This window comes from Bacteroides luti, from assembly GCF_900128905.1.
In the GTDB taxonomy this organism is placed as follows: domain Bacteria; phylum Bacteroidota; class Bacteroidia; order Bacteroidales; family Bacteroidaceae; genus Bacteroides; species Bacteroides luti.
This window is the reverse complement of sequence record NZ_FQTV01000010.1, coordinates 115,343-173,013: the sequence shown is the minus strand read 5'-3', so window position 1 is coordinate 173,013 and position 57,671 is coordinate 115,343. Positions and strand designations below refer to the sequence as shown.

Below are 57,671 nucleotides of genomic sequence, written 5' to 3'. Positions count from 1 at the left end.
AATGAATTTTAGGACTTTCTGGCTTATTCGATTATTATGAACTTTGCAAAGATTAATTTAGGTAAAAAGTATATTAACTAATTATGTTTATCTTATGATTAAGAACATTAGTAGATTGTTTGTTACTCCACTCTCAATAGTTGGAGTTTTATTAGTATGTCTATCCCTTAGCTCATGTAAAAAGAGTGGAAATATGGCGGGAAAAGATATGGTTCAGGAATACGCAGTTACAGTATTGAAAACATCTGATGTGGAACTAAAAAGTTCATATCCTGCTACAATAAAAGGAAAGCAGGATATTGAAATTCGTCCTCAGGTTTCAGGAACGATAACTAAATTATGTGTAGATGAAGGTTCTGTTGTTCATAAAGGCCAGACTCTTTTTATTATTGATCCTGTTCAATATCAGGAAGCTGTTAATGTTGCTATGGCGTCTGTCAATGTTGCTAAAGCAAACGTAGCAACCGCTAAGCTAACAGCCGAAAATAAAAGAGAGCTTGCAAAGAATAATATAATAGGTTCTTATGATCTGCAGACTGCAGAAAACGCTCTTTTATCAAGTAAAGCTGCATTAGCACAAGCTAACGCACAGCTTATTTCTGCTAAAAAGAACTTATCATTTACAAGAGTTACAAGTCCATCAAATGGAGTTGTAGGAAGCATACCTTTCCGTGTAGGAAGTTTAGCTAGCCCAAGCACAGTTACACCACTTACTACAGTTTCTGATATTTCAGATATGTATGCTTATTTTTCAATGACCGAAAGACAACTTTTAAGTCTTACCAACGAAGGTAATTCACAAAAAGATATACTTAAGAAAATGTCTAATGTTGAATTGCAAATGATAGATGGAAGTATCTATGGTGAAACCGGCAAAGTAGAAACTATGAGTGGAGTTATTGATCAAAGTACAGGTTCTGTAAATGTACGTGCTAAATTCCCTAATAAAAACCGCACTTTAAGAAGTGGAGGTACAGGGTCTGTATTGATCCCTTATAAAATGAATAACTGTATTGTTATTCCTCAGAAAGCAACTTATGAGATACAAGATAAAAAGTATGCATATGTAGTTGATAGCAAATCAACAGTAAAAAGTACTCCTATTGAAATATTCTCTTTAGATGATGGTCAGAATTATATTGTAACATCTGGCCTGAAAGCTGGTGATAAAATTGTTACCGAAGGTGTAGGCACACTTAAAGATGGCATGCAAATTAAGGAAATAACTCCGGAACAAGCTGCTGCCAAACAAGCTCAGGCACAACAATCTTCTGAAAAAGCTTCTAAGTAAATAGGTGTATATTAAAACAGAAGAAATATGAAATTAGATAAATTTATAAACCGCCCGGTACTCTCAACAGTTATATCAATATTTGTTGTTGTTTTGGGTATAATCGGGCTTGTATCTTTACCAGTCGAACAATATCCTAATATTGCCCCTCCTACCATTCAGGTTAGTACAATGTATACGGGAGCAAATGCACAGACGGTAATGAACAGTGTGATTGCTCCACTTGAAGAATCAATCAACGGTGTGGAAAATATGACATACATGACATCTAGTGCCTCAAACAATGGAATGGCAACGATTAATGTATACTTTAAACAGGGAAGTGACCCTGATATGGCTGCCGTAAATGTACAGAACCGTGTAACAAAAGCACAAGGATTGCTACCGGCAGAAGTTACCAAAGTAGGAGTTATTACAAGTAAACGCCAAACTAGTATGTTGATGGTATTTTCCGTCTATAGTTCAGACAATAAGTACGACCAAACATTCTTGCAGAACTATGCTAAGATAAACATCGTACCACAAATTATGCGTGTACCTGGAGTCGGTGATGCTAGTGTTATGGGCGCACGTGAATACTCTATGCGTATATGGCTCAAGCCTGAAGTAATGGCTCAATATAAACTAATGCCAGGCGATGTATCTGCTGCACTGGCTGAACAAAATATTGAAGCTGCACCTGGGCAATTTGGTGAAGACGGAAAGCAGTCTTTTCAATATACAATGAAGACAAAAGGTCGTCTTCAGAAAACAGAAGAATTTGAGAATATTGTTATCAGAGCCTCTGCAGACGGAAATGTTTTAAGACTTAAAGATGTTGCGCGTATTGAATTAGGAGCTCAGTCAATCAGTGTAAATAGTTATACAAACGGACGTAACGGAGTAACTTGTATTATATATCAAACTCCAGGTTCTAATGCTACTGAAATTATCAAGAACGTGACTTCTTTGATGAAGGATACAGAGAAGTCCTTGCCTTCAGGAGTTAAATACAATATAATGATGAATACCAATGACTTCTTGTTTGCTTCAATTTATGAAGTACTCAAGACATTATTGGAAGCCTTTATACTTGTAGTATTAGTAGTGTATATTTTCTTGCAGGATTTCCGTTCCACACTTATCCCGGCAATTGCTATACCGGTAGCTTTGATTGGTACTTTCTTAATGCTGAAATTATTTGGATTTAGTATCAATTTATTAACTTTAAGCGCATTGGTACTGGCCATAGCCATAGTGGTGGACGATGCCATAGTGGTGGTTGAGGCGGTCCACGCCAAAATAGACCAGGGATATAAATCGGCAAAACTAGCTTCGATTGATGCTATGAGTGAAATTTCTGGCGCTATCCTTTCAATAACCCTGGTAATGATGTCTGTGTTTGTCCCTGTAAGTTTCATGGGAGGAACTTCGGGTGTATTCTATCGTCAGTTTGGAGTTACAATGGCTGTTGCAATTGGCTTATCGGCATTAAATGCATTAACCCTTAGCCCGGCATTATGTGCTATATTGCTAAAACCACATAATAAAGAAGGAGATAATAGTAAAACGAGTTTTATGGAACGTTTCCATATAGCTTTTAATACAACTTATGATAAGTTACTGGAAAAATATAAAGGTAGTATATCACGAATCATCAAACATAAATGGATATCATTTGGTTTGGTTATCATAAGTTTCATTTTGCTGGTAGTATTAATGAAATTTACTCCATCTGGAATGGTGCCAAATGAAGATACCGGAACTTTCATGATGTCAGTAAACATGGCACCGGGAACATCATTGGAACGTACTGAAGAAACATTGAAAAAAGTAAATGATATACTAAAATCCAATCCTTTGATTGAAACCAATATACAAATTGGAGGTTATGGACTTTTATCCGGTGCGGGTAGTTCTTACGGTAGTTTCTTCTGCAAGCTTCGCAATTGGGATGAACGTAAGGGAAAAGGACAAGATGTTAATAGTGTTATTGGTATGTTATACCAGCAAACTGCAAGCATAAAAGATGCGCAAATACTTATCTTTGCTCCTCCAATGATTTCAGGTTACAGTATGACTAATGGTTTTGAAATGAACCTTCAGGACAAGACAGGTGGTAGTCTGGATAACTTTAGTAAAGTTTCTCAGAACTTCCTGGCAGCATTAAATCAGCGACCGGAAATTGCAAGAGCAATGACTTCATTTAATCCTAATTTCCCTCAATATCAGGTTGATGTAGATGCAGCTAAATGTAAGCAAGCAGGCATAAGTCCAAATGCTATTCTTGAAACTCTTCAGGGATATTATGGTGGTATGTATGTTTCTAACTTTAACCGTTTTGGTAAATTATACAGGGTATATGTTCAGGCCGATGCCAAATATCGTATTAGTCCGGAAACGCTGAACAGTATATATGTTCGTAACGGCAGTGAGATGGCTCCAATCAGTCAATTTATGACAATAAAGAAAGTTTATGGTCCGGATGTAATCAACAGATTTAACATGTTTACCTCTATGACTATAAACGGAGCTCCGAAACCAGGTTTTGCTTCGGGTGAAGCCATCAAAGCTATTGAAGAGGTTGCTGCTCAAACTCTACCAACAGGATATGGATATGAGTTCTCTGGTATGACTCGTGAAGAGCAAAGTACCGGAGGAAGTACCACTGCAATTGTGTTTGTTCTGTGTATTGTCTTCGTTTACTTATTGCTTAGTGCACAATATGAAAGTTATATATTGCCACTTGTAGTAATCCTATCCATTCCATTCGGTTTGGCCGGAGCATTCGTATTTGCACAGTTTATGGGAACTCAAAACGATATTTACCTGCAGATTGCGTTGATTATGTTGATTGGATTGTTAGCTAAAAATGCCATTCTAATCACTGAGTTTGCTCTTCAAAGAAGACATTCAGGCATGAGTGTAACCTATTCTGCCATATTGGGTGCAACAGCTCGTTTACGTCCTATTTTGATGACATCTCTGGCAATGATTATCGGTCTGTTGCCTTTGATGTTTGCTAGCGGAGTTGGTGCAAACGGTAACCGTACTCTTGGTGGTGGTGCTGTTGGAGGTATGTTGATTGGTGTAATCTGTCAGATATTTGTTGTGCCGGGATTATTCGTGGCATTTGAATATCTACAGGAAAAGATCAAACCTATACAAAAGACAGGAATGGATGTCAGTGAAGCAATTCCTGAACTTGAACAATATAGTAAAATTGATAATGAATAACGGAATGAAAAAACAAATAATAGGAATGATGTGTGCAACTGCTGTATTAAGCAGTTGCAACATCTACAAAACATACGAAAGACCAAAGGTTGATGTCTCTGGCATGTACCGGGATACAGTTTCTGTTAAAGATACGCTAGCTTCCGATACAACCAATATGGGTAATCTTCCATGGAAAGAAGTATTCAAAGATCCCAAGCTTCAGAATCTGATAGAGAAAAGTTTATCAAGCAATCTTGATTTACAGACTGCAATGCTTAAAGTTGAAGAAGTAAAGTCAATATTAACAGCTGCTCGTCTTGCATTTCTTCCATCTCTTTCATTATCGCCACAGGGAACAATCAGTAGCTTTGACGGCAAGGCTGCAACAAAGACATATCAGTTACCAGTTACAGCTAGTTGGGAGTTAGATATCTTTGGAAATATCCTGAATGCAAAACGCGAAGCAAAAGCTTCACTATTGCAAAGTGAAGCATATCGCCAGGCTGTGCAAACTCAGGTTATTGCCAATGTAGCTAACTGTTATTACACTTTGTTAATGCTCGACAAGCAGTTGGCTATAACAGAACAAACAGCAAAAAACTGGGGAGAAAATGTTAAGGCCATGAAGATAATGAAACAAGCAGGTCTTACTAATGAAGCTGCAGTAGCTCAAAGCGAAGCTAATTATTATACAATAAATGCAAGTATACCTGATTTGAAAAAGCAGATCCGGGAAACTGAAAATACATTATCACTGCTTCTTGGGCAAGCTCCACAGCAGATTGAACGTGGAACATTGGCTGAACAACAAATGCCAGAGCATTTATCTGCAGGTATTCCTGTACAAATGCTTTCTAACCGTCCGGACGTGAAACAAGCAGAGATGGCATTGGCTGGTAGTTACTATTATACAAACCAGGCACGCTCGGCATTCTATCCTAAAATTACAATAAATGGATCGGCCGGATGGACAAACAGCGCCGGAGGTGCAATTATTAATCCGGCAAAATTCATTGCTTCTGCAGTTGGTTCTTTAACTCAGCCAATATTTGACAGAGGTGCTAATGTTGCAAAATTAAAGATTGCCAAGGCTCAACAAGAAGAAGCACTACTTACTTTCCAGAAAAGTATATTAAATGCTGGCTCTGAAGTTAGCAATGCTCTTTACCAGTTCCAGTCTTCCAATGAAAAGTGTGTTCAACGCAAACTGCAGATTCAATCATTGGAAAGTAGTGTTGATAAAACAATGCAATTAATGAAATACCAGTCATCTACATACTTAGAAGTTTTAACTGCCAAGCAATCATTATTGAGTGCTCAGTTATCAGATGTTAAAGATAGTTTTGAACGGATTCAGGCCGTTATCAATCTTTATCAGGCTCTGGGAGGTGGAAGATAATACATAAACTTTAAATAAAATGCATATGAATACAATCAGCCCATTGGCTTATGTTGATCCGGAAGCTAAAATCGGAGAAGGTGTAGTTATACATCCTTTTGCATACATTGATAAAAATGTGGTAATCGGAGATAATTGCGTCATTATGCCTAATGCAAGTATTTTAAACGGAACTCGCATGGGAAACAATAATCAGGTTTTCCAGAACACTGTTCTTGGTGCTACTCCACAAGATTTTTCATATCACGGTGGAGATACAATTCTTGAAATTGGAAATAATAATGTATTTCGTGAAAATATAGTAATCAGCCGTTCATCCAGCAGTACCGGAAAATCTGTTATCGGTGATAACAACTTTATTATGGATGGTGTGCATATTTGCCATGATTGCAATATAGCAGACCATTGTGTAATAGGCATAAAATCTGTTATTGCCGGAAACTGTGTTATCGGTTCTCATGTTATATTCAGTTCAATGGTTAGTATGTTTCAGGATACCCGTGTTGGTGCCTGGAGTCTGGTACAAGGAGGATGTCGCTTAAAGAAAGATGTTCCTCCATATATTGTCACTACAACAAATCCTACCAGTTATTATGGAGTTAATGTTGAAGTACTTAAACATCATAATGTTTCAGAAAAGATAATTCAGCACATTGCTCAGGCTTATGGATTAATTTTCCATTCAAAAGTAAGTATTGCCGATGCATTAATAAGAGTAGTACAAGAGGTTCCAATGAGTGATGAGATAGAAAATATCATAAACTTTATCAAGAACTCCAATAAAGGACTAATTTAAGCATACTTTTTACCTTTATTATAAAAGTCGTAAGCCATAAAAAATAAAATGGCTTGCGACTTTTTTTATTATCTCAACAGTGATTAAAATTGGAACTTTTTGGCCAATTAAAGGTGCTAGATTGCTAGATCACTGCTAGAACAAATAAATTTGATCTAGCAGTTTTTATACACTAATTACCAGGAAGTTACACGTCAACTGCTAGATTGCTAGATCAATTTTGCAAAATTAAAATTTATGTAGTGTTTCTCTTTATTACACCACTCCTACTTTTCATTAAAATGCCACCGGAGTTCTTTAAATAGCCCGAGTAGTTTTATATTTTCAAAACCAGACATTAATAATATCTTGTACAAAAGAATGTAATCTTCTGTACAGAACAATTAAATCTTTTGTACAGAAGAATGCATTCTTTTGTACAAGAATATACAAACATCCGGTGTATCTTTTAAAAGAACAGGCCAAAGTTTAGCAAGACTCCGGCCTGATAGTTTTTTATCTCCGATTATACTTTCAATAAAACGAAGATAGATTTATGCTTCTATTTAATATTGCTATTTGAATACATCTTTCGACTTAACTTTTATAATCTTTCCAAAGGATGAAAGCTTAGTCATATCAATTTTCTTAGAATTTCCTACAACCACATATGTTATAGTACGGTCTTTTACATTCTGATTATAGAAGTTTACCAAATCTTTAATATCAAGGTTGCTAACGTTCGCAATAATGTCTTTATTCGGGTCGGAAGTATATCCCTCTTTTATTAAAAATGAAATCTTTAAGGAACGTTCGCGCAAAGAAGGATATTCATTATTAGCCCTGTTTACAACATCTTGTCGGGCAATCTCAATACGTTCTGCTGTTTCAGGCATCTGTTTAATCAATGAATCAAGAATTCCCATTGCATCAGTTGTTTTATCACACTGAGTTGAAAGTATTGCCACCAGCTGACCATTCTTATCACTGTATTTATACGGAGGTAGCTTGTATGTTGCACGTACTCTGTAAGCTAAAGAACGGAATTCACGAATTTGCTGAAATAGTACAGAACTCATGCTCCCACCAAAATAGCTGTTAAACAAAGCCGATTGATAACGTTCTGAAGAGTTGTTGTTTACTCCTCCTCTGATGTAACCGCCTATAATACTTTGAGATGATTTCGGATCATCAATAAAATAAACGGTTTGCTCTTTATATTCCTTTTCTTCTCTGCAAACCGGAGTTTGCGAAGGTACATTAACCTTTTCTACTCCGAGATTCTTATTTATTTGGTCAACAACAGTTTCGGTTGCTATATTACCGCAATAATGTATATTACATTCAACCTTCTGAATGCTATTAAATTCAGAAATCAAATCCTGTCCTTTGAGTTTCTTTATTTCAGAAACAGATAGCCGGTTCAGGTATTCGGATTTATCTCCGTAACGCACTTTGTCTAGCAGTGCATTAGCCAACTCATCCGGAGAACGTTTAATGGCTTTGACTCTCAGTTTAGCCTCATCAACTACCTGCTTCATCTTTTTAGGTTCCGCCTTTGCATGATTAAAGAAGTCGGCAACGAGTTCTACTGTTGCTTGAAAATTCTTATCAAATCCGGATACTTCAACACTAAATTTATTCTGTTCGGCAGCAAAAGATAAGGTGCTACCCAAATTTTGTAATCTGGCTCTGAATTGATCAAAAGAAGAAGAATCTGTTCCTAAAAGATTCAGGTAAGTAGCCATTGGACTTAAAAGTTTTGACTCTAAAGTTCCTTTACCATATTCTATATTTAAAGTGAATATATCATTCTGCGGATTAGATGCAGCATAAAGAACAACCTTAGGAGCTACCTGAATTACTTTGGCATCATTCTTAAAATCGAGAAAGCGAGGATGTGCATCTAATGTCTTTATCTGCTCCATTTCCTTGGCAAAATCTGATTTCGATTCCGAATTTTGAGGAATTATAGGTGCAAATCCCGGTTTTTTCAGATTATTCTTAGGATAGTTTCCTGTTTTCTTTTTTACCTGAAGATAATTATCTGTGAAATATTTATTTGCAATTTTTACTATATCATCTTTTGTAAGATCATCTATCTTCTTAACTTCATTAAGATAATCGGTCCAGCTTTTACCTTCAGAGAATAGAGACAACATTTTTTGAGCACGTGAGTCTATGTTTTCCAGGTTTTTAATATAATTCCTTTTTTGCTCTAATTTGAGACTATTAAAAACTTCATCCGAGAAATCTCCTTTTTTCACTCTGTCTATTTCGTGCATTACAAGCTTCTTAGCTCCAGAATATGACTGGAACAGCAGTTTCGGAACAGTCAGTACTCCCACTACTCCGGCTTCATTCATACTAAGATTCAAAGCTTTGGATTCCATAATTTTGCCATCCACAGCCAGTTTATCAAGATATCCGGTACTATTATCATTATTTAGAATCCCCATAGCAATACGAAGTGCAACTTCGTCTTCGTGATTAGCAGGAACACCTCTCCAACCCAGAACCAGTGCCTTAACTATTGGAATTGGCACTTTTATTTTAAATTCTTCCACCCCTGAAAAAGGCGGCAAGGGCACAATATCTCTTTTCGGTGCATCCCCTTTTCTTATTCTTGAGAATGTTTTTTCTAATACCGGAAGAACTTCTTCTGCTTTGAAATCACCACTTAATATAAGTCCCATATTACCGGAAACATAGTATTTCTCGAAAAACTTTCTCATCTCAGAAAGCTGTGGATTTTTAAGATTTTCCGTACTTCCTACAATAGGGAAAGCATAGGGATGAGGAGTAAAGAAACGCTCTGCAACTTTTTCTAAAGCCTGATATCCCATCATGTCATTATACATATTCTTCTCCTCATACACTGTTTCAAGTTCACTTTGAAACAGGCGGAAGACAGGATTCATTAAACGTTCGCTATTAAGCTCTGCCCACTGATTTATATACTGAGGTGAAAATTCATTGTGGTAAATAGTACAATCGTAAGAAGTACCTGCATTTAAACGACTTCCTCCATATTTTGAGATAAGGCGGTCGTACTCATTAGGAATGACATATTTTGAAGAACGAATACTCAATTCATTTATTTCCTTCTGAATCTGTTTACGTTTAGCTTCATCTTTAGTTATTGCAAGCTCATCATACTTCTGAGCAATAGAATCTAATAAGATTTTCTCTTCACTATAATTTATAGTTCCAATCTTATCAGTCCCTTTAAACATCATATGCTCAAAATAATGAGCAATACCAGTATTGGGACAATCTTTCGATCCCGCTTTAACTACAACTGCACCAAAAATTTTAGGCTGAGAATGATCTTCATTAAGCCAGACTGAAAGACCATTGCTTAATTTGAACTCTTTTACATTAAGAGATTCCGAAAGTTGAGCGTGCGCAGACCCGCTCAACAAACTACCAAAGATTGCTGATAACACGATTTTTTTCATTTTTGATTAAATAATTTCTATTTCTTTCCTTCTTCCTGCGGAATCCGAAAAGCAGTATAGAGTTCGATAACTGCAGCAATGGTAAGAGTTAACATCCATTCGTTACCGTGAGGAAGTGTAAACATCAACACGCCAGTAATTATCAGGAAAACAGCTCCAAATACCTGTTGGTTATAAAGTCGCTTTAAAACAACATTATTACCTTTATACGAAGAATATATCTGAACTACAGCAATAGCCAGAGCCCCAATACAATAAATATATGGAGAAAGACTCCAGTTAGTAATATAAGATGCTGCTCCTATAAGCAAAAGTACTGCTCCAATAATAAAGATTAACGATTGATATTTTTTCATTTTTGAGGTTCTTCTTTTACAGTTGTGTCTTGTTCATCATCTTGAATGATATAAATATCTTCATTAGGCTTCTTCATCAGATATTTTTCACGTGCCACCTTTTCAATAGAACGCGGATTAGTAGTCAACTCATTCAATCGTTTTGTGTTTTCATCATAATCCGCCTGATATTCTCTTATGCTTTCGTGAAGTTTGTTTATTTTACGAATATTAGAGATGCGACGCACCATACTATTCTCATCGAGAAAGCCGATAATAGTCACAAAAATAAGTATTGTAATCAAGTACTTATGTCTTCTGATAAATTCCCAAATTGTATGAAGTTTACTCATTTTTTCATCAAGTTGAATATGGATACAAAGATAGAAATATTTCTTAACCTACATTTTAATAATCGATAATTTAATGTACATTTGCACTGATAGAAAAAGAAGAATCCCGAAAACATGGAAAATTATATAGTATCGGCTCGTAAATATCGTCCTTCCACTTTTGAATCGGTAGTAGGCCAAAAGTCATTAACTACAACATTAAAGAATGCAATTGCTGCCCAGAAGCTAGCACATGCATATTTATTTTGTGGTCCACGTGGTGTAGGAAAAACTACTTGCGCCCGTATTTTTGCTAAAACAATCAATTGTTTGACTCCTACAGCCGATGGTGAAGCGTGTAATGAATGTGAATCATGTAAAGCGTTCAATGAACAACGTTCGTATAACATTCATGAACTAGATGCAGCTTCAAACAATAGCGTAGATGATATTCGGCTTTTGATAGAGCAGGTTCGCATCCCGCCACAAATTGGTAAATATAAAGTATATATCATTGATGAGGTTCACATGCTATCTACAGCAGCATTCAATGCTTTTCTTAAAACATTGGAAGAACCACCCAAACATGCTATTTTTATTCTTGCAACAACAGAGAAGCATAAACTGCTGCCTACAATTCTGTCTCGCTGCCAGATTTATGATTTTAATAGAATCAGTGTACAAGACACTGTAAGCCACCTTGCACATGTTGCTCAACAGGAAGGAATAAATGCTGAGCCCGAAGCTTTAAATGTTATCGCTCAGAAAGCTGACGGCGGTATGCGTGATGCTTTATCCATTTTCGACCAGGTAGTAAGTTTCACTGCCGGGAATGTGCAGTATCAAAGTGTAATCGAGAATCTGAACGTTCTTGATTATGAATATTATTTCAAATTAACCGATAAGTTTATTGAAAATAATGTTAGCGATTCACTACTTATCTTCAATGATATTTTGAATAAAGGCTTTGAAGGTAGTCACTTTATAACTGGGCTGGCTTCACATTTTCGTGATCTGCTAGTTAGCAAAGATGAATCAACTCTTCAGCTTCTGGAAGTTGGTGCCAGCATTCGCAACAGATATAAAGAACAAGCAGCCAAATGCAAACCTCAGTTTCTTTACAAAGCAATGAAGCTTGCCAATGAATGTGATCTGAGTTATCGTGTAAGCAAAAACAAACGTTTTTTAGTGGAACTAACGCTAATTCAGATAGCGCAACTTACTGCAGAACCAGATGATGTGAGTCATGGGCGTAGCCCTAAACAAGCTATAAAACCAATATTCAACCAGCAAAATAATGCTGCGGTACAGCAACAAGTAGCTGCACCTGTTTCTCAGAACCAACAAACGGCTCCAGCCTCTGCATCAAATAATACTAATGCTGCACCGTCTGCTGTTGTTTCATCGGCTCATACCAGTCCTGTAACAAACATAAAAGTTAAGGAAGAAAAGAAGGTTCCGGTAATGAAAGCCGGCAGTTTAGGAATCTCGATCAAGAATCCTTATAAGAACGAGCAAGAGCAGCAGACAAAAGTAACTGAATCTGGCCCAGCTCTTAAAAGGCATGAAGAAGATTATGCTTTTAACGAGAGAGATCTGAGTCACTACTGGATTGAGTTTGCTCAGTCTCTACCTATAGAGCAAAGAGGAATTATGATGCGCATGAAGAATTCTCCTGCTAAATTAATCTCGGATACATCCATTGAAATGGTTGTAGATAATGAGATTGTGGCAAAAGACATGACCAATATGATTCCTGCAATTCAGAATTATTTGCGAGCCCAGTTAAATAATAGTAAAATTACGATGACAGTTCGTGTAAGCGAGGAACAAGAAGTGGTACGTGCGTACAGCAGGGTTGAGCGTTTTCAAATGATGGCTCAAAAAAATCCTGAACTAATTAAGCTAAAAGAAGCTTTTGGGTTAGAACTCAATTAAATACAACGAACTATTACAATTTGTATAAATCTACGTTTAAAGGAAGATTTTAAAGAGTTTGAAGAGTTCAATTAATTGTCAGAATAAAAAGGTAAGGGCTATCCAAAAGGATAGCCCTGATTCTTAAGTATAACTGGTTAGGGTAGATAAACAGTTTTATTTTCTGTTCATCAGGCGATAACTCGCCATTTCTTCATATTTCGTTCCCGGACGACCATAATTACAATATGGGTAAATGGAAATACCACCTCGAGGAGTGAATATTCCTGTTACTTCTATATACTTAGGATCCATCAGGCGAATTAAATCCTTCATTATTATATTAACACAGTCTTCGTGAAAAGCACCATGGTTACGAAAACTAAACATGTATAACTTCAGACTTTTACTCTCAACCATTTTCACATCAGGAAGATAAGAAATCCGAATTTCAGCAAAATCAGGTTGCCCGGTAATCGGACAAAGGCTAGTAAATTCGGGACAATTAAACTGTACCCAGTAATCATTTTCCGGATGCTTATTATCAAAAGCTTCCAGCACTTCGGGAGCATATACATTTTTATATTCAGTTGCTCTTCCCAATATAGATAGTTGATCCTTTAAATCTGTCATTATTCCTATTTTTATATTATCGATCTAGTTTTTTCTTTTCAGATATTCTTGCAATCCATGATTTCTGAGCTTGCAAGCCGGACAGTGTCCACAGCCATCAGCCGGAATACCATTATAACAAGTCAACGTTTCATTGCGAACAAGTTCAAACACTCCTAGTTCATCTGCCAATGCCCATGTTTCAGTTTTATCAATCCACATTAAAGGCGTGTGAATAACAAACTGTTCATCCATAGCCAGATTAAGTGTTACATTCAATGATTTCACGAATGAATCTCTGCAATCCGGATAACCACTAAAGTCTGTTTGCGAAACTCCGGTAACCAAATGACGAACTCCTTTCTCTCTGGCAAAAACAGCAGCAATACTCAAAAAGAACAAATTTCGTCCAGGTACAAATGTATTAGGAAAAGAGTCAGCAGGTTTCTCCTGATCCATTTCAATAGAACTATCAGTTAAAGAATTGCTTCCTAATTTACTAATAAATGAAGCATCCATCAAATGAAATTCCACATCAGCTTTTTCGGCAATATTACGTGCAATATCCACCTCTTTCTGATGTTTCTGCCCATAAAGAAAGCTCAAAGCATATACTTTCTTAAAATGTCTTTTTGCCCAAAAGAGACATGTAGTCGAATCCTGTCCACCGCTAAATAATACCACAGCAGACTCATTACTCATTCTCATTAAATTTCTTTTATTTTAATTACGCTATAAGAAATATCTTCATCATAAACATCCGTTTCTTCAGTAAGCTTCACATAATTTACTACTCTACGTGTAATAGGAAGAACCAATATTTCAAATAATGTTTTAGCAATAGTCTCAACAACTATAATCTGAAACACTATACTTGTAGGGATTACAAAAAGAAACCCGATAGTAGTAAAAACGAAAGTATCAGCCATTTCTCCTACTAAAGTAGAAGCAATAGCGCGTTGTCCAAACTTCTTCCCCTTATGCAGAATCTTCATCTTACTCATTACATAGGAATTAAGAAATGAACCGACCAAAAAAGCAAGCAAACTTGCAAGTGCAATACGAGGAGTTTGCGCAAGAACGGAAGCATAAGAACTCTGCATCGTCCAATGTGGAGCCGGAGTCAGAGCTACTGAAGCTTGAAATAGCAAAATTGCCAGGAAATTAACAGCGAAGGCAATCCAAATTATAAGTCTTGCTTTACGAAATCCCCACACCTCTGTAATGCAGTCATTAATAACATAAGAAATAGGGAAAATAATCAATCCTGCAGTTGATGGAAAACCAAAGATTTCGAATTGTTTTACTGCGAGAATGTTGGAAAGAACAAGGCACATACTAAAAAGTATGCCCATTAGCATAAAAGAAACAGTTACTTTACTTTTCATTTTTCTTGTTTTTTACGTGGTGTTCAAGCACACGACCTCTATTCAAGGCGTCGTATTTTTAAATTTCGGGTGCAAATGTAAGAATAAAAATGCAAGAAAAAAATAAGAATCAGTTAAAAGTAAAAAATAAAGGGCAATCGGAAGATTGCCCTTTACCTGATCTTCTTGAACAAGAAGACCAGTCAGATGGTTTGGTTGTTAAATAGAGAGTTTAGTTAGTCTAGATATTATTTAATTTTAGTTTATCTTCTTCTGTTAGAATGTATAATCAACACCTAATCCAAATACTTTATTTGTACGGGTAAAGACATCTGTTCCAGCAAGACCAGTTCCATTATACCCTACGCTTTTAGCATCTTCAGCTGTAGATTTAGTAACTTTAGTATATTTATCGTAATTAGTGAAGAAATAAGCAACATTCACCTTTAAACTTTTATTTAGTTTAAATGCAGCACCCATACCTACAGAATATGAACTTGTAGTAAAACTCATATCAGACATGTAGTTATCCTGCAATTCATAATTTGTACTTTGAAATCCACCACTCACAAGAATTCTGTCAGTAATATCCCATTCGGCACCAGCAAGATATTCGTCGGTTCCTCCACCTAAATATTTTTGCTTATCATTAGCCATCTTTGCATCCTTATCATAATAGTGATTCCATCCTAAAGATGCTCGAACAGCTGGAAGTATTGAATACTGAGCACCAACAGTAAGCATTCCAGGGATATCATTCGGAGTATTGACTCCGTCTTTATAAGCCGCAACACCAGTAGTATTTATTTTCGTTTGGTTCTCAATATTAAGACTAGTTCTGAATTCATATTTTGCACCTATATTAAGTTTACCAATTTTGTAATCTAAACCAATAATAGGTGTAAGTCCCCATCCGCTTTGATCACAATCAAGTTCTTTATCAGCAGTTTTAATTGCAACTCCGGCAGCAGAAGTTGCAGCAGCAGTATATTGTTGAGCCAAAGCTGTATTTCCCGCAGCAGTTGCGGCAGCAGCGGCTGCAGTATATTGATTTGCTGCGGCGGTGAAGTATTGATTCACATTAATCATTTCACCTCCACCAATATTTGCTTTGATATCTCTAACATAACCAAAATAGCTGTTACTTACATAATTCATTCTACCTCCCAAAAAAGCAGAAAAATTATCAGTTAACTTATATGTAGCTCCAAGTTGTAAACCAAAAATATATTGGCGACCTTCAATAAAACTATTAACATCATATTTATTTGTTCCGGCAATACCAGCTTTTACAAGCATTGGCGGAATCATAGCCACCTGAGATTCAAAAGAAGCCAATCCATCATTGAATGTAGCTTTACCTCCACCACCGGTTACAGCAAAACTACCAGAGAAAGTCCAGTTTCCTTTTTTATAAGCAGCCTGAAAACTAGGAATAAAAGGAGCTGATGCTTCTCCTTTAAATTCTTTGGTTGCACTTCCACCATTTCCAGCAAAAGGTGCAAATGTAGAATTAATAGTTCTGGTTTGGAAAGCACTTTGCCCGTTTAATGATAAGTGAAAACCGTCATTTAAAAAAGCAACACCTGCCGGATTAGAATAAACGGCATCAATTTCCGTAGATGCGCCACGAGCTATATTACGAAGAAAGGCTACATTCTGATTTGTGTTTGTCAAAAGTCCACCTGCAAAGGTTGGAACTGAAACGATTAACATTAAAAAGCTAATCAATGATAATTTTCTCATAAGATTTTATATTTTAATATTTAAGGCGCAAAGGTAGTATAAAATTGCACATACCAAACAACAATGTGCTATTTTTTCATTTTGATTACTAAATTAGAAATATAATCGGCACAAAAAAAACAGTTTCATTAGAAACAAAAAACGGGTTATCCATCACGGACAACCCATTTATAATGTTCACAATTAACAGTTAACCTAGTTAAACACAAAATTTACTACAGAACGGATATCTGTTGAAGAAGAACCAATATACACCTTAAAGGCTCCTGGTTCTGCTACCCAGTCATGTGAAGTCTCATTAAAGAATTTTAGAGCATCCTTTCCTATTTTAAAAGAAACATTTTTTTCCTCTCCTGGAGCAAGTTCTATCTTTTGAAAGTCTTTCAATTCTTTTACAGGACGAATTACACTACACTTTTCATCACCAATATAAAGTTGAACAACTTCTTTACCCTTTACGTTTCCAACATTCTTAACCGGAATCGTTACGGTTATATATTCTGTTCCAGAAATATTCTTTTTATCGGCAACTGCTTTTCCATACTTAAACTGAGTGTAACTCAATCCATGTCCAAAAGGAAATAAAGCGGGAATCTTTTTAGTATCATGCCAGCGATAGCCAACCAAGATATCTTCTTTATATTCTTCCTTCACACCATCTCCGGGATAAGCAATAGAGCCAAATGAATGTGCAGCATTATCTTCCAGTTTCACAGGGAATGAAAAAGGAAGTTTACCACTTGGATTAACCTCACCTGTTATTATGTTTGCAATAGCATTTCCCGATTCAGATCCCGGATACCATGCCTGCAAAACACTTGGTACATTCTTAATCCATGGCATTTCAACAGCATTACCACTTAACAGAACTACTACCATATTCTTATTGACTTTTAATAAATCATTGATCAGCTCAGTTTGCCCAAAAGGAAGTGCCAGTGATTTACGATCAGCATTCTCGCAATCCTGGAAATTATTCTTATTTAACCCACCTACAAAAATTATCAAATCAGCATTTGCAGCCTGTTTTACAGCTTCTGCATGAAGAGAATCTGTATTAAAATCGGGAGCAACTTCGCGATCATAAACAGGTTTTCCGGAAGCATAACCCATTGTATATTTAACTTTATCACCAAACTTAGCTTGCAAACCAGCCAATGGGGAAACTTCCTTCTTCACTTTCAGTACAGATGATCCACCACCTTCTGTTAAACGACGAATTGCATTCTCTCCCACTACAAGTATTGAGCGATATTTATTACCATTTAAAGGAAGAATCGCTTCTTTCTTCTTGGCTGATTCATTTTTTAATAGGACAATACCCTCTTCGGCAATGGTGCGAGCTGCATAATAATGTTCATCACTGGTAAAAGATCCCCATGGACGATTACGATTCATTGCTGTTCGGAATATTAATCGAAGTATTCTGCTGGCTTTATCATCAATAGAACTCATTGGATAAGTTCCATCCTTCAAACCTTTAAGGTAAGCCGAAGCTAGATAATAATCATCATAAGCAAACTTCTTTCCGGAACTAAGTCCGTTAGTGTAAGATCCCATTTCTATATCCAAGCCATTAAATACAGCTTCTTTTGTATCATGTGCTCCACCCCAGTCGGTTACCACACAACCATCAAATTTCCATTCTCCTTTCAATATTTTATTCAACAAAAGATCGTTATGACAGGCATGCTGCCCACGAACTTTATTATATGATCCCATAATGCTCCAACTTCCTCCTTCAACTATGGCTGCTTTAAATGCAGGAAGATAAATTTCATATAGTGCACGATCACTAAGCTGAACATCTATGCTACCACGCCAAACTTCCTGATTATTCAGTGCGTAATGTTTTACGCAAGCAGCAACTCCATTAGACTGCAAACCCTTAACATAAGGAACTACCATCTTGGAAGCAAGATATGGATCTTCGCCCATATACTCAAAATTTCGTCCATTGAGTGGAGTTCGGAAAATATTCACGCCTGGTCCTAATAATACATCTTTTCTGCGGTAACGAGCTTCTTCGCCGATTGCTTTCCCAAAAATAGATGACATTTTTGGATTCCATGTCGCAGCTAAACAAGTAAGTGCCGGGAAAGCAGTACAAGAATCATTGGTAAAACCGGCATTTCCCCAATTATCCCATTGTATTTCTTCGCGAATGCCAGAAGAACTGTCACTCATCCAAAGTTCAGGAATACCCAGACGAGGCACACCGTGGCTGCTAAATTTTGATTGTGCCGTACATAGTTTTACTTTTTCTTCCAGCGTCATACGTGAAAGTGCATCTTTAACCCGCACTTCAATCGGCTGTTTCTGGTCCAGATACGCAGGCACTTGCTGAGCCTTTATTGAAGCAGCTCCTATCGTAAGAGCCATTGCTGCATAAATTAATTTCTGTTTCATATTAGATTTGTTATGTTATTTTGTTGAATTTATAATTAGTTCGTTACTTTTCAGAGTACCAGAGGTTGCCTTCAGAGTGATAACACCTTTATTTTCAGTTGACTGGATTACTACCAGACATTTACCATAGAAGGCCTTCCGAAAATTAGCCTTGAAACTTTCACTGCTTATGGGGCTACCATTATCAACTCCTACAATAATCCCTTCTCCCTCAATGCTAAAATTAATCAGATTATCAGCATTAGGACAGAGGTTTCCATCTTTATCTTTTACCTCTACAGTCACAAAGCTAAGATCTTTACCGTCTGCTTTAATCTGTTTTCTATCGGCCGACAAAGTAATCTGAGCTGGAGCACCTGCTGTTTTTATCTCCTTACTTAATACTTCTATTCCATTTTTACGAGAAACGACTTTAATTGTTCCAGGAACAAATTTCAATCGCCACATTACATGAAACTCATCTTTTCCTTTTTTTCTTATTCCTTGAGATTCGCCGTTAAGGAAAAGTTCTACTTCATCAGCATTATTATAGTATGCCCAAAGGTCAACCGTTTCACCTTCCTTCCAATTCCAGTGAGGAAAAACGTGAAGAACGTCTTTTTTAGTCCATTCGGACTTATACATATAATATACATCCTTCGGGAATCCGGCAAGATCTACAATTCCAAAATAAGAACTGCGGGCAGGCCAACTGTAAGGAGTAGGTTCTCCAAGGTAATCAAAACCTGTCCATACATACATTCCGCTAATAAAATCGTTATTCTTCACCAATCTCCAGCTATCTTCATGAGTAGTTCCCCAAGGTACATGACAATTGTCATACGAAGAACAGGATAAAGACTCATCAAAGAAAGGAATATCCCAACGAGAAGGCCATATAAACATACTATCACTTGGCATGCGATAATAACCACGTGTCATTAGTCCGGAAGTAGCTTCTGTTACGATAAACGGCTTGCCCGGAAAATTCTTAGGGACATCCTTAAAGTATGATTCATGATAATTAAATCCAATAATATCCAATGCTTTAGAGCGGAAAAGATGATTATTAGGATCCGGCTCATTATTTCCGGCAGTAATCGGACGTGTTGCATCCAATTCCTTAACCATATTGGCTAGTTTTAATGTAAGCAAGGAATTTACACTCATGGAATCTCCCCTATTGGCAAGCATCTTTGGATCACGCTTAAAGTTCAGTAACAGATTTGCAGCCTGAAGATCCAGAGTATCAGCACTTGCATCCGTCCATTGTTCCAATACCTCGTTTCCTATACTCCACATAAAAATAGAAGGATGATTGCGATCACGAAGAACGTGATCCGTCAAATCGCGTTCGTGCCACTCATTAAAATAGCGCGAATAATCGTGCGCTGTTTTTTTCTTGCGCCACATATCAAAAGATTCATCCATTACTATGAATCCCATGCGGTCACACAAATCCAGCAATTCTGGAGCCGGAGGATTATGCGAGCAACGAATTCCGTTACAACCCATTTCTTTCAGAGTTTCAAGCTGTCGCTGAATGGCACGTGTGTTTACAGCTGCACCAAGGCAACCTAAATCGTGGTGCATGCACACCCCTTTTATTTTTGTTGGAACACCATTCAACATAAATCCTTTCTGAGCATCGAATTTAAAATAGCGAATTCCCAATGGGGTCTCGTATTTATCTACTACTTTTCCGCCAACACTTATCAGAGTTATCACCTTATATAAATAGGGATTCTCTAGTGTCCAAAGTTCCGGATTGAATATATCAATAACTTGTTTTGTCTTTTCGACCACTCCTGGTTTTATTTTCAATGTGCTGACAGATCTCTTAACCTCGGCACCCTTGCTATTCAGAATAAAAGAACTTAGTTGTGCTGTAACAACGGACTTTGAGTCATTTTTCACCTTTGTTTCAAGAGCAATTGTTGCCTGCCTACTGGAAACTTTTGGAGTAGTAATATAAGTCCCCCATTGATCAACATGAATGGGATTGGCAATAGTCAGCCACACATTCCGGTAGATTCCACATCCTGAATACCAGCGAGAGTTTGGTTGTTCACTATTATCAACTCTCACAGCAATCACGTTTTTCTGACCGAACTTAATATAAGGAGTAAGATCGTAGCGAAAAGAGATGTAACCATAAGGGCGTTTTCCCAAAGAAGTGCCATTTATCCATACTTCTGAATCCATATATACGCCGTCAAAGTCTACAAAGATCTTTTTTCCTTTAATATCAGATTGTATCATAAAGGATTTGCGATACCAGCCAATACCACCAGGCAACGCTCCACCTCCACAGCCCGAAGGATTATCTTTACTGAATTGCCCTTCAATAGCCCAATCGTGAGGAAGATTCAGAACACGCCACGAATTATCATTGAAATTTGGAGAGAAAGCTTCTTTCACTTCACCTAAATGGAAGGTCCAGTTGTTATTGAAGCTAGATATAATACGAGATGTAGCACCATAACACGAAACAGACAACAGTATTAAAAAAGCTGTTATTGCCGGGCATAAAAGATTATATCTTTTCATTTTTTAAAGTTAACAGGTTATATTTATATTTCCTTGTACAGAACAATTCATTCTTCTGTACAAAAGAATGAATTGTTCTGTACAAAAGAAAGCAATCTTTTGTACAAGGATTTATTAAAGACTGAGGTTATAGTTTAATAACTTGCTTAGTGCCGCTATATTTCACCGTCTTCCCCTTTACTTTTAAGTCAAATGCTTTTGGGCTAGCCTGATTAACATACACCACATTAAACGTACGGTTTTTCAGCATTCCATTAAATTCTCCTTTTCTATCACCTATAACCAAAGACTTTGAGGCTTCATCATAGGTAAATTCAACAGTGGCATATTTACCTTTTTCATAATTATAATTATCTCCTTCATCTTCATACAATTTAAAAGAGCCATTTTTGCCACCATATACGAATAATGTTATCTTATCAGCAGGCTTTTCATTTGAATACTGCATATCAGGACCAAAAGGAATAATAGCACCTTCGCGAACAAAAAGAGGAATTCGTTCGTAAGGAGCAGCAATATTCAGCTTTTGTCCTCCACGAATATACTTACCGGTATAGAAGTCGTACCATCCGGTTGTCTGGGGGAAATAGATTTCTCGTGAACGAGCTCCATATTGATACACCGGACAAACCATCAGCGCAGGGCCAAACATATACTGATCACCTATATTATTAACCTTAACATCCTTTTCAAAATCCATCACCAAGGCACGCATAATGGTGTAATCCTTGAAATAAGTCATCCCGGCAAGTGAATAAATATATGGCATCATACTATAGCGTAGCTTCGTATAATACACTATTGACTGATAAGCAGGATGATTATCAGGAGCAATATTATATACTTCACGGTATGGGAACTGACCATGAGCCCGGAATAAAGGAGCAAATGCACCAAACTGATACCAGCGAGTGTTAAGTTCACGCCACTCTTTCAGGTCGGCATTTTCATTTCCGGTCTTATCAAACACACGCTGACCCTTTTCATATCTTTTTTCTACGCAGAAACCACCAATATCCATAGTCCAATAAGGAATACCAGCCATTGAAAAATTAAGTCCTGCAGAAATTTGCGCCTTCATATCTTCCCATCGGGTTGCAATATCACCACTCCATGTAGCAGTAGAATAACGTTGCAGTCCGGCAAATCCCGAACGGGTTAAAAGGAAAACACGCTTATTAGGGTCAACCCCTCTTTGTCCTTCATAAATAGCCTGTGCATTCATCAAGGCGTAAGTATTGAAATATTTAGTAGAAGGACCCAAAGCAGTAGGACCACACAGTTTCTTTCGATATTCCATATCTGTACAATCACGAACATTAGGTTCGGAAGCATCCATCCACCATGCATCAATACCCTTTGTATAAAGCTTATCCCTCATCTGTTCCCAGAAAAGCTTACGGGCACCAACGGTATAAGGATCATAGAAAGAACCAACATAACCCGGTCCTACCCAGTCACGGATACTATCTTTTACAGCTTGATGATACATCCATCCGTTCTTGTCGAATTCTTTATAATTTGCTGTAGTAGCATAGAATTTAGGCCAAACCGAAATCATAATCTTCGCATTCATCTGATGAACAGAATCAACCATAGCTTTAGCATCGGGGAAACGTTTCAAATCAAAATCGTGACTTCCCCATGAATCTTCAGGCCAGTAATTCCAGTCAAGCACAATATTATCAATAGGAATCTGACGTTTACGAAATTCTTTCAATACGCCTAACAATTCATCCTGAGTTTTATAACGTTCACGACTCTGCCAGTATCCCATTGCCCACTTTGGCATAATCTGAGATTTACCGGTCAGCGTACGATATCCGCCAATCACCTCATCCATATTTTTACCCTTAATGAAATAGTAATTTATCTCATTTCCCATTTCACTATAAAGAGCAAGTTTATTCTGTTGACTGTCTGGAACAGGACTCAATGCTTTCAATGCCATATAAGAAATTCCGCCATCAGGTTTCCATTCAATCCGTATTGGAACTCGTTTCCCCTTTTCCAAATTCACGGTAAACTTATAACTATTAGGATTCCATGCAGTACGCCAGCGTTCCTGAACCACCTTTACATTATTAATATATACTTCAGTATAACCTGCATAGTACAACCAAAAACGATAAACTCCACTTTCATTAGCCTCAAGCTCACCGCTGTAAGTTACATTAGCACCATCAAACGGAAAATTAGCCGGAAGATTCTTTATAGTTTTAATATCTTCATAATCAACAGTAGATTCTGTACGTGTTACTGTTGCTTTTCCACTTCTTGGATCGGGAACATAAGTAGCAGTCAGTCCACCTTCTTTACCATTTGCATCAAAAAGTTTAAATTGATCCAGCTGAGCATATTCACGATCATCACCAAATTTACTCAATGAGTAGTTATCCCACAAAATTCCATAATTCTTGTTTGATAGAACAAAAGGCACAGACACTTTCGTGTTGTACTGAAAAAGAGATTCATTCTTTCCTTTATAATTAAATTCATCAGACTGATGTTGTCCTAGTCCGTAGAAAGCTTCATCATCGGGAGATTCAAAAACCTGGCGCATAGTGTAACCTTTGGTACCCTCCACTTCAATTGGAGTAAAAGATTTGCCTCCGCCTTTATTTTCACGAAGAACAGCGTTTCCTTTAGTATCGGTAAAATTAACTTCACCAGTCTTTAAATTTACAAAAGCCTTTAAAGAAGCAGTGGAAAGAACAGCACAATTATTCTTTTCTTCAACAGTAAAAGGAGCTTGCTTACCGGTTTGAGGTACAACAATCAAGCTCTTTTCATCCGAAAATTTATCATCAGGAGTAGCAGACACATGAATTATTTTATCATTAATAACCTGCAATCTTACTTGATTCAAACCGAAACTTTGTTCTTTCTTTAAATGTACAATAAGCCCGTCGGCAGTTTTTTCAAAATCCGGTTTTGCACAAGACATAAACAATATTCCAGCTAAAAAATAAATAAATATGTTTCTCATCGTTTACCAAAAATTTAATAAGTTTTTTCAATGGTGTAAAGATATAATATAAAATATTACCTTATATTACACATTTGTTTTATTAGCGTACGCTTTTTGATAGGAAAAGGTATCTATTTGTTTCATCATGGGGTACAATTTGTTTCAAAGCCTGATAAAGGGCTAAACTTTCTTAATTTAGTCAACAGTTTTACAGAAATATATTTGGGTATACGGAAGAATTTGACTTTATTTGCAATGACAATATAAAACTAAAATAAAATATGATAAACACTTCTATGGCTCACAATAACCTATCAGGCCTTAAGCGTGAGGATTTCCAAAAAACAATAAACGGTAAATCAACTGATTTATTTATTCTAAAAAACAAAAATGGTATGGAAATCGCAGTTACTAATTACGGTGCTGCAACATTATCCATTATGGCTCCGGACAAAAACGGAAACTACTCAAATGTTATTCTTGGACACGACAGTATAGACAATGTAGTAAATAGTCCTGAACCATTTCTTAGCACTACTATCGGACGATACGGTAACAGAATTGCCAAAGGAAAATTTACTTTATGCGGCGTTGAATATACACTTGCCACCAATAACGGACCTAACTCTCTGCATGGTGGACCAAAAGGATTTCATGCAGTTGTATGGGATGCTGAACAAAAAGATGATCAAACTGTAGAATTTAAATATACAGCCCAGGATGGTGAAGAAGGATTCCCAGGGAAACTGGATGTAATTATGACTTATTCATTAACAGATGAAAATGAATTCAAAATAAGTTATAAAGCAAAGACAGACAAAACAACCCTCGTAAATCCTACCAATCACGGTTTCTTCAACCTCGCCGGCATAGCTAATCCTACTCCAACTGTTCTCAACAACATTCTTACTATAAACGCAGATCATTATACTCCTATTGATGATGTATGCATTCCTTTTGGAGAAATTGCCAAAGTAGAAGGTACTCCTCTTGATTTCAGAACTCCTCATATTGTAGGCGATCGTATTAATGACAAACATCAGCAAATTGAAAACGGAGCAGGATACGACCATTGCTATATTTTAAACAAAAAAGAAGCAGGTGAATTAAGTTTCGCTGTAAAATGTGTAGAACCAAACAGCGGAAGATTCATGGAAGTTTATACAACGGAACCAGGTGTACAGCTCTATTCCGGAAACTGGTTAAATGGTTTTGCCGGAGCTCATGGAGCTACTTTCCCTGCAAGAAGTGCACTATGCTTTGAAGCACAACATTTTCCAGATACTCCTAATAATCCTCATTTCCCTTCAGCTACTCTGAATCCGGGAGAAGAGTATTCTCAAGTAACCATTTACAAATTTGGAGTAGAAAAATAATCTTTAGAAACTAATTTAATCTCATAACTAACAATTTAAACGACATGTCTAATCAACAGAAAAATTACGCATTGCCTATAGCAATGATGTTTGCTCTTTTTGCAATGGTTTCTTTTGTAACCGGTCTTACTAACCCACTTGGTATAATTGTAAAACATCAGTTTAATGCAGCTAACTGGATGACCCAATTAGGTAATGCTGCAAACTTTATAGCTTATGCCTTCATGGGAATTCCAGCTGGTATGATGCTAAAGAAAATCGGTTATAAAAAAACAGCTCTGGCAGCAATCGCAGTAGGTTTCGTCGGCGTAGGTATTCAATTCCTGTCTGGTGTAGCAAGTAGCTTTGCTATCTATCTAACAGGAGCATTTATTTCCGGTTTCTCTATGTGTATGTTAAATACAGTAGTAAACCCAATGTTGAACACACTAGGTGGTGGAGGTAAAAAGGGTAATCAGCTAATCCAGTTCGGAGGATGCGGTAACTCTATTTCAGCTACTATCGTTCCTATCCTTGTAGGTTACCTTATTGGTGATGTAGCAAAAGCACAGATTAGCGATGCAGCTCCTGCACTGTTCATTGCAATGGGAGTATTTGCTTTAGCATTCTTTGTACTGTTCATTATGGAAATTCCTGAACCACACAAAGAAACTATTACTGAAAAGAAAGAAAAAGATACTCACAGTGCATTATCTTTCCGTCACTTCTTATTAGGAACTGTAGCAATCTTTGTTTATGTAGGTGTTGAAGTTGGTATCCCTAACTTCGTAAACTTATTCCTAACTACAGCAAAAGATGCTGAAGGAGCTACTGGTATTGGTATTGATGCAGCTATGGCTGGTTCAATCTGCGGTACATATTGGTTCTTAATGATGATTGGCCGTTTCGTAGGTGGAGCTGTTGGAGCTAAGTTCTCTAGTAAATCACAGCTTACTTTTGTGAGTTCAATTGCTTTAGTATTCTTATTAATCGGAATGTTTGCACCTACTGAAACTATGGTTTCAATGCCTGTATTTAAATCAAATATCAGCTTTGGTATGACAACTGTACCAGTTGGTGTTATGTTCTTCATTCTTTGTGGATTCTGTACATCAATCATGTGGGGTGGTATTTTCAACCTTGCAGTAGAAGGTATTGGTAAATACACAGCTATGGGTTCTGGCTTATTCATGGTAATGGTTTGCGGTGGAGGTATCCTTCCTTTGATTCAGGGAGCATTGGCAGACATCACTAGCAGCTACTTAATGAGCTTCTGGATTGTATTTGCTGGTGTTGGTTACATCTTCTACTACGCAATTATCGGTAGCAAAAATGTAAACAAGGATATTCCTGTTGAATAATTATATTATATTTTAAATAGAAATCTAAAAATAAAACACGAATTATGGATATTGAAGTTGTTAGAAGTCGCTTTCAAAAGCACTTCAACGGAGAAATAGGTTCAGTTTACGCATCTCCGGGACGTATCAATCTTATTGGAGAGCACACTGATTATAATGGAGGTTTCGTATTCCCAGGTGCTATTGATAAGGGAATGATGGCAGAAATTAAAATCAATGGAACTGATAAAGTAAGAGCTTATTCTATTGACCTGAAAGATTACGTAGAATTTGGATTAAACGAAGAAGATGCTCCACACGCAAGTTGGGCAAGATATATTTTTGGAGTTTGCCGCGAGATCATTAAAAGAGGTGGTAAAATTCAAGGTTTCGACACTGCTTTTGCAGGCGATGTACCTCTTGGAGCCGGAATGTCTTCATCTGCAGCATTAGAAAGCACATACGCTTTTGCATTGAACGATATGTTCAACTGTGGTATCGACAAATTCGAATTAGCTAAAATCGGACAGGCTACAGAACATAACTATTGCGGTGTAAACTGTGGTATTATGGACCAGTTTGCTTCTGTATTTGGTAAAGCAGGTAGCTTAATCCGTTTGGATTGCCGTTCATTGGAATACAAATATTATCCATTCAACCCAACAGGATACAAAGTAGTTTTACTTGACTCAGTTGTTAAGCACGAACTTGCTTCATCTGCATACAACAAACGTCGTCAATCTTGTGAAACAGTTGTAGCTGCTATCAAGAAAAATCACCCTGAAGTAGAATTCCTTCGCGATTGTACAATGGAAATGCTTGAGGCTGTTAAAAACGACGTAACTGCAGAAGATTACATGCGTTCTGAATATGTAATTGAAGAAATTCAACGCGTACTCGACGTTTGCGATGCTTTGGAAAAAGGCGATTACGAAACAGTTGGTGAAAAGATGTATGGCACACACCACGGTATGAGCAAGCTTTACGAAGTTAGCTGCGAAGAGCTAGATTTCTTAAACGACTGCGCTAAGAAAAACGGAGTAACAGGTTCACGCGTTATGGGTGGTGGATTTGGTGGATGTACTATCAACTTAGTAAAAGAAGAATTGTATGATGCATTTATTGCTGATGCAAAAGAATCTTTCAAAGCTAAGTTTGGCAGAAGTCCAAAAGTTTACGATGTAGTAATCAGCGATGGTTCACGCAAGTTAGCTTAAGTTTTAAATAAACATAACCTTATAGAAAGGTGTATCATTCATTTTGAATGATACACCTTTTTTTTGCACCTGTCAAAACCGATCGGATTTTATATTCAATTTATCATTTCATGCTCTATAACATACTAATAATTATATAATCATATAGAAATAAGTGTTACTTTTACACTCAATAAATATCACCTTAAAAAAGATCATGAAATGAAGAAATTTTGGCTCACACTCAGCATTGCCGCAGGTATACTATCATCCTGTGCCAATAAGCCTCAACAAGAGGCTACTCTCTCTGGATTAAAAGCAGAAAACTTTCAAACAGAGGTTAAAGGGAAAAAGACTGATCTATACACGCTTAAAAACAAAGCTGGTATGGAAGTATGCATTACAAACTTTGGAGGAAGAATTGTATCTATTATGGTTCCCGACAAGAATGGTAAGATGCAGGATGTGGTACTTGGCTTTGACAGCATTTCAAATTACATAAATATTCCTAGTGACTTCGGTGCTTCCGTTGGAAGATATGCCAATCGTATAAACAAAGGAAAATTCGTTTTAGACAAAGATACAATTCAACTGCCTACAAATAATTTCGGCCACTGTTTGCACGGAGGTCCGGAAGGATGGCAATATCAGGTATACGATGCAAAAGTTATCAGCGACAGCTGTGTAGAACTTACTCGTATCTCTCCTGACGGAGATGCTAATTTCCCGGGAAAAGTAACAGCAAAAGTAACTTTCACCCTTACAAAAGACAATGCTATCGATATCAGCTACGAAGCAACTACTGATAAGAAAACTATTATAAATATGACTAACCACTCATATTTCAATCTTTCAGGAGATCCTAATAATACAATAACTGATAATCAATTATATGTAAACGCTGATAAATTCACTCCGGTAGACAGCACTTACATGACTACAGGCGAAATACTTCCTGTTGCTGGCACACCAATGGATTTCACTAAACCAAAAGCTATCGGTCAGGACATCAACAAATTCGATTATGTACAATTGAAGAACGGAAACGGCTACGATCATAACTGGGTATTAAATACTGCAGGAGATATAACTAAACTAGCTGCAAAACTTACTTCACCAATCAGCGGAATTACTTTGGAAATGTACACTGACGAACCAGGAGTACAAGTATATACAGGAAACTTCCTCGATGGAAAAGTAAAAGGGAAACGTGGTATCGTTTATAAACAACGTACTGGTGTTTGCCTTGAAACACAACATTATCCTGACAGCCCAAATAAGAAAGACTGGCCTTCTGTAATCCTGGAACCGGGAAAAACATACAAAAGCCATTGTATCTATAAATTTTCGGTTGCCAAATAAAAGAACTATTTAACAAAAATGATTAATTACTATAGTCAGGAAAAGCAATTCTATGTAGCAGTAGACTGCATTATCTTCGGATTTAACCAGGGAGAATTAAGCCTCCTTTTACTAAAACGTAACTTTGAACCAGCTTTGGGAGAATGGTCTCTTATGGGTGGATTCGTTAAGGAAAACGAGAGCGTGGATGATGCAGCAAAAAGAGTATTGAATCAACTAACAGGACTGGAAGATGTATACATGGACCAGGTTGGGATCTTCGGCGAAATAAACCGTGATCCGGGAGAGCGAGTTGTGTCTGCAGCTTATTATGCACTGATCAACGTCAATGAGTACGATCAGGAATTAGTGCAAAAGCACAATGCATACTGGGTAAATGTAAACGAAGTACCTCCTCTTGTTTTTGACCATCAGTTAATGGTAGAAAAGGCACGAAGCTTAATGCAGCATAAAGCAAGCACAGAACCTATCGGTTTTAATCTTCTGCCCAAGTTATTCACATTAACACAGTTGCAAAGTCTTTTTGAAGCCATCTACGGAGACACTATTGACAAGCGGAATTTCCGTAAGCGAGTTGCAGAAATGGACTATATAGAAAAAACAGATCAAATAGATAAATCAGGATCTAAACGTGGAGCTTACCTGTACAAGTTTAATAGTAAGATTTACAAGAAAGATCCTAAATTCAAGTTATAGAGAATTATGTTAGAGACTTTAAAAGAACAAGTTTTCCGGGCTAATCTGGATTTAGTAAAGCACGGACTGGTTATCTTCACCTGGGGCAATGTATCTGCTATCGATCGTGCAAGCGGTTTGGTAGTTATTAAGCCAAGTGGAGTATCTTATGACGATATGAAGGCCGAAGACATGGTTGTTGTTGATCTTGATGGTAAAGTAGTTGAAGGAAAACTTAAACCATCATCAGACACTCCTACTCATGTGGAACTTTATAAAGCATTTCCTGAAATTGGCGGAGTAGTGCATACACACTCCACTTATGCCACAGCATGGTCACAAGCCGGAATTGATCTACCTAATATCGGTACCACACATGCCGATTATTTTCACGATGCAATTCCTTGCACTGCTGATATGACAAAAGAAGAAGTAGAAGGAGCTTATGAAAAAGAAACCGGAAGTGTTATCATCAAGAGATTCGAAGGAATCAATCCGGTTCATACTCCAGGTGTACTTGTAAAGAACCACGGTCCTTTCTCCTGGGGAAAAAATGCAGACGATGCAGTTCATAACGCAGTTGTTATGGAACAAGTAGCAAAAATGGCTTCTATTGCATATTCTGTAAATCCGGCATTAACAATGAATCCGTTGCTGGTAGAAAAGCACTTTAACCGCAAACATGGTCCGGGCGCTTATTACGGTCAGAAATAAATTTTTATCGAAATAAATATCAAAACAAATAGATTTATAATCTTAAAATTAAAAAATTATGGCATTTCAAGATTTTGAAGTTTGGTTTGTAACAGGAGCACAGCTCCTTTACGGAGGCGATGCAGTAATCGCAGTTGACGCACACTCTAACGAGATTGTAAAAGGACTTAATGAATCAGGAAATCTTCCTGTTAAAGTTGTATATAAAGGAACTGTAAACTCAGCAGCTGAAGTAACAGCTACAATGAGAGCAGCAAACAATGAAAGCAAATGTATCGGTATCATTACCTGGATGCACACTTTCTCTCCTGCTAAAATGTGGATTCACGGATTGCAAGAGTTGAAAAAACCTCTTCTTCACTTCCACACACAATTCAACAAAGAAATTCCATGGGATACAATGGACATGGATTTCATGAACTTGAATCAATCAGCTCACGGAGACCGCGAATTTGGTCACATCGTTTCTCGTATGCGCAAAAACCGCAAGGTTGTTGTTGGTCACTGGCAAGATGAAAAAGCTCAGGGTAAAATCGCTGTATGGATGCGTGTTGCTGCTGCTTGGGCTGATGCACAAGATATGCTTATCATCCGTTTCGGAGACAACATGAACAATGTTGCTGTAACAGATGGTGACAAAGTAGAAGCAGAACTTCGTTTAGGTTATCACGTTGATTACTACCCAATCGGCGACTTAGTAGCAGTTCAGGATACTGTAACTGATGCTGAAATTGCAGAATTGGTTAAAGTATACGAAAGCGAATATGAATTGGCTGCCAATGTAAAAGAAGGCGGAAAAGACCGCAACCAGGTTATTGAAGCAGCTCGTGAAGAACTTGCTCTACGCAAATTCTTAACAGCAAAAGGCGCAAAAGGTTTCACTACAAACTTCGATGCATTGCACGGAATGAACCAACTACCAGGTCTTGCTTCTCAACGTTTGATGGCTGAAGGTTATGGTTTCGGAGCTGAAGGTGACTGGAAAACAGCAGCATTGTACCGCACAATGTGGTTCATGGGACAAGGTCTTGAAGGTGGTGCTTCATTCCTTGAAGATTACACATTGAACTTCGATGGAGACAAGAGCTCAATTCTTCAGGCACACATGTTGGAAGTTTGTCCACTTATCGCAGAAAACAAACCAAAACTAGAAGTTCATCCATTAGGTATCGGTGGCAAAGCAGATCCAGCTCGTTTGGTATTCACTACTCACGAAGGAACAGGAGTTGCTGCAACAATCGTAGATATGGGTAACCGTTTCCGTATGATTGTAAACCAGGTAGATGTTATCAAATCAAAAGAACTTCCTAAATTGCCAGTTGCTTCTGCTCTTTGGATTCCACAACCAAACTTCGAAGTAGGTGCAGGTGCATGGATTCTTGCAGGTGGAACACACCACACAAGCTTCTCATTCGCTCTTACTCAGGAATATCTGGAAGACTATGCTGAAATGGCAGGTATCGAAATGATCGTTATCGACAAAGATACAACTATCAGCAACTTCAAGAAAGAGCTTCGCACAAATGATGTTTATTATATGCTTAACAAAGCTTTGATGTAATATGGCAAAAAAATATGTTATCGGATTAGATTACGGTAGTGATTCTGCCCGTGCAATCATTGTAGATGCATTGACAGGGGAAGAATTGGCTACAGCCGTAAAATACTATCCTCGCTGGACAGAAGGAAAATATTGCGATCCTGCAATCAACCAATATCGTCAGCATCCGCTTGATTATATTGAAGTATTGGAAGCAACTATCAAAGAATCACTGGCAAAATGCCCTGCAGGAACTGCAGAACAAGTTGTTGGTATTGCTTTTGACACAACCGGAAGTACTCCTGTGTTTACAGATGCAGCTGGTACTCCCCTATCTTTACTGCCTGAATTTGCAGAAAATCCAAATGCAATGTTTGTACTTTGGAAAGACCATACAGCAGTAAAAGAAGCAGCCGAAATCAATAAGCTTTGCAAAGAGTGGAAGATTGACTATTCAGCTTACGAAGGTGGTATCTATTCTTCAGAATGGTTCTGGGCAAAAGCTCTTCACGTACTTCGTGAAGATGAAGCTGTACGCAAGAGTGCTTACTCTATCGTTGAGCACTGCGAATGGTTACCTGCAATTCTTACAGGAGCCAATAAAGCAGAAGATATCGTAAGAAGCCGTTGTGCTGAAGGACACAAAGCAATGTGGCACGAAAAATGGGGCGGACTTCCAGCTGAAGACTTCCTTGTAGCTCTTGATCCACTTTTGGCTGGCTACCGTGATCGTCTGTTTACAGAGACAGAAACTGCTGATAAGGCAGTTGGTCACCTTACAGAAGAATGGGCTAAACGTCTTGGTTTAACAACAAACGTTGTTGTAGCCGGCGGAGCATTCGACTGCCACATGGGTGCTGTAGGATCAGGTGTAACACCTCGCACACTGGTACGCATTATCGGTACTTCAACTTGCGACATCATGGTTTCTTCTTACGAAGAGATGGGCGACAAGCTGATCAAAGGTATCTGCGGACAGGTTGACGGATCAGTAATCCCTGGATATGTTGGTCTGGAAGCCGGACAATCTGCTTTCGGTGATGTATATGCTTGGTTCAAGAGAGTTCTTGAGTTCCCTATCAAAAAAATCATAGGCAACAGCACACTTATTGACGAAGCTACAAAAGCTAAATTGGTAGATGAAGCATGCAGCCAGATTATCCCTGCATTGACAAAAGAAGCCGAGCTAATTCCAATCAGCGAAAGTACAGTAATTGCTACCGACTGGATGAATGGCCGCCGTACTCCGGATGCTAACCAGATGTTGAAAGGAACAATCACCGGACTTACTCTTGGTAGTTCAGCTCCACGCATCTTCCGTGCATTGGTAGAAGCTACAGCATTCGGTTCAAAAGCAATTGTTGACCGTTTCCGTAGCGAAGGCGTACAAATCGATGCAGTAATCGGTATCGGTGGTATTTCTTTGAAATCACCATTCGTAATGCAAACATTGTCTGATGTACTTAACATGCCTATCAAAGTCTGCAAAACAGAACAAGCTTGTGCTTTAGGCGCTGCTATGTTTGCTGCAACAGCTGCAGGCGTCTATGGTAAGGTAGAAGAAGCACAACAGGCTATGGGACCAGGATTTGCTTCGGAATATACTCCAAATGCAGAAAATGCAAAAGCATATCAGGCAATTTATGAACAATATGTAAAAGTTGGACAATTCACTGAAAAAGAATTGTTCTGCTAATAAATCTCTTCAAGCGAGGCCGGGAAAAGATCGAAATATCTTAGTGTATTTCTGATAAATAACTTATTGTATTTTATACTCTAAGATCTCTCCCGGTCTCGCTTTCAACCTCGATATTTTCAACAAAAAATCGCTCTATTCTAGCAGTTTATTACTCACAAACTGCTATCTTTGCCCCTAAATTAATGAATCAATTATTATGAATGATAGTAAACTAATGAATCTCGCAGCAGATAATGTGCGAATTTTAGCAGCTTCTATGGTAGAAAAAGCAAACTCAGGACACCCGGGCGGTGCCATGGGTGGCGCAGACTTTGTGAACGTTCTTTTCTCTGAATTTTTGGAATTTGATCCTGAAAATCCTCGTTGGGAAGGTCGCGACCGCTTTTTTTTAGACCCAGGACACATGTCACCCATGTTGTATTCCATCCTAGCCCTTACAGGTAAATATACATTGGATGAATTATCACAATTCCGTCAATGGGGAAGCCCAACTCCAGGACACCCTGAAGTAGATGTAATGCGTGGAGTAGAAAACACATCCGGTCCTCTAGGCCAAGGTCATGCATACGCTGTTGGTGCTGCTATCGCTGCCAAATTCCTGAAAGCTCGTTTCGGCGAAGTAATGGGACAAACCATTTACACATTTATCTCAGACGGAGGTATTCAGGAAGAGATTTCTCAGGGAGCAGGTCGTTTAGCCGGACACCTGGGACTTGACAACTTAGTTATGTTTTACGATTCTAATGATATTCAGCTTTCAACAGGAACAAATGCTGTAACCTGTGAAGATACTGCAAAGAAATATGCAGCATGGAACTGGAACGTAATCTCTATCAACGGTAATAATCCAGACGAAATCCGCAAGGCTCTTACTGCTGCGAAAGCAGAAAAAGAACGCCCTACCCTTATTATTGGTAAAACCATCATGGGTAAAGGTGCCGTCACAGCCGAACAAGGAAGCTTCGAACGCCAATGCTCAACTCATGGTCAGCCATTGAGTGCAAGTGGTGCTTCTTATGACGAAACTATTAAAAACTTAGGAGGTGATCCAACAGATCCTTTCAAAATATTCCCAGAAGTTGCAGAACTTTACGCTAAACGTGCTGCCGAACTGAAAGAAATCGTTGCTGCCAAGTATGCTGCTAAAGCAGAATGGGCTAAAGCTAACCCAGAACTTGCTGCAAAATTAGAAGATTTCTTCTCAGGCAAAGCTCCTAAAGTAGACTGGGCAGGTATCAAGCAAAAAGCAAACGACGCTACTCGTGGTGCTTCTGCTACAGTACTTGGTGCATTGGCTACTCAGGTAGAAAACATGATCTGTGCTTCTGCCGACTTGTCAAACTCTGATAAGACAGACGGATTCTTAAAGAAAACTCACGCCTTTACAAAAGACGATTTCAGCGGTGCTTTCTTACAGGCAGGTGTTGCTGAATTAACAATGGCATGTGTTTGCATCGGTATGGCACTTCACGGAGGTGTAATTCCAGCTTGCGGTACATTCTTTGTATTCTCTGATTACATGAAACCAGCAGTTCGTATGGCTGCCCTGATGGAACTTCCAGTGAAGTTTATCTGGACTCACGACGCATTCCGTGTGGGTGAAGACGGACCTACTCACGAACCGGTTGAACAGGAAGCTCAGATCCGTTTGATGGAAAAACTTAAAAACCACAACGGACACAACTCAATGTTGGTTCTTCGTCCGGCTGATGCTGAAGAAACTACAGAAGCATGGAAACTTGCCATGGAAAATACTTCAACTCCAACAGGATTAATCTTCTCACGTCAGAATATTGCTAATCTTCCTGCAGGAACAAACTATGCAGACACTGCAAAAGGTGCTTACATTGTTGCCGGAGCTGACGAAAACCCTGATGTAGTTCTTATCGCTTCAGGTTCTGAAGTTTCTACACTTGTTGCCGGAGCAGAATTGCTTCGCAAGGATGGTGTAAAACTTCGCATTGTTTCTGTTCCATCTGAAGGATTGTTCCGTAGCCAGAGCAAGGAATATCAGGAATCAATTATCCCAAACGGAGCTAAAGTATTTGGTCTTACAGCAGGTTTACCAGTAAACCTTGAAGGCCTTGCAGGTGCCAACGGTAAGGTATTTGGTCTGGAATCATTCGGATTCTCTGCACCTTACAAGGTTCTTGACGAAAAACTTGGTTTCACAGCTCAGAACGTGTACAATCAGGTTAAGGCAATGTTATAATCTAACATAAACTGAAAACAGATAAAAATGAAAACTATTGGTATTTGCTCCGATCACGCAGGTTTTGAACTGAAACAGTTCGTTAAGAGCTGGCTCGAAGCCAAGGGTTGGGCATACAAAGACTTTGGAACGTACACAACAGACAGTTGCGATTATGCAGATTTTGCACATCCGCTGGCATCAGCCATCGAAAATGGCGAATGTTATCCGGGTATTGCTATCTGCGGTAGTGGTAATGGCATTAACATGACGTTGAACAAGCATCAGGGTATCCGTGCAGCACTTTGCTGGACACCTGAGATCTCACATCTTGCCCGTCAGCACAACGATGCAAATATTCTGGTTATGCCGGGTCGTTTTATCGACACGACAACAGCCGATCATATTATGACTGAGTTCTTCTCTACAAATTTTGAAGGCGGCCGTCATCAAAAAAGAATAGAAAAGATTCCCGTAAAGTAATCACGTTCATACTATAACAAAAAATCCTGTTTGTTCATTCAAACAGGATTTTTTATTTCGATCTTTTAGAGAGCGTCTCAGAAATAATATCTGAATCCGGTAAGCAAAGTATATCGTGCTACTCCGTTTGTTTCGCAGTAATACGAAGAATAAACATTGCCTCTGTTATCTTTCATATCCCCAACACAACCGAACAAAAGCCCTGCGCTCACACCCAGTCCTAAATGAGGAGTCACCATGTATTCCAATCCCAAATCCAGATTTAGTGCTGTTCCATCAGCCCATATATGATATCCATTACTGGCGTTCTCGTCATGTCTGTAATAACCAATTCCGAATTCGGCCTTCACAATCCATTTATCAGTAAACTTCCATCGCCCACTCAACACAGGCGCAATGTAATTTTCAAGAAAAGAATCTTTTGTGCCATACACCCATCCCGAAGAACGAAATCCGGAATAAAGAATGCCCATTCCCAAACCACTTGAAAAAGTATGATCATACTGCAAACGCCAATCCACTCCATTACGCAGAGGTATTCCATTCAGAAAATTATCATCTGCAACATATATATTGCTAAAAATATGTCCATAACCAATATTAACAGAGAAAGTGTTTCCGGGAACTGAATGCCTTCGTATCACTTCATTTTGTTCTGCAGCCAGGTTTTTAAACACGGCATCAGACAAAGAGTCTTTCTTCACCGCACCATCTTTCAGGAGCAATATACTTCCTGCTATCTCATGGCAATTACCTCCACCAGAGGAAGGCATGGAATGACTGGTAATCATCAACCCATTTCCACCCGCTTTGGCAACTTCTGTTTTTGCCAGAAGGAGAACATCAGAATAAGTGCATTTAGCAGCAATGTTTCCTTTTCCCACACTCACCCGTCCAATAGTCCTGGCAGAGGCCGGAACACGCTGACCTACCCCGTAAACAATAACAGAATCGGGTACAACAATAGGTGGATATATTTTTACTATGTCAGTAACTACCCTTGGGTTACAGGATGCCAAAACAACCATTAATAACAGAGATAAAAAAAGATTTCGTTTCATAGGTTCTTAATAATCACGAATTACTATTTATAATCAATTTTCAGAGCCAAAGGTAATACATTTTTTAAAATACAATAAATTGAAATGTTTTTATTATATGAAAATCATTGTTATTCAATGACAAATAATTATTTCAACCCATTGTTAATAATTTAGCAATATCTGGCACGATTATTGTATATATATAATCTTTGCACTTACAACAACATTAAAATAAAAATACTATGAATGCATCCTTATACATTGGTGGGAACAAAGGGCGTCCCACGTTTGTAGAAAACCTCGCTATAGAAACAGTTATCAACTCGTTCAAAACACTGAAATACGCAACACTGGTTGACAGTATCCGAAGTCAAAGCAGCGATTCCGCCAAAGCATGGCAGCAACTCCCCTCCTTTACATTTGCCGCTTCCTTTATCGGTGGACGTACAAAGACTAATATGGAGCAGTACAACGGAGTGATTCAGCTCAACAGTGGCAAACTGGAACCCGAACAAGCCATTCGTTTACGGGATAAAGCCGCGCAAGAGCCCAATACCCTGGCAGCATTTGTTACCACAGAAGGTACAGGAATTGTAATTCTATCTCCCGTTTCCAGTCCGGACGGCTCTATACCCGATAATAATGAGGATATTAGCAAATTTCACGCACACGCTTTTTCCGTTGTCAGCTTATATTATGAATCCTGTTTGTATACCGACTTTAAGAAAAACGAACATTCATTATTACAGTTAACCTCAGCCACTTACGACACTGAACTATTTTTCAATCCCGAAGCCGAAACATTTCTGATAGCAACGAAGAAGGATTTCGAGAAGAAAACAACGAAGCTACTCCGAAACATGGAGGGAGAACCAATTTCCTATGATCATCTGCCTATTGGCGAACAGCGGGATACCGAAATAAGAAGAGCTTTCGACCGCGCTTACTCAAATGCACTCAATGTGGAGTCGTTCCGGAAAGAGAACAGATCGCAGTTTGTGTACGCTTTGGCATACTTTTGTTGCGTGGCAGGAATTCCCGAAGCCGAAACAGCCAAACTGGCACTTCAGCGTTGCACCACCGAACATTTTACTGCCGATGATCTTCGTCTGACTATCCGTATTAAGTACAAGGAGTACGAAGATGCTGCCGGTACTGACAGCGGACTGACAAAAGTGGAGAAAGAGACACACAAGCTCGAAGAGTTTATAAAACGCAACTTTATGCTTCGCCGCAATGTAATACTGCAAGGCATTGAATTCCGTTATGCCGATCATTCCAGTCATGAGTGGACAGAGCTTCGCGACCATCACCTCAACACCATTTATATCCGTGCACACAAAGAAGGAATAAACTGCACCCTCAATGATGTAAAGGCAATGGTCGATTCCGAGATTACCCCCTCCTACCATCCTTTCAAGGATTTTATCTTTGTACCTTTCACTGAATGGGACGGGCACGACTATATTGCCGATGTGGCAGCCACCGTACCCACCAAAGATCCCGAATATTTTGAATGGTGTTTCCGTAAATGGTTCGTAGCATTGGTTGCTTCACTGATAAACGACCGAGTAATAAACCACCAGATTCTGGTATTGATTGGCGGCAAGCACGGTATGGGGAAATCCACCTGGCCGGAACGCCTCTTGCCTCCCGAGTGGCGAAAAAGTCATTTCGATGCAAATGTATTTTCCAATAATGCCAATGCCACCCGCATGAAGCTAAGCACCAGTGCCATTCTGAATATCGACGAGCTGGATACCATTCAGCGTTACGACCAGGAAACAGTAAAAGAGTTGTTCACCACGTTCAACATTAACATACGCACCTCGCCCGATCGTCCGCCAAGGAATTTTGTGCGCCATGCTTCTTTCTTCGGAACAACCAATCACCTGGATATTCTGAGAGATTATACAGGAAGCCGCCGTAACCTCTGCCATGAAGTAACCGGCCCAATCAATTTCGAATTCAGCATAGATTACAAGCAACTCTATGCCCAAGCATGGAATATGATTCTGAATGGCTTCCGTTACTATTTCAATTCTGAGGAAAACAGCATTGTGGAGCAACACAACCAGCACTACATGGAAACCGATGCAGATATGGAACTTTTCTATGAATACTACCGTAAACCGGAAGGTGAAGAGGAAGGTATATTCCTTTCTGCGGCAAAATTGGCAGAATATATTAAAAGTAAAACGGGGATTGCTATTAGTAAGAAGATGATAAACAAACTGGGTAAAAACCTGAAATCACTTGGTTTTCAATGGAAAAGGATAAACGGATATACAGTTTATCATATCTGTTTAAAAGAGTAAACTGATTATTTGGTGGCAGGAGTGGCAGGAAAAATAACCTTTTTGCCGTTCTGGAAATTAAATTTTGAAAATTATGCAATTTGCGGAATTTTCAAAAAAATACTTTTGAAACCGAAAAATACTCTTTTTTCCTGCCACTCCTGCCACCAATAGCAATATCTATATTTACATATTGTACTATAAATCAAGCATATAGACATATTAGAGAAAACAACTAAACGAATTAGCAAAAACAAAACGAGACATCATATCGATCATGTACACGATCGACATTCGAACATGTACATGATCGTTATCAATCTTGTACATGTTCGTAGAAACCATAAACCAATAAAACATTAATTACCATGGGCATACCATATAAATTCAAGGAGATAAACGATAATTTAAGTAAAGACACAAAGAAAAAAGGCGGTGTTCATCCTATAATAAAAAGCAGAGAAAAGCTAAACACAAAAGCATTAGCCGAATACATTGCAGGAAACGATCCGTTACTACGTACAGAAATGGAGTTGGCAATTACCAAAACATTTAGTGCTATAGAAAAAGCATTGAAGAACGGTTACACCGTAGCCTTAAACGATTATGGTGCTTTCCAACTCTCTGCTCAATTCCGTGAAGACTTTAATCCCGAAGAACCTCATCGGGCAGAAAGTATTGAGGTGAAGAACGTTAATTTCCGAGCTTCTACCAAGATGAAGAAGAGGATTGGGGTTAGTGGGTTTGAGAAATCAGAGAGGTAAATTATCCTATCATTTAAACATTATTCTATAAAACAACTCATTAAATATCTTTGTAAGATTCACCCATCACAAATCTTACAAAGATATTTAACTAGCAAATTAGACAGACTTACCCCAAATATTCATATTGATGAAAAAGATTATTTAAGCTCATATTGACTGCAACTGCATTATGAGGAATTAAAATGTATTTCCAGGGTTTACCATTAATTTGTTTATTGTATTCAGTGGCATTAATACAATAATTTAAAGCTGCCCTTGCTTTTGATTGCACTTGTTCTGTCTCAACATCGTCTTTTTTCTTAGTTTCTACCAAAGCAATAAAATCGGGTGTTTCTACTACAAAGTCGGGCATATATTCTTTTGAAGGACGACCGTAATAAATCTGGAATTGTGATTTTGCAGGACGTAACCATTTGGTACAATCTTTATCCTGTTCAAGAATTACTGCAAAGTCTTTTTCCGTTTTACTGTCAAATTTATACAACTTGTGATAAGATTTAACAAAACCTCCAAAAACCTTGTTTCTGATAGCAGAAACAGGTTCAATACTTTCTTTATAATCATATATTCTGTCACCTACATTCTTTGAAATTGAAGGATCTTTTATTTCAGAACACGGGCGTACTTTCATGATTGGTTTCTCGAAACCTTCGTGAATGATCTCGTGGTGAGCCATCATCTGCTGATAAATCTGTTCGGCAATAGGTATTTTAAAGTTAATTATTACATTAACGACCTCCCTTTCATCACCCAGATAAGACTGAAAGTGCAAAACAGCCTGATTTGCCAGTTTATATAACAAGTCTTTATGTTCGTCATACCAAATTTCCTGCTTGTCAATCAATACGGAAACAAGATGATCTTCAATATATCGTTCTTTAAAATAAGCCCGACCTACAGCTAATTCACGCTGAACTCCAGACTGCAATTCTCTCGTAACAATCTCTTCTGAACCCGGCTGATATTTCATTTTAGAAGTATCTAAATCAAAATCATGGAAAATCAATTTTGAGTTACCTGAAGGAATGATTGACAAACGTGGAATAGGGATTGTATTATCAATAAATTTTTCTGCAATGGAAATATAACGTTCTGCCGCTTCATTCACTTCGTCGTTTGCAAACAAACGACCTTCGGATTTTAGTTTTTCCAGGTAAGTCTTTTTAAATGTTTCTATATGCTCAGCGGTTGTGATTGCCTCTTTTGTAAAACTGGCAGCTTTGGGGGCTACAGTATTCAGAAAAGGAAGAATAAATTCATCACGCTTTATATTGATAATTTCTTTTTCTTTCTTGGTTCCTTCCAGCTGTTCAGCAACTGTTTTCCGTTGTTCGATCTCTTCTTCAAACTGAGATTGCGATGTAATAATCTCTTTCCGTACATTGCCGTCGGTATCGTCGAGCACAATAATATGTTGAATACGAATAATAGAATCCGGTTTGTTAGCTTCATCAACAATATCCTGAAATTTATCATGCTGAACGATGGTAAGCGTATCTACATTATCATCTCCGGTGTGTTTGCCATAAGGTAAACGCAGTCCTCGCCCCAAAGTTTGTTCGGTAAGTGTACGTGAAGCCGAGCTACGAAGTGGAACAATTGTATAAAGATTGGTTACGTCCCAACCTTCTTTAAGCATGTTTACGTGAATAACTATTTCAATTCGATTATCCGGTTCTTCAAGGCTTAGTAGTAATTCTATATTTTCGTCCTTTTCAGCACCAGTCTGATTAGAATGAATATCCATTACTTTATCCTTGTAATAGCCATTAAAGAAATCATCTTGCTGAATCATTTCTTTTAGTTCCGAAGCATGGGTGGTATCTACAGCAACAACCAGCATAAACGGCTTAACTTCCCTAGCTCCTTTATCACGGGCATAAATAGCTAATTCAGCTTTAGTATTTTCGTGAATACGAACACCGTCTAACAACTTCATCCTATCTAATTCAATAGTGCTATATTGAGAAGGATCGAAGTCTTTTCGCGTTGCAACTGCAGGCTTTTTCACAAAACCATCGGCTATGGCATTTGCAAGACTGTATTCGTAAACCACATTTTTAAATTTTGTATATTTTGCACCCGACTGAGTTTGCGGAGTGGCTGTGAATTCCAATCCCAGAATTGGATCTAATTCATTGATAACAGTCATTCCACGATCAGCCCGATAGTGGTGTGATTCATCCATTAATACTACTAAATCTGGTAAACTAGACAAATAGTTAAAGTAAGAATCACCCAGATATTCCGACATTCGTTTAATACGAGGGGCACTACCTTTTCGTGTTTCTGAATTGATTTTCGAGATATTGAATACATTGATATTTACATACTGAAATAACTCGTTCCCTGAAAACTGACTGTAATTATCGCCGTTAATGATACGAGGTGCATTCTGTACAAAATCGGCAATACCACGAAAAACATATTTTGGGTGTTTAGAATTTGAAAAATCCTCTATTAGCTTATTGTAAATTGTGAGATTAGGTGCTAGCACAAAGAAATTCCTTATTCCATATTCCAGATACAGATACGCTATACAAGCCCCCATAAGGCGGGTTTTACCTACACCTGTTGCTAATGCAAAACATATTGACGGGAAATTACGTTCAAAATCCGTACAGGTTGGATACTTACTTTTAACAATATTGAGCATATCTGACAAGCTTAGCACTCCTTTGTTTTTCACAGGTTGCATCAACTCATAAAGCTCTGATAATATATTTAGTGACTCTTCCTGTGGAGCACGAAGACTCAGACGATTACGTATATAATTGGCGTTTTTATTCATAGCTTATTCATTAAGAGATTGACTAAACAAATCGGGCATTTCAGTAGTATGTTTAAGCTTATCTTTAGCTTTGACTACAGACTCCTGCTTAATACGTTCACCCAATTCGGGGCGAAGCTCATCGAGTGGGCTGTTTACAATATTAAAACTATAATCACTATCCTGCTTGAACTCACATCTATTAAGCAAGATAGCTGGAATTTTACGAATGTTTATATTCGGATAAGCATTTTCAAGTCCTGATTCATATTGCGAACAACAAATTAGTAAACTTTCTTCAGAGAGTAAATCTTCAGCTATTGCATCAAGTATAGGACGAGTAATATACTGAGAGGTAGTAAAAATAAAATCTTGTTCAGAAGAACGCCCTTGTTTCCAATACTTGTTTTCATCTGGCTGATAATGAAAGCCCTCATGCTTTGCCATTGCTGCAGCTAGCATCTGAGCATTATATTCTTTACTAATCACCAAATTGCCATAAGTGTCTTCACTCAATAATGGAGGAGCTAACTCAAAAAACTTAAAACCACCGCCACCTTGCCAGTTGACAGCTTTACTGATACCGCCCTGTTCGCCATCTGCCACTGCTTTTAGGCGTGGGAAACAATGCGTTTTGGCATGTTCGCCCAACTCAATACCTATCCATCGGCGACCCATTTTGTGGGCTACGGCTGCGGTGGTACCTGAGCCGAGGAAGGAGTCGAGAACTATATCGTTTAGATTGGTTGAGATTTTAATGATTTTCTGAATAAGTCTTTCTGGCTTTGGAGTATCAAAAACATCGTTTGTATTAAATGCTTTCACCTCTTCTTTTGCTTCGTGATTATGACCAACTTCTTCATGTTTCCAAAGTGTTGCTGGTGGTCTTGTAGCATCTTCATCAAGAAATTGCTTAACGTAAATTTCCCAGCGGGAATCATCCTTTTTGATAAATTCTAATTCATCTCTATTTGTTATTACGTTTTCTTTTTTCCAACGCCAACGTCCTTCAATGCCATCAGGTTTATAAGGGTAAATAATTTCGCCATTAGGAGCTTCAATTCCGTACCACATAGATGGTCTATCAGCCCGCAAAGATTCAGAACCCTCTTTCCTTAAGGAGCGTCTCCTGTAATGCTTTTTAGATTTTTCATCAAAAAAATTAAACTGTTTTGAATTCTGTGATTTTTCAAGTGGATTAACCTTAAATTTATCGCTTTTTCTATATACTAAAATATAGTCATGTGATGTGCTAAATCCTTTTGCATCCATTCGTTCGCTATAGGTTTTTTCCCAAATGACACTTGCAACAAAATTTCTACGTCCAAACACCTCATCACACAAGACCTTTAAATAATGTGCTTCATTATCATCAATAGAAATCCAAATTGAGCCATCATCCGATAACAGATTATTTAGTGTTTTTAATCTATGAGACATTAATCTAAGCCAAATTGAATGTTCAACCCCATCGTCATAATGATCAAAAGCACTACCTGTATTATATGGTGGATCAATACAAATACATTTCACTTTACCTGCATAATCTTGTTCAAGAGCTTTGAGAGCAAGTAGATTATCACCATGAATAAGTATATTTTCAGTATTCGGATCACCATAGCTATATTCAGGGTTTTCAATAAGGATACGAGGTTCCAGTTTGGGTTCTTCACCCTTACCTATCCAAGTGAGTTCGAGTTTTTGTTTGCTATTTTGAGGCATATTTAGTTGATATATTTTTTCTTATAATGAGATATTCCTAATTTAACACGAAAATAATAATATTTTCTGGAAGGATAATGATTGATGACGTAATAAGTACGTTTTAATTCAAAAGGAACATTATCAATTTTTTTAGTCCATTTAACAAAATCAAGATTTAACCATGTAAATATATCTTCTATATCTTGATATATTTCATTGGCCTTATCCAAACTATAATATGGAGTACCAGCGTTATTTTTATCAAAGATAATTGGTTCATTGTGATATACCCTGTTACGGAAATCACGTATTCTCGTAAGTTTATCAAAGACAACAGCCCTATTTGTTCCAGAAGGTAGTCTTGAAAATATACGTATTGGTGATCCTGACAAAATCCGATAGTGATAGTTATCAAAAAAAGCAGTCCAGAAGCCAAATTCTAAGGTAGAAATAATCTTGCCCTGCGTACAACCAATTCTTATTTTCCGTATAGACTTTTCTACACTTATCTTTAAATAATGATTGTGTCTGAGTTGATTTGTACGACGATCAATAGTGGTTAAAGAAGGATCGACCATAAACCCGGTTTGCTGATTAATCAGCCAATTTGCATCTGAGAAATGATCAGTTAGTTCTTCATTAATCGCATTTCGAAGTACCACTTCAACCATGGTAAGTAATGGATAAAATGCTTGAGAAAGCCTTATATTTGTTTGATATGCCTTAAGTGCACGCTGGGTATTATTCGAACATACAATTTCGTATGTTTGAAGGCGAGGTGCAGAAATATATTTTTTTATTTTCCCGTAATTTATGCTCATTTTTCTTCTAAAAAATTTTGTTTGCATGCACAATTTATGTATTTTTGTGCCGTAATACTTAGTCAAGCCTCTACAACTATCAAAGTTGCACGTAACTAAGTGATAAGATATTAAAGCCCGTTTCTACGGGCTTTATCTTTTTTATCATTATATCATCCTCCATTTTATTGAAAAGATTTCTTTCTTATCTATAGACTGCTGCAAGCGCTCTTCAATATCCGATAAAAGTTCTTCTTTCCGATTGTCAATATCATCCTGAGCAACAAAAAGTCTTTGACGCTTTTCGCTTCGTTTTTTTTCAAGTTCTTTAATTGATCGCTGTGCACGAACTTTGGATTCGAGATTTAAAATTTTCTTAGCTTCGGATTTACGAAGCTTTATTTCTGCATCTAAATCTTTAATTTCTTTTTCCAACCCAATTTTCATATCCTCAGCCCACTGTTCCAGTTTATCCATTTCAGTATCAAAGAAATCTTTATTCCTCTCGGTATTCATAGAGATAATTGATTGCTTCTGTTGATGCAGAATTTCTTCAAAAACCGGTAATACCTTATTGGGCAGTTCTTCTTTTCCCAACACAACTGCATTTAAAGAAAACAAACGTTCTGCAATTTCACTCTCAATAACATCTCCGTTTTCTACCACACAGGCAATTAGGTTATAATCTTCATTTCCAAAAGAATGAATACTGAGTTGTTCTATCTGCATCCAGCCTGAACAACCTACATACTCTTCTAATACTGTAATTTTAGTATTAGTGTTAGTATAATCAAAAACCACCTCGGCAACAGGAGTTTCCAACTTTGTACATTCTCTCAGGATTCGTTGGGCAAGCTTGTGACCTATACGATAAACATTAGTATCATCAGGAACATAAAAATCAGTTTTTTTCTTGGCACCTTCAGATTTCAGAATCATATACGGGCCTGAATGTATTTGTTCTTCGGGAAAAGGATTTTTATGGAGCGTAAACGAATACTCATTATCAATAAATGAAGCATAATCATTCAGATAAAATCTCGTTGTTTTCCAAAGCTTTTGTTCAAAGGTATTTAAGTAAGCTTTCGCATTCTCATAATCAACACGTAATTTATCACGTACTTCTTCATCGAACTTTTCCAACAAAGTGGAACGAACACTTTGCATTTTCTGATTTATCTCGGGTTGCAATTCCAATTGCAGATCATCGAATGCTTTCTGAATTTCTTCAGGAGTTCGGCAGTCATTATAAATCTGTGCAATGCGTTTCTCAAAATCAACGCCGTTTCCAATAGTTCCAAGAATATCATCACTCGCACCAAATACGCCGCTAAACAAGCGAAACTTTTCATCAAGCAACTCATAAACTCGTATGTCGGCAGCATTTTTTTTATTGAGAAAATTAACCACTACCACATCATACTTTTGGCCATAGCGATGGCATCGCCCAATGCGTTGCTCAATACGCTGCGGGTTCCAGGGTAAATCATAATTAACAAGCAAAGAACAAAACTGCAAGTTTACTCCTTCAGCTGCAGCTTCGGTTGCTATCATAATAGTTGCTTCATTTCTAAAATAATCAACCAATGCAGCCCGTTTGTCCGCAGTAGGTGAACCTGTTATTTTATCTGAGTTCTTATGATCTAGCAACCATTTTTTATATATTCTATTAGATAATGGATCATTATTGACTCCATTGAATAAAACCACATTATACCCCTGTGCTGTAAGTGTAGTATTCAAATACTCTTGTGTGCGACGAGATTCAGTAAAAATCAATGCTTTTTCATTTGCACCCAACTTACGCAACTCTACAAAAGCTTTTTCCAAAGCCGTAAAGAGGTGATTGGCTTTTGAATTAATTTTAATACTATATGCTAAGTCCCGAAATTTCTTTAGATCCTGAATTTCAAATTTTATAGCCTCAATATCTTCGTCTGGAAGTGTTTCTTCTACAACAGTAATTTCTTCTTCCTCCTCGTTAAACCATTCATCCTGAATTTCACTTAACAATTCATAATCTGTTTCAATATTGCTAATTAAGTTTGATTCATTTTTCTGCAAAAGTTTTTCGAGCCTAATCACTAATGAATCTAATGTGCCATAAATTGCATAGGTAGAAGAAGCAAGAAGCTTTCTCAGAATCAAAGTCATCAACTGTCTCTGACTATTAGGTAGTGCATATAATTTAGGCCGTTGCAGATATTCGGAAACCCATGTGTATAGCAAATGTTCATCTTCATTAGGTGTAAATTCTTCTCGAATGGCCTTTCGCTCAGTATAGTTAATATATGACAGAACTTGACGTCTAAGAGTCCTTTTACAAAAAGCCTGCAAACGTTTCTTTAATTCAGTATAATCTTCTTCTTCAAGCTGACGACTATATTTTGTTTTAAAACTTTTAAGGTCTCCAAAAGCATAATCATCTATTATACTGACAAGCCCATACAATTCAAGAATTGAATTTTGAAGAGGTGTAGCAGTTAACAAAACTTTTTTCCTATTTGAAAGCGTATCTTTCAGAGTGTTTCCAATTCTATTTGAAGATTTATATACATTTCTTAAGCGGTGAGCCTCATCAATTACCACTAAATCCCAAGCTGTATTCTCTAAATAAGCAGCTTTTGCTCGTGCAAACTGAAAAGAACAAATAACAATATTATCTAAAACATCAAATGGATTAAGATTTCCGTCTTTTATAGACTGGTTAAAAGACTTTGCCTCTAAAATTATTGAAGGTAGAAAAAACTTATCGAGTAATTCCTGATTCCATTGTTTACGAAGATTAGCCGGACAAATAATGATTAATTTACGTTTTCTTTCAGCCCATTGCTGAGAAAGAATTATTCCGGCTTCAATCGTTTTACCTAACCCAACCTCATCTGCTAAAATTGCACCATTTGACAAAGGTGATTGAAATGCAAAAAGTGCAGCCTCAACCTGATGAGGATTTAAATCAACCTGTGCGTCTTGAAGTGAAGCTGTCAATTTTCCTATATCATTGGCGGGCAATTGACGGTTTAAATCGTAAGCAAAAAATTTAGCATGGTAAGGAGTTAGTTGCATTTATAGATCATTTATAACATTATAATACAGAAAGCACAAAACTAGACAAAATGCTGTTAATGTCAAAACTTAAACTTCATATTTTTTTCAACCAGAGATATATACCTAGAATTATAATATCGGATAAATAAAATACAATACTAGAATTCATTATAAGCTATATTTGTCTCAACAGTGTTGAGACAAACACAAAAAGCAAAAAACGCTAGACATCAAGGCCTAACGTTTATGGATTTCTTTCACTCAATTGAGTGATGAACTCTAGCACAAATATAATCATTTTTAGATAAATTTGGATGATGATTGAATGTATTATTAAAAATCATCTTCAGAGTTAAGAACATTATGGAACATTTTATATAATTTCTTACCAATCTTATCTTTATCAAACTCTCTTTCATGAGTTAACGGAAGTGTCGAAAGACGTACCTTGCATACTCCATCTTGCAATTTTTCTATTTGATCTTTCCCTATTGGAAACTGCGCCAAGGCTTTAATTTCAGTTACGGGTACCATTATATTCCCCACCATTACTCCTGTGCTTGCAGTTGTAGAACTTAATGATTTGCCTTCAAGTTTTATAACTTCATTCTTAAAAGTTTTCAGCATCAAAATTGGTAAATCATTAAACACTAATCTATCAGAATTTACAGAAGTTATAATATAATAGACACCTTCTTGGTGTACTACAGAGAATTTTACTGTACACCCCTCTGCAGATAAAGGTTTATAAGTGTACCCAACAGTTTTCTGCCCAAAAGCTAAGACTGACACAAACACACAAATAATTGATATAAAAATCTTTTTCATGTTTTTTATTTAAGTTTGATTGCAAAGATAATTAAATTCGTATATTTTGGCAAATTCGTTTGCTAAATTGAGATGAATACTCATTAAAATCTAATTTTGCAACCTTAATATAAGGCTGTATTAGATTACTTTAAGGATAAAGTTAAACGTAAGCCTTCGGTTAAGATGACTTTATTTCAGAATGCAAACAAAAGGGAGGTCCGCACGTAAAATACTTAACTAACAAGGAAGAATCGTCCACTTACTTTGGAGAATGGAAATTGTGTGCTCCTAAAAATATCTTATCATATTTAGAACAGGGAGAAAATGAGCTTGTATAGTAAAACAGACTTATTTTCATTTTTCAACAAACTGTATTTGTCGCACCAGTGGTGCGACAAATAAAAAAAGGAAAAAACTCTAGACATTATTTATTCAAATATTTTCTATTCTTTCATAAAACTGCATCTTATAAAAATCTCCAACAGGTATTAATTTACCGGAGATTTTTATATGATTTCGTTCAATAGATTCAATTTTAGACAGTGCAACAATATAGGATTTATGAACCTGAATGAATTGGTCTTGGGGAAGTGTCTTCAATATAGCTTTCATGCTTTGCTTGGTAAGAATTCTCTTATCAGAAAGATAAATCTTTAAATATCCCTGCATTCCTTCAATATACAGAATATCATCGAGATGTACGTTTTCACGACGATATTCTGTTTTTATAAAGATTTGGGAACTATTGTTTTCATTCTTTACTCCTGCTTTTTGTTTCAGATCATCGGATACTCTGTTAACTGCCATTTGGAAGCGCTCGAAAGAGTATGGTTTAAGCAGGTAATCAAAGACGCTCAATTCATATCCTTTCAAGGCATAATCTGAATAAGCAGATGTAATGACAACATAGGGTTTCGAGGAAAGATTTTCGAGCAATTGAATGCCGGTAATCTTTTCCATCTGAATATCAAGAAATAGCAAATCAACAGTCTGCGTTTTCAGGAATTGCAATCCTTCCAAGGCATTATCAAAACTGCCTTTAAGCTTAAGAAAGGGTATGCGGGCGACAAAACTCTCCAGCTTTTCTGCTGCCAACGGCTCATCTTCTATTATGATACATGATATTGTCATAACTTTATTGTTAATTCAGCTCTAAAGGTATTTAATTCCTTTATTATCTGCAACTCATGATTCTTGGGATATAAAAGAGCAAGGCGTCTTTTTACGTTTTCCAATCCTATGCCCGATTGAGTTGTTTTGGGGGAAATTGTCTCAGTATCGAAGTAGTTTACACATGTGAAGCTTAAAACATTATCACTTAAAGCAATTTTTATATCAACAACCGGCATGGGCTCTGCATAATACGAATGCTTAAAAGCATTTTCCACAAAAGGGATAAAAAGCATTGGGGCAACCTGAGTGTTACAAACATCTGGCTCTGGAAAAGAGTAACGTATATAATCTACATTCTTAAAGCGCAATTGTTGAAGCTGTATATAACTGGTAAGATAGTCTATCTCTTTTTGCAAAGGAACTGTCTCCGTTTTAGTCTCATAAACCATATATCTAAGCATTTCAGACAAAGTAATAAGCATTTTTGAAGCAGTTTTAGGTGATTTACTAATTAAAGAATCAATATTATTCAATGTATTGAAAAGAAAATGAGGATTAATCTGGAGTCTAAGTAATTTAAGTTCGTTCTTAAGATTTTTGTTTTCTATTTCTGATTTCAGCTGAATATTAGCAAACCAGTTTTCAAAACCTCTAACCAAACATCCACATTGGGCTATAATAAAAGTACCAACCATTGATGGCAAAAGGAGAACATAATTCTGCAAATTTATTCCTGGGGTAATAAGCTTTGAGATAATCAAGAAAACAACTGAAACAGAAATACTTATTAGCACTGAAAGAATAAGGTATCTGACAAGCTGACTTTTCTCAAAATATCGTATCAGCCAATAATAGGATAAATAGAATATGACTGCCGCCCAAACAAAATTGATATAAAACTGGATAGTAAGTTCTTGCAATGCGATTGATAGATCTCCCTTTGGCACAACATATAGTACCAGGTAGAACAGAACGAAGACCAGCCAGAAAAGTGAGTGGATAAGTATTTTCAGTATATATTTCATAATTTAATTTTAATCTACAAAGCTATTAAAAAAGTTATATATGCAAAGGTATTTTACCAAATTGTTACAGCTTAGCCATTTGTTTTGAAAACAAAGGGATAGCATAAAATATCATCGGAACCAGACACATTATCAGTATAATCGGACTACTGGAACTAATTCCAAAAAGAGCAAATTCTGCCACTATACGAATCAGATAGAATAATGAAAAGAAACTAAGGATACCATATTTTAGAGAACTGCCTAAGAGGGATTTTGTCTGAAAGATTGGAATAATACCCATAAAGAACAGCATCAAGATACAAATTGCATGGTATGTAAGAAAAATCGCCCTATTCATACCTGATAAACCATTCAGTGCATTTTCCCAATTAAACATCGGATAAAATAACAAGTGAAAGACAACAAACAGCAAGCTTAGATAGCCAGCAATACGTAGCAAGAGAATCTGAGTTTTCATATTATATTCTATTTAGTAATTATTGATTCTGATATTTTTTTAATAAGATTATTCCAAAACACACCCATAATATTGTTTCACAAATAATGGCTATCAAGATAGAAGAGTTTACTGTTCCTTTAATATATTCATAACTGCCTACACAGGATAATCCAAACAGTGTAATTCCAGTAGCCATACAAATGGTTTGTCTCGTTTTTGAATGAGGCAGATTTCTTGTTCCAAACATCAGCAGGGATATTCCCAACATAAACATGGATGCCCTTCTGGCAAGAACGGATCCAGCTTCTGAAGGTTGTAGTCCCAAATCTTTAATAAAAGAGCCCGGCATAAAAAGTAATTGTACAAACAAATAAATGAATAATAAAGAAGTTGCAACACTCACAATTTTATATAAGGATTTCATAATTTATATTTTAGTGTTTACACATTCTGTACAACATATCTCTGACTATCAGGTAATGGAACGGCTTGATTGTATAGAAATAAATTCTTCCCATTAAATTGTGAAAAGAAACGACTGTTATAAACCTTACAATGTGCTTATTTCCATCAGGTTCATATTGAAGAGAAAACCACCCTTCAAGATGTTTATCGTTTGCATACATCAGAATTTCCGTCTCACTTCTTTCAAGCACATCGAAAAAATTTAATTTCTCTCCTTTCTGAGGATTTATATTTGTTATTTCGTCAGTAGAAGTTTTCAAGCCCAATGGCTTCACTAATAAGTTACGAAGCTTATATAGAAAGTCAACCCACTTTGGTTTAAACGAGAACAATGACAAACATGATTCAAGTGTTACCGATTTTTTATCGGTGAACATTTGATAGCACTCTGAATAATCTGCACTCAAAGAGAATCCATAAATAAATGATTGCATTGGAATGGTTGTTCTTTCTATCTTCATAACATTTTATTTTTTCAGCAAAGATGGTCTGAGCTAAAGACATCAACAAATTTAGTTCACCAAACGGCATATTTTGGTTACGAAATGAACAAACATTAAAGCAACTAATTGTTTATTTCTTTACAATGATTATCTTTGCAAAAAATATAAACACACAATTATAATGAAAGCTAAACTATTACTTGTCTTTGTTTGTCTGCTTATGGCATGTGAAAAGCATGAAGAAGGACCACAGCCTATCACCAAAAGTGTACTTGGAATAGAGCAAATAACGATAAACAATATTAATTACCCAATAAGCGAAGGGTTTATGATTGAGAATTGTAAACCGTTAATTACTACAGGTTCTTTCAATTCATCAACTAAATTGGAGTTAAATTATGCATGGAATGCCCTTGCTGAGGATTTAACGTCTGTTTCTATAACAAGTACAAAAGGGCAAGTTGAAGTAAACTGGACAGAAAATACAACCTCAAAGACATGCACTGTCAGAGTATATACAGAAAACCCCAAAGCTGAGATAAAATATACTATAACAGCTTTGATTAAAAAATAATATCGATTTTTATTTTCTTAAAGCAATCCTTGACAAGAAGTTCTGGGGTTGCTTTAAGAACTCAATCATTCAAAAGAATATTTTTTCTAAGTACATATCTACCAGAAAGATATATATACCCAATAGCAACACCTGAAGTTACTTTTCGCCTTTATAAATAAATATCAAATTAGGATAAACTTTTCTATCACGACACACAAGCTGATTTAGGAGTATAAAATTGCTAAAGAAACTCATGTGCTGACAGAAGAAATCAGGAATTAATCGCGAGCGATACTCAGGATAAAGAGCTAGTTTTCCTAAATCGGTCATTAGTAGAAAATTAAAACGAGTATCTACATGAGAGATATTTTTCTTATAAACGCTATCTTTTTCTATTATATTACCTTTCTCAATCTGATTAATATAGGAAAGAGCACTAACCGGATCGGGAGCTAACAATAACTTATCTTTATAGAAAAGAGCATAGGTATTTAGATCTGCATCTTTAATGCCGGAAAGCTGAGAAAAAATGGTGCTGGGAGGTAGTGAATAAAAGCGATAACTTCTATTTCCGGTATTAAACAATTGGATTTTTCCGCCGGCAGTACTCTCTGTTTTTATTGAATGATTTTGCATAAACAAATGCAAATCGGCTTCCGCTTTCATTGAATTTTGCATGGGAATGCAAAGCAATGAGAATGGTCGCTGAATGGAATCATCTGAGCAAAAAGAGAATCCGGCTAAACTTCCTGCAACATTTCCTTTCAGAAAGTACATAAATTGAATATCTGTTGCCTTAACATCATCGCTGTAAGAAGCAAGATCATATTCTGTCTGTGCTGAATTGACAGCAATATATTGAATTTGTGAAATTGACATTTGATTTATGTAGTATGTAGAACTTGGAAATATATTTCCCGAAAAGAATTCAATTGGACTTTGTTCCTTAATAGCATTTACAAACGATGAACTAGTTTCGGCATCCGTGGTAATTCCTGAAAGATTAATTGCATCATCATCAAATTTTAAATTCAGATAACTCCAGCCGGTTTGTTTCTCTTTCACATATAAAGATGCAATGCCATTAGCTGTTTTAGTATCTTTTGCAAAACCAAATACTTTATCAGTTAAAACTGAATTTCCACTAATATGGGCATCTATCACTTGTTCTATCAATCTTTTGGAATAACTGACTGCTACAAAACCTGATGATTTGTAGTAACAAAGAAACAAATCGCCTCCCATAGGACAAATATTTATCTTTTTGCCTTTGTATAATACTGATTTTAAAGGGAAATCTATTGGACGTTTCTTTTGGATTTGTTCTTCAATCCATTTCTCGTCTCCGGGATTTGTTGGGAAATAAAGTACCTGGTCCATTTCTGTTCCCGGAGAATGGAAACTGATAAGCAGCTTGTTCATCCGTAAGCTTAATCCGAATGGAGCGGATGCTGTTAATTCTTCAAAATGGTCTATTAAATCTTTAGCAATGAGAGAGAATCCATGAGTAGTAAACTCTTTTCCATAACTTACTCCTTTCAGTTCTTTTAAAAGGGAAGCAAGATCATTGGTTTCAAATATTGCAGAGCAATCGGATGGGACCAAAGAAAAAAGATTAATTCCGGCCGCCTTTCCACGATTATTGAGACTCGTAAAAAAATAGCTTCCTGCTCCTATGAAAAGAAGCAAAAAGAACGTAACGACTACTATTTTTATCTTCATTTTCCTATCCATAGCTATACGCTTTCAATACAATATAAGTATCTTTGTACCGTTAATCATTAAAAGCTAACATACAAAAGTAATAAATATTCTAACAATTAATGAAATATTTGATTAGAAAAGAGATAGCAGGATTTTTTAGTTCGGCAATGGGATATGTAATACTCCTGGTGTGGTTTCTGGCTGCATCGCTCATGCTATGGTTCTTTAACGGAGAATATAACTTACCGGATGGAGGTTATGCTACTCTCAGACCATTTTTTTCTCTGTCGCCTATTCTTTTCTTACTTTTGGTTCCTGCTACAACCATGCGTATGTTTGCTGAAGAAAACAGAATGGGTACATTGGAACTTCTTTTTTCGAGACCGATAAAGATTAGCACCATTGTTTTGAGCAAATTCTGGTCGGCCTGGCTATTAATGATCATTGCTTTAGTTCCCACCATAATTTATGTAATTAGCATTTATTTACTGAGTAATACTGGAATAGATTGGGGAGAAACAACTGGCGGCTATTGCGGATTACTCTGTCTGCTGGCCACGTTTGTTAGTTTCGGATTGTTCACTTCCTCACTTACAAGCAATCAACTGGTAGCATTCCTTCTGGCGATATTACTTTCTTTCTCTGCTTTCTACGGATTTGAATTGATTGCTTCGCTAACAACAAGCGGAAGTCTGCACAACGGTTGGGTTCAGCTGGGAATTCAGGCTCATTATCAATCTATGGCAAGAGGAGTGATTGATACCCGTGATCTGATCTATTTCGCCTCAATTACGCTCTTCTTTATTTATCTGACAATACAAGTAAACACACGTAAAAGATGAAAAAGAAGATTTTAAAAGGAACTGGATTACTGGTTTTACTACTGGTTATAAACTTGATTTCTTCTTATTGCTTTATAAGGGTTGATCTGACTTCCGAGAAACGCTATACTTTATCCGATCAAAGTTGCAAACTGGTTAAAAGCCTTGATAAACCTTTGAAAGTGATTCTATATCTGAATGGTGATTTAAACCCTGCATTCGATAGGTTACGTACATCTGTAAACGACATGTTAGATGAACTTTCTGTTTATTCAACTCACGGCATTATTCTGCAAAATATAAATCCATCGGCAGCTCCCGACGAGAAAAGCCGACAGGAGCATTATCTTAGAATGAACAACAAAGGAATGCGCGGACTGTCTGTTAATGAGCGTGATCGTGAAGGCAAACTTTCCTCGAAAGTAATTTTCCCATGGGCAGAGTTGATATATAATGGAGATACCATTCAGGTTAGTCTGCTTAAAAAGAATATGAATCTTACCCCGCAAGAAGTACTTAATACTTCGGCCGGAGAGCTGGAATACAATATTACAGAAGGTTTGAGAGTGCTAACCATTACCAATCCTGATCGTATTGCATTTATTGAAGGACACGGAGAGTGGAGTGAACCGTATGTATACGAAGCAACAAATCTACTAAGTAAATATTACAATGTGGACAGAGGGCAACTTAGTGGGAATCCTGAAGAATTGCTCCCCTACAAAGTTCTGATTATCGCCTCTCCTAAAAAAGCTTTTACTGAAAAAGAGAAATTTGCGTTGGATCAATACCTGATGAATGGAGGACGAATTCTTTGGTTGGTAGACGGTATAAAGATTTCTCTGCAGGATTTTGACGGTACCGGAGAATCATCAACTTTAAAGCAGGACGTAAATCTGGATGATATGCTTTTTACTTATGGCGTACGAATTAATCCGGTGACAGTGCAGGATATGCAATGCACAG

Annotated in this window: 42 protein-coding genes (1 of these 42 cut by a window edge); 20 read left to right on the top strand and 22 right to left on the bottom strand. The window is 37.2% G+C overall.

The window, feature by feature from the left end; all coding sequences use genetic code 11:
- The first annotated feature begins 94 nt into the window (after window positions 1-94).
- Genes BUC21_RS10635 through lpxA form a run of 4 tightly spaced genes read left to right on the top strand, consistent with a single transcriptional unit; the run spans window position 95 to window position 6,684 of the window.
- A complete protein-coding gene (locus BUC21_RS10635; RefSeq protein WP_073402101.1) occupies window positions 95-1,291 on the top strand; it encodes an efflux RND transporter periplasmic adaptor subunit in 1,197 nt (398 codons plus the stop codon).
- Window positions 1,292-1,318: 27 nt separating this feature from the next.
- Window positions 1,319-4,507: an efflux RND transporter permease subunit gene (locus tag BUC21_RS10630; RefSeq protein WP_073402098.1), complete on the top strand. Its 3,189-nt coding sequence runs from the start codon at window positions 1,319-1,321 to the stop codon at window positions 4,505-4,507.
- Between the two features lie 4 nt (window positions 4,508-4,511).
- A complete protein-coding gene (locus BUC21_RS10625; RefSeq protein WP_073402131.1) occupies window positions 4,512-5,888 on the top strand; it encodes a TolC family protein in 1,377 nt (458 codons plus the stop codon).
- Window positions 5,889-5,913: 25 nt separating this feature from the next.
- On the top strand, window positions 5,914-6,684 hold the full coding sequence (gene lpxA / locus BUC21_RS10620; protein ID WP_073402095.1) for an acyl-ACP--UDP-N-acetylglucosamine O-acyltransferase: 771 nt from the start codon (window positions 5,914-5,916) through the stop codon (window positions 6,682-6,684).
- A 554-nt stretch (window positions 6,685-7,238) separates the two neighbouring features.
- Here the strand turns inward: lpxA and BUC21_RS10615 are convergent.
- From BUC21_RS10615 to BUC21_RS10605, 3 genes are read right to left on the bottom strand one after another with little or no spacing between them, the layout of a single operon-like run.
- Window positions 7,239-10,124, bottom strand: coding sequence for a M16 family metallopeptidase (locus tag BUC21_RS10615; protein ID WP_073402092.1), 2,886 nt, complete (start codon window positions 10,122-10,124; stop codon window positions 7,239-7,241).
- Window positions 10,125-10,141: 17 nt separating this feature from the next.
- Window positions 10,142-10,480, bottom strand: a complete 339-nt coding sequence (locus BUC21_RS10610) for a hypothetical protein (protein WP_073402089.1) — start codon at window positions 10,478-10,480, stop codon at window positions 10,142-10,144.
- On the bottom strand, window positions 10,477-10,812 hold the full coding sequence (locus BUC21_RS10605; RefSeq protein ID WP_073402086.1) for an FtsB family cell division protein: 336 nt from the start codon (window positions 10,810-10,812) through the stop codon (window positions 10,477-10,479). Before BUC21_RS10605 ends, BUC21_RS10610 begins: the two co-directional genes overlap by 4 nt.
- A gap of 114 nt (window positions 10,813-10,926) precedes the next feature.
- Here BUC21_RS10605 and BUC21_RS10600 point away from each other — a divergent pair, with 114 nt between their 5' ends.
- Window positions 10,927-12,729 carry a DNA polymerase III subunit gamma/tau gene (locus BUC21_RS10600; protein WP_073402083.1) on the top strand — a complete coding sequence of 601 codons (1,803 nt, stop codon included), beginning with the start codon at window positions 10,927-10,929 and terminating at the stop codon, window positions 12,727-12,729.
- A gap of 156 nt (window positions 12,730-12,885) precedes the next feature.
- Here BUC21_RS10600 and queF read toward each other — a convergent pair whose 3' ends face one another.
- From queF to BUC21_RS10565, 7 genes are all read right to left on the bottom strand, one after another.
- On the bottom strand, window positions 12,886-13,341 hold the full coding sequence (gene queF / locus BUC21_RS10595; RefSeq protein ID WP_073402081.1) for a preQ(1) synthase: 456 nt from the start codon (window positions 13,339-13,341) through the stop codon (window positions 12,886-12,888).
- A 24-nt stretch (window positions 13,342-13,365) separates the two neighbouring features.
- A complete protein-coding gene (gene queC, locus BUC21_RS10590; protein ID WP_073402128.1) occupies window positions 13,366-14,022 on the bottom strand; it encodes a 7-cyano-7-deazaguanine synthase QueC in 657 nt (218 codons plus the stop codon).
- A 5-nt stretch (window positions 14,023-14,027) separates the two neighbouring features.
- Window positions 14,028-14,708, bottom strand: coding sequence for a queuosine precursor transporter (locus tag BUC21_RS10585; RefSeq protein ID WP_073402079.1), 681 nt, complete (start codon window positions 14,706-14,708; stop codon window positions 14,028-14,030).
- 255 nt (window positions 14,709-14,963) lie between these two features.
- Window positions 14,964-16,433 carry an OmpP1/FadL family transporter gene (locus tag BUC21_RS10580; protein ID WP_073402076.1) on the bottom strand — a complete coding sequence of 490 codons (1,470 nt, stop codon included), beginning with the start codon at window positions 16,431-16,433 and terminating at the stop codon, window positions 14,964-14,966.
- A gap of 195 nt (window positions 16,434-16,628) precedes the next feature.
- Window positions 16,629-18,842: a glycoside hydrolase family 3 C-terminal domain-containing protein gene (locus BUC21_RS10575; RefSeq protein WP_073402073.1), complete on the bottom strand. Its 2,214-nt coding sequence runs from the start codon at window positions 18,840-18,842 to the stop codon at window positions 16,629-16,631.
- Between the two features lie 15 nt (window positions 18,843-18,857).
- On the bottom strand, window positions 18,858-21,371 hold the full coding sequence (locus BUC21_RS10570; RefSeq protein ID WP_073402071.1) for a glycoside hydrolase family 2 TIM barrel-domain containing protein: 2,514 nt from the start codon (window positions 21,369-21,371) through the stop codon (window positions 18,858-18,860).
- Window positions 21,372-21,498: 127 nt separating this feature from the next.
- On the bottom strand, window positions 21,499-24,360 hold the full coding sequence (locus BUC21_RS10565; protein WP_073402068.1) for a TIM-barrel domain-containing protein: 2,862 nt from the start codon (window positions 24,358-24,360) through the stop codon (window positions 21,499-21,501).
- A 263-nt stretch (window positions 24,361-24,623) separates the two neighbouring features.
- Here BUC21_RS10565 and BUC21_RS10560 point away from each other — a divergent pair, with 263 nt between their 5' ends.
- From BUC21_RS10560 to rpiB, 10 genes are all read left to right on the top strand, one after another.
- On the top strand, window positions 24,624-25,718 hold the full coding sequence (locus BUC21_RS10560) for an aldose epimerase family protein (protein WP_073402065.1): 1,095 nt from the start codon (window positions 24,624-24,626) through the stop codon (window positions 25,716-25,718).
- A 44-nt stretch (window positions 25,719-25,762) separates the two neighbouring features.
- Window positions 25,763-27,058 carry an MFS transporter gene (locus BUC21_RS10555; RefSeq protein WP_073402062.1) on the top strand — a complete coding sequence of 432 codons (1,296 nt, stop codon included), beginning with the start codon at window positions 25,763-25,765 and terminating at the stop codon, window positions 27,056-27,058.
- A 44-nt stretch (window positions 27,059-27,102) separates the two neighbouring features.
- Complete coding sequence (gene galK / locus BUC21_RS10550; RefSeq protein ID WP_073402059.1) at window positions 27,103-28,254, top strand: galactokinase; 1,152 nt, start codon at window positions 27,103-27,105, stop codon at window positions 28,252-28,254.
- Between the two features lie 201 nt (window positions 28,255-28,455).
- Window positions 28,456-29,595, top strand: a complete 1,140-nt coding sequence (locus BUC21_RS10545; RefSeq protein WP_073402056.1) for an aldose epimerase family protein — start codon at window positions 28,456-28,458, stop codon at window positions 29,593-29,595.
- A gap of 18 nt (window positions 29,596-29,613) precedes the next feature.
- Window positions 29,614-30,291: an NUDIX hydrolase gene (locus BUC21_RS10540; RefSeq protein ID WP_073402053.1), complete on the top strand. Its 678-nt coding sequence runs from the start codon at window positions 29,614-29,616 to the stop codon at window positions 30,289-30,291.
- Window positions 30,292-30,297: 6 nt separating this feature from the next.
- Window positions 30,298-30,984 (top strand): L-ribulose-5-phosphate 4-epimerase, encoded by a 687-nt coding sequence (locus BUC21_RS10535; protein ID WP_073402050.1) that lies wholly within the window; start codon window positions 30,298-30,300, stop codon window positions 30,982-30,984.
- A 58-nt stretch (window positions 30,985-31,042) separates the two neighbouring features.
- Window positions 31,043-32,545, top strand: coding sequence for an L-arabinose isomerase (gene araA / locus BUC21_RS10530; RefSeq protein WP_394332756.1), 1,503 nt, complete (start codon window positions 31,043-31,045; stop codon window positions 32,543-32,545).
- A gap of 1 nt (window position 32,546) precedes the next feature.
- Window positions 32,547-34,220, top strand: a complete 1,674-nt coding sequence (locus BUC21_RS10525; protein ID WP_073402044.1) for a ribulokinase — start codon at window positions 32,547-32,549, stop codon at window positions 34,218-34,220.
- A gap of 199 nt (window positions 34,221-34,419) precedes the next feature.
- Window positions 34,420-36,435 carry a transketolase family protein gene (locus BUC21_RS10520; RefSeq protein ID WP_073402041.1) on the top strand — a complete coding sequence of 672 codons (2,016 nt, stop codon included), beginning with the start codon at window positions 34,420-34,422 and terminating at the stop codon, window positions 36,433-36,435.
- A gap of 27 nt (window positions 36,436-36,462) precedes the next feature.
- Window positions 36,463-36,897, top strand: coding sequence for a ribose 5-phosphate isomerase B (gene rpiB / locus BUC21_RS10515; protein ID WP_073402038.1), 435 nt, complete (start codon window positions 36,463-36,465; stop codon window positions 36,895-36,897).
- Between the two features lie 77 nt (window positions 36,898-36,974).
- Here the strand turns inward: rpiB and BUC21_RS10510 are convergent, their stop codons facing one another.
- Window positions 36,975-37,958 carry a hypothetical protein gene (locus tag BUC21_RS10510; protein WP_139261398.1) on the bottom strand — a complete coding sequence of 328 codons (984 nt, stop codon included), beginning with the start codon at window positions 37,956-37,958 and terminating at the stop codon, window positions 36,975-36,977.
- Window positions 37,959-38,182: 224 nt separating this feature from the next.
- Here BUC21_RS10510 and BUC21_RS10505 point away from each other — a divergent pair, with 224 nt between their 5' ends.
- Together BUC21_RS10505 and BUC21_RS10500 are read left to right on the top strand one after the other, a co-directional pair.
- Window positions 38,183-40,258: a VapE domain-containing protein gene (locus tag BUC21_RS10505; RefSeq protein WP_073402032.1), complete on the top strand. Its 2,076-nt coding sequence runs from the start codon at window positions 38,183-38,185 to the stop codon at window positions 40,256-40,258.
- 347 nt (window positions 40,259-40,605) lie between these two features.
- Window positions 40,606-41,001 carry an HU family DNA-binding protein gene (locus BUC21_RS10500; protein ID WP_073402029.1) on the top strand — a complete coding sequence of 132 codons (396 nt, stop codon included), beginning with the start codon at window positions 40,606-40,608 and terminating at the stop codon, window positions 40,999-41,001.
- Between the two features lie 109 nt (window positions 41,002-41,110).
- Here the strand turns inward: BUC21_RS10500 and BUC21_RS10495 are convergent, their stop codons facing one another.
- The 10 genes from BUC21_RS10495 to BUC21_RS10450 all read right to left on the bottom strand — a co-directional run bounded on the left by BUC21_RS10495 (window position 41,111) and on the right by BUC21_RS10450 (window position 53,642).
- Window positions 41,111-43,795 (bottom strand): DEAD/DEAH box helicase, encoded by a 2,685-nt coding sequence (locus BUC21_RS10495; protein ID WP_073402027.1) that lies wholly within the window; start codon window positions 43,793-43,795, stop codon window positions 41,111-41,113.
- 3 nt (window positions 43,796-43,798) lie between these two features.
- The gene (locus BUC21_RS10490) at window positions 43,799-45,496 is read right to left on the bottom strand and encodes a site-specific DNA-methyltransferase (protein WP_073402025.1); all 1,698 of its coding nucleotides are present in this window, start codon (window positions 45,494-45,496) and stop codon (window positions 43,799-43,801) included.
- 2 nt (window positions 45,497-45,498) lie between these two features.
- Entirely contained in the window at window positions 45,499-46,326 is an 828-nt protein-coding gene (locus BUC21_RS10485; protein ID WP_139261396.1) for an Abi family protein, read from the bottom strand.
- A gap of 120 nt (window positions 46,327-46,446) precedes the next feature.
- Window positions 46,447-49,344, bottom strand: a complete 2,898-nt coding sequence (locus tag BUC21_RS10480) for an SNF2-related protein (protein WP_073402019.1) — start codon at window positions 49,342-49,344, stop codon at window positions 46,447-46,449.
- 315 nt (window positions 49,345-49,659) lie between these two features.
- Entirely contained in the window at window positions 49,660-50,154 is a 495-nt protein-coding gene (locus BUC21_RS10475; protein ID WP_073402016.1) for a hypothetical protein, read from the bottom strand.
- 414 nt (window positions 50,155-50,568) lie between these two features.
- The gene (locus tag BUC21_RS10470) at window positions 50,569-51,267 is read right to left on the bottom strand and encodes a LytR/AlgR family response regulator transcription factor (protein WP_073402012.1); all 699 of its coding nucleotides are present in this window, start codon (window positions 51,265-51,267) and stop codon (window positions 50,569-50,571) included.
- Window positions 51,264-52,274, bottom strand: a complete 1,011-nt coding sequence (locus BUC21_RS10465) for a sensor histidine kinase (protein WP_073402009.1) — start codon at window positions 52,272-52,274, stop codon at window positions 51,264-51,266. Before BUC21_RS10465 ends, BUC21_RS10470 begins: the two co-directional genes overlap by 4 nt.
- A 64-nt stretch (window positions 52,275-52,338) precedes the next feature.
- Window positions 52,339-52,734: a hypothetical protein gene (locus tag BUC21_RS10460; protein ID WP_139261394.1), complete on the bottom strand. Its 396-nt coding sequence runs from the start codon at window positions 52,732-52,734 to the stop codon at window positions 52,339-52,341.
- 19 nt (window positions 52,735-52,753) lie between these two features.
- On the bottom strand, window positions 52,754-53,140 hold the full coding sequence (locus BUC21_RS10455; RefSeq protein ID WP_139261392.1) for a hypothetical protein: 387 nt from the start codon (window positions 53,138-53,140) through the stop codon (window positions 52,754-52,756).
- Window positions 53,141-53,150: 10 nt separating this feature from the next.
- The gene (locus BUC21_RS10450) at window positions 53,151-53,642 is read right to left on the bottom strand and encodes a DUF2867 domain-containing protein (RefSeq protein WP_073401999.1); all 492 of its coding nucleotides are present in this window, start codon (window positions 53,640-53,642) and stop codon (window positions 53,151-53,153) included.
- Between the two features lie 163 nt (window positions 53,643-53,805).
- Between BUC21_RS10450 and BUC21_RS10445 the strand changes: the two genes are divergently transcribed.
- A complete protein-coding gene (locus BUC21_RS10445) occupies window positions 53,806-54,198 on the top strand; it encodes a hypothetical protein (RefSeq protein WP_073401996.1) in 393 nt (130 codons plus the stop codon).
- A gap of 138 nt (window positions 54,199-54,336) precedes the next feature.
- Here BUC21_RS10445 and BUC21_RS10440 read toward each other — a convergent pair whose 3' ends face one another.
- A complete protein-coding gene (locus tag BUC21_RS10440) occupies window positions 54,337-55,914 on the bottom strand; it encodes a hypothetical protein (RefSeq protein WP_139261390.1) in 1,578 nt (525 codons plus the stop codon).
- A gap of 89 nt (window positions 55,915-56,003) precedes the next feature.
- Between BUC21_RS10440 and BUC21_RS10435 the strand changes: the two genes are divergently transcribed.
- Together BUC21_RS10435 and gldG are read left to right on the top strand one after the other, a co-directional pair.
- Window positions 56,004-56,726 (top strand): ABC transporter permease subunit, encoded by a 723-nt coding sequence (locus BUC21_RS10435; protein ID WP_073401989.1) that lies wholly within the window; start codon window positions 56,004-56,006, stop codon window positions 56,724-56,726.
- On the top strand, window positions 56,723-57,671 hold the 5' portion of the coding sequence (gene gldG, locus BUC21_RS10430) for a gliding motility-associated ABC transporter substrate-binding protein GldG (protein WP_073401986.1). Its footprint extends 731 nt past the window's final position; 949 of the gene's 1,680 nt are visible here — the first part of the coding sequence; it begins with the start codon at window positions 56,723-56,725; the stop codon falls past the right edge of the window. Before BUC21_RS10435 ends, gldG begins: the two co-directional genes overlap by 4 nt.

Coding starts and splice junctions, on each gene's coding strand:
- BUC21_RS10545 (WP_073402056.1), top strand. CDS start 28,456: ATGAAGAAATTTTGGCTCACACTCAGCATTGCCGCAGGTATACTATCA.
- BUC21_RS10585 (WP_073402079.1), bottom strand. CDS start 14,708: ATGAAAAGTAAAGTAACTGTTTCTTTTATGCTAATGGGCATACTTTTT.
- BUC21_RS10500 (WP_073402029.1), top strand. CDS start 40,606: ATGGGCATACCATATAAATTCAAGGAGATAAACGATAATTTAAGTAAA.
- BUC21_RS10540 (WP_073402053.1), top strand. CDS start 29,614: ATGATTAATTACTATAGTCAGGAAAAGCAATTCTATGTAGCAGTAGAC.
- BUC21_RS10450 (WP_073401999.1), bottom strand. CDS start 53,642: ATGAAGATAGAAAGAACAACCATTCCAATGCAATCATTTATTTATGGA.
- BUC21_RS10460 (WP_139261394.1), bottom strand. CDS start 52,734: ATGAAAACTCAGATTCTCTTGCTACGTATTGCTGGCTATCTAAGCTTG.
- BUC21_RS10480 (WP_073402019.1), bottom strand. CDS start 49,344: ATGCAACTAACTCCTTACCATGCTAAATTTTTTGCTTACGATTTAAAC.
- BUC21_RS10555 (WP_073402062.1), top strand. CDS start 25,763: ATGTCTAATCAACAGAAAAATTACGCATTGCCTATAGCAATGATGTTT.
- queC (WP_073402128.1), bottom strand. CDS start 14,022: ATGAGTAATGAGTCTGCTGTGGTATTATTTAGCGGTGGACAGGATTCG.
- queF (WP_073402081.1), bottom strand. CDS start 13,341: ATGACAGATTTAAAGGATCAACTATCTATATTGGGAAGAGCAACTGAA.
- BUC21_RS10465 (WP_073402009.1), bottom strand. CDS start 52,274: ATGAAATATATACTGAAAATACTTATCCACTCACTTTTCTGGCTGGTC.
- BUC21_RS10475 (WP_073402016.1), bottom strand. CDS start 50,154: ATGAAAAAGATTTTTATATCAATTATTTGTGTGTTTGTGTCAGTCTTA.
- BUC21_RS10635 (WP_073402101.1), top strand. CDS start 95: ATGATTAAGAACATTAGTAGATTGTTTGTTACTCCACTCTCAATAGTT.
- BUC21_RS10440 (WP_139261390.1), bottom strand. CDS start 55,914: ATGGATAGGAAAATGAAGATAAAAATAGTAGTCGTTACGTTCTTTTTG.
- rpiB (WP_073402038.1), top strand. CDS start 36,463: ATGAAAACTATTGGTATTTGCTCCGATCACGCAGGTTTTGAACTGAAA.
- BUC21_RS10615 (WP_073402092.1), bottom strand. CDS start 10,124: ATGAAAAAAATCGTGTTATCAGCAATCTTTGGTAGTTTGTTGAGCGGG.
- lpxA (WP_073402095.1), top strand. CDS start 5,914: ATGAATACAATCAGCCCATTGGCTTATGTTGATCCGGAAGCTAAAATC.
- BUC21_RS10605 (WP_073402086.1), bottom strand. CDS start 10,812: ATGAGTAAACTTCATACAATTTGGGAATTTATCAGAAGACATAAGTAC.
- BUC21_RS10565 (WP_073402068.1), bottom strand. CDS start 24,360: ATGAGAAACATATTTATTTATTTTTTAGCTGGAATATTGTTTATGTCT.
- BUC21_RS10510 (WP_139261398.1), bottom strand. CDS start 37,958: ATGAAACGAAATCTTTTTTTATCTCTGTTATTAATGGTTGTTTTGGCA.
- BUC21_RS10490 (WP_073402025.1), bottom strand. CDS start 45,496: ATGCCTCAAAATAGCAAACAAAAACTCGAACTCACTTGGATAGGTAAG.
- BUC21_RS10610 (WP_073402089.1), bottom strand. CDS start 10,480: ATGAAAAAATATCAATCGTTAATCTTTATTATTGGAGCAGTACTTTTG.
- BUC21_RS10495 (WP_073402027.1), bottom strand. CDS start 43,795: ATGAATAAAAACGCCAATTATATACGTAATCGTCTGAGTCTTCGTGCT.
- galK (WP_073402059.1), top strand. CDS start 27,103: ATGGATATTGAAGTTGTTAGAAGTCGCTTTCAAAAGCACTTCAACGGA.
- BUC21_RS10470 (WP_073402012.1), bottom strand. CDS start 51,267: ATGACAATATCATGTATCATAATAGAAGATGAGCCGTTGGCAGCAGAA.
- BUC21_RS10630 (WP_073402098.1), top strand. CDS start 1,319: ATGAAATTAGATAAATTTATAAACCGCCCGGTACTCTCAACAGTTATA.
- BUC21_RS10525 (WP_073402044.1), top strand. CDS start 32,547: ATGGCAAAAAAATATGTTATCGGATTAGATTACGGTAGTGATTCTGCC.
- BUC21_RS10520 (WP_073402041.1), top strand. CDS start 34,420: ATGAATGATAGTAAACTAATGAATCTCGCAGCAGATAATGTGCGAATT.
- BUC21_RS10580 (WP_073402076.1), bottom strand. CDS start 16,433: ATGAGAAAATTATCATTGATTAGCTTTTTAATGTTAATCGTTTCAGTT.
- BUC21_RS10505 (WP_073402032.1), top strand. CDS start 38,183: ATGAATGCATCCTTATACATTGGTGGGAACAAAGGGCGTCCCACGTTT.
- BUC21_RS10435 (WP_073401989.1), top strand. CDS start 56,004: ATGAAATATTTGATTAGAAAAGAGATAGCAGGATTTTTTAGTTCGGCA.
- BUC21_RS10485 (WP_139261396.1), bottom strand. CDS start 46,326: ATGCAAACAAAATTTTTTAGAAGAAAAATGAGCATAAATTACGGGAAA.
- BUC21_RS10600 (WP_073402083.1), top strand. CDS start 10,927: ATGGAAAATTATATAGTATCGGCTCGTAAATATCGTCCTTCCACTTTT.
- BUC21_RS10625 (WP_073402131.1), top strand. CDS start 4,512: ATGAAAAAACAAATAATAGGAATGATGTGTGCAACTGCTGTATTAAGC.
- BUC21_RS10535 (WP_073402050.1), top strand. CDS start 30,298: ATGTTAGAGACTTTAAAAGAACAAGTTTTCCGGGCTAATCTGGATTTA.
- BUC21_RS10560 (WP_073402065.1), top strand. CDS start 24,624: ATGATAAACACTTCTATGGCTCACAATAACCTATCAGGCCTTAAGCGT.
- araA (WP_394332756.1), top strand. CDS start 31,043: ATGGCATTTCAAGATTTTGAAGTTTGGTTTGTAACAGGAGCACAGCTC.
- BUC21_RS10455 (WP_139261392.1), bottom strand. CDS start 53,140: ATGAAATCCTTATATAAAATTGTGAGTGTTGCAACTTCTTTATTATTC.
- BUC21_RS10445 (WP_073401996.1), top strand. CDS start 53,806: ATGAAAGCTAAACTATTACTTGTCTTTGTTTGTCTGCTTATGGCATGT.
- BUC21_RS10575 (WP_073402073.1), bottom strand. CDS start 18,842: ATGAAACAGAAATTAATTTATGCAGCAATGGCTCTTACGATAGGAGCT.
- BUC21_RS10570 (WP_073402071.1), bottom strand. CDS start 21,371: ATGAAAAGATATAATCTTTTATGCCCGGCAATAACAGCTTTTTTAATA.